Annotated in this window: 51 protein-coding genes (2 of these 51 running past the window's edge); 1 reads left to right on the top strand and 50 read right to left on the bottom strand. The window is 42.5% G+C overall.

The window, feature by feature from the left end; translation table 11 throughout:
* The 5 genes from ACSQ2E_RS13260 to ACSQ2E_RS13280 all read right to left on the bottom strand — a co-directional run.
* Positions 1-158: the 5' end (the start) of a glycosyltransferase family 2 protein gene (locus ACSQ2E_RS13260; protein WP_435991209.1), read on the bottom strand. It extends 547 nt beyond the left edge of the window; only the first 158 of its 705 coding nucleotides appear in the window; its start codon is at positions 156-158; its stop codon lies beyond the left edge, outside the window.
* A 105-nt stretch (positions 159-263) separates the two neighbouring features.
* Positions 264-650, bottom strand: coding sequence for a M67 family metallopeptidase (locus tag ACSQ2E_RS13265; protein ID WP_435991211.1), 387 nt, complete (start codon positions 648-650; stop codon positions 264-266).
* Positions 651-663: 13 nt separating this feature from the next.
* Positions 664-798 (bottom strand): hypothetical protein, encoded by a 135-nt coding sequence (locus ACSQ2E_RS13270; protein WP_435991213.1) that lies wholly within the window; start codon positions 796-798, stop codon positions 664-666.
* A gap of 20 nt (positions 799-818) precedes the next feature.
* A complete protein-coding gene (locus ACSQ2E_RS13275) occupies positions 819-2,000 on the bottom strand; it encodes a hypothetical protein (protein WP_435991215.1) in 1,182 nt (393 codons plus the stop codon).
* Positions 2,001-2,095: 95 nt separating this feature from the next.
* Entirely contained in the window at positions 2,096-3,268 is a 1,173-nt protein-coding gene (locus tag ACSQ2E_RS13280) for a hypothetical protein (RefSeq protein WP_435991217.1), read from the bottom strand.
* 496 nt (positions 3,269-3,764) lie between these two features.
* On the opposite strand from ACSQ2E_RS13280, the gene ACSQ2E_RS13285 reads away from it, so the two are divergent.
* The gene (locus ACSQ2E_RS13285; protein WP_435991219.1) at positions 3,765-4,772 is read left to right on the top strand and encodes a hypothetical protein; all 1,008 of its coding nucleotides are present in this window, start codon (positions 3,765-3,767) and stop codon (positions 4,770-4,772) included.
* 21 nt (positions 4,773-4,793) lie between these two features.
* On the opposite strand, the gene ACSQ2E_RS13290 is transcribed toward ACSQ2E_RS13285, so the two are convergent.
* From ACSQ2E_RS13290 to ACSQ2E_RS13510, 45 genes are all read right to left on the bottom strand, one after another.
* Positions 4,794-5,660, bottom strand: a complete 867-nt coding sequence (locus ACSQ2E_RS13290; RefSeq protein WP_435991221.1) for a 2-oxoacid:ferredoxin oxidoreductase subunit beta — start codon at positions 5,658-5,660, stop codon at positions 4,794-4,796.
* Between the two features lie 3 nt (positions 5,661-5,663).
* Positions 5,664-7,406, bottom strand: a complete 1,743-nt coding sequence (locus ACSQ2E_RS13295; RefSeq protein ID WP_435991223.1) for a 2-oxoacid:acceptor oxidoreductase subunit alpha — start codon at positions 7,404-7,406, stop codon at positions 5,664-5,666.
* 226 nt (positions 7,407-7,632) lie between these two features.
* Entirely contained in the window at positions 7,633-8,556 is a 924-nt protein-coding gene (locus ACSQ2E_RS13300; protein WP_435991225.1) for a dipeptidase, read from the bottom strand.
* Positions 8,557-8,656: 100 nt separating this feature from the next.
* Positions 8,657-8,917: a stage V sporulation protein SpoVS gene (spoVS, locus tag ACSQ2E_RS13305; protein ID WP_034760060.1), complete on the bottom strand. Its 261-nt coding sequence runs from the start codon at positions 8,915-8,917 to the stop codon at positions 8,657-8,659.
* A 136-nt stretch (positions 8,918-9,053) separates the two neighbouring features.
* Positions 9,054-9,857, bottom strand: coding sequence for a TIGR00282 family metallophosphoesterase (locus ACSQ2E_RS13310; protein WP_435991228.1), 804 nt, complete (start codon positions 9,855-9,857; stop codon positions 9,054-9,056).
* 162 nt (positions 9,858-10,019) lie between these two features.
* Positions 10,020-11,579, bottom strand: coding sequence for a ribonuclease Y (gene rny / locus ACSQ2E_RS13315; RefSeq protein ID WP_034760066.1), 1,560 nt, complete (start codon positions 11,577-11,579; stop codon positions 10,020-10,022).
* Between the two features lie 444 nt (positions 11,580-12,023).
* The gene (gene recA / locus ACSQ2E_RS13320; protein WP_060669610.1) at positions 12,024-13,061 is read right to left on the bottom strand and encodes a recombinase RecA; all 1,038 of its coding nucleotides are present in this window, start codon (positions 13,059-13,061) and stop codon (positions 12,024-12,026) included.
* A gap of 197 nt (positions 13,062-13,258) precedes the next feature.
* Positions 13,259-14,494 (bottom strand): competence/damage-inducible protein A, encoded by a 1,236-nt coding sequence (locus ACSQ2E_RS13325; protein ID WP_435991231.1) that lies wholly within the window; start codon positions 14,492-14,494, stop codon positions 13,259-13,261.
* Positions 14,495-14,565: 71 nt separating this feature from the next.
* Positions 14,566-15,144: a CDP-diacylglycerol--glycerol-3-phosphate 3-phosphatidyltransferase gene (gene pgsA, locus ACSQ2E_RS13330; RefSeq protein WP_258263310.1), complete on the bottom strand. Its 579-nt coding sequence runs from the start codon at positions 15,142-15,144 to the stop codon at positions 14,566-14,568.
* Between the two features lie 82 nt (positions 15,145-15,226).
* Positions 15,227-16,123 (bottom strand): helix-turn-helix domain-containing protein, encoded by an 897-nt coding sequence (locus ACSQ2E_RS13335; protein ID WP_435991234.1) that lies wholly within the window; start codon positions 16,121-16,123, stop codon positions 15,227-15,229.
* Between the two features lie 19 nt (positions 16,124-16,142).
* Positions 16,143-16,934 carry a DUF3388 domain-containing protein gene (locus tag ACSQ2E_RS13340; protein WP_435991236.1) on the bottom strand — a complete coding sequence of 264 codons (792 nt, stop codon included), beginning with the start codon at positions 16,932-16,934 and terminating at the stop codon, positions 16,143-16,145.
* A gap of 232 nt (positions 16,935-17,166) precedes the next feature.
* Positions 17,167-17,424, bottom strand: a complete 258-nt coding sequence (locus ACSQ2E_RS13345) for a DUF3243 domain-containing protein (protein WP_060669625.1) — start codon at positions 17,422-17,424, stop codon at positions 17,167-17,169.
* Positions 17,425-17,512: 88 nt separating this feature from the next.
* Positions 17,513-18,229, bottom strand: coding sequence for an elongation factor P 5-aminopentanone reductase (gene ymfI / locus ACSQ2E_RS13350; RefSeq protein WP_435991238.1), 717 nt, complete (start codon positions 18,227-18,229; stop codon positions 17,513-17,515).
* A 69-nt stretch (positions 18,230-18,298) separates the two neighbouring features.
* On the bottom strand, positions 18,299-19,588 hold the full coding sequence (gene yfmH, locus ACSQ2E_RS13355) for an EF-P 5-aminopentanol modification-associated protein YfmH (protein WP_435991240.1): 1,290 nt from the start codon (positions 19,586-19,588) through the stop codon (positions 18,299-18,301).
* A gap of 2 nt (positions 19,589-19,590) precedes the next feature.
* A complete protein-coding gene (gene yfmF / locus ACSQ2E_RS13360) occupies positions 19,591-20,865 on the bottom strand; it encodes an EF-P 5-aminopentanol modification-associated protein YfmF (RefSeq protein ID WP_435991242.1) in 1,275 nt (424 codons plus the stop codon).
* A gap of 507 nt (positions 20,866-21,372) precedes the next feature.
* Positions 21,373-22,332 (bottom strand): ABC transporter permease, encoded by a 960-nt coding sequence (locus tag ACSQ2E_RS13365; protein ID WP_435991244.1) that lies wholly within the window; start codon positions 22,330-22,332, stop codon positions 21,373-21,375.
* Positions 22,333-23,382: an ABC transporter permease gene (locus ACSQ2E_RS13370; RefSeq protein ID WP_435991246.1), complete on the bottom strand. Its 1,050-nt coding sequence runs from the start codon at positions 23,380-23,382 to the stop codon at positions 22,333-22,335.
* Complete coding sequence (locus tag ACSQ2E_RS13375; RefSeq protein WP_435991248.1) at positions 23,375-24,910, bottom strand: ABC transporter ATP-binding protein; 1,536 nt, start codon at positions 24,908-24,910, stop codon at positions 23,375-23,377. The genes ACSQ2E_RS13370 and ACSQ2E_RS13375 overlap by 8 nt, the downstream gene beginning before the upstream one ends.
* Before the next feature lie 211 nt (positions 24,911-25,121).
* Positions 25,122-26,216 (bottom strand): BMP family lipoprotein, encoded by a 1,095-nt coding sequence (locus tag ACSQ2E_RS13380; protein WP_435991251.1) that lies wholly within the window; start codon positions 26,214-26,216, stop codon positions 25,122-25,124.
* Positions 26,217-26,266: 50 nt separating this feature from the next.
* Complete coding sequence (locus ACSQ2E_RS13385) at positions 26,267-26,992, bottom strand: GntR family transcriptional regulator (RefSeq protein ID WP_060669639.1); 726 nt, start codon at positions 26,990-26,992, stop codon at positions 26,267-26,269.
* A gap of 424 nt (positions 26,993-27,416) precedes the next feature.
* Positions 27,417-29,780 carry a DNA translocase FtsK gene (locus tag ACSQ2E_RS13390; RefSeq protein WP_435991253.1) on the bottom strand — a complete coding sequence of 788 codons (2,364 nt, stop codon included), beginning with the start codon at positions 29,778-29,780 and terminating at the stop codon, positions 27,417-27,419.
* A gap of 184 nt (positions 29,781-29,964) precedes the next feature.
* Positions 29,965-30,171, bottom strand: a complete 207-nt coding sequence (locus tag ACSQ2E_RS13395; RefSeq protein ID WP_034760106.1) for a YlzJ-like family protein — start codon at positions 30,169-30,171, stop codon at positions 29,965-29,967.
* Positions 30,168-30,902: a ClpP family protease gene (locus ACSQ2E_RS13400; RefSeq protein ID WP_435994532.1), complete on the bottom strand. Its 735-nt coding sequence runs from the start codon at positions 30,900-30,902 to the stop codon at positions 30,168-30,170. Before ACSQ2E_RS13400 ends, ACSQ2E_RS13395 begins: the two co-directional genes overlap by 4 nt.
* A 145-nt stretch (positions 30,903-31,047) precedes the next feature.
* Entirely contained in the window at positions 31,048-32,715 is a 1,668-nt protein-coding gene (locus ACSQ2E_RS13405) for a ribonuclease J (protein WP_435994534.1), read from the bottom strand.
* A 286-nt stretch (positions 32,716-33,001) separates the two neighbouring features.
* Complete coding sequence (gene dapA, locus ACSQ2E_RS13410) at positions 33,002-33,874, bottom strand: 4-hydroxy-tetrahydrodipicolinate synthase (protein ID WP_435991256.1); 873 nt, start codon at positions 33,872-33,874, stop codon at positions 33,002-33,004.
* A gap of 22 nt (positions 33,875-33,896) precedes the next feature.
* Positions 33,897-35,135 (bottom strand): aspartate kinase, encoded by a 1,239-nt coding sequence (gene dapG / locus ACSQ2E_RS13415; RefSeq protein ID WP_435991258.1) that lies wholly within the window; start codon positions 35,133-35,135, stop codon positions 33,897-33,899.
* Between the two features lie 84 nt (positions 35,136-35,219).
* Positions 35,220-36,269: an aspartate-semialdehyde dehydrogenase gene (gene asd / locus ACSQ2E_RS13420; RefSeq protein ID WP_435994536.1), complete on the bottom strand. Its 1,050-nt coding sequence runs from the start codon at positions 36,267-36,269 to the stop codon at positions 35,220-35,222.
* A gap of 199 nt (positions 36,270-36,468) precedes the next feature.
* Positions 36,469-37,062 carry a dipicolinate synthase subunit B gene (gene dpaB, locus ACSQ2E_RS13425; RefSeq protein WP_435991260.1) on the bottom strand — a complete coding sequence of 198 codons (594 nt, stop codon included), beginning with the start codon at positions 37,060-37,062 and terminating at the stop codon, positions 36,469-36,471.
* Entirely contained in the window at positions 37,059-37,961 is a 903-nt protein-coding gene (dpaA, locus tag ACSQ2E_RS13430) for a dipicolinic acid synthetase subunit A (RefSeq protein WP_435991262.1), read from the bottom strand. Before dpaA ends, dpaB begins: the two co-directional genes overlap by 4 nt.
* Before the next feature lie 174 nt (positions 37,962-38,135).
* Positions 38,136-38,369 (bottom strand): YlmC/YmxH family sporulation protein, encoded by a 234-nt coding sequence (locus ACSQ2E_RS13435; protein WP_060669651.1) that lies wholly within the window; start codon positions 38,367-38,369, stop codon positions 38,136-38,138.
* A gap of 926 nt (positions 38,370-39,295) precedes the next feature.
* Positions 39,296-40,537: a M16 family metallopeptidase gene (locus tag ACSQ2E_RS13440; protein WP_435991264.1), complete on the bottom strand. Its 1,242-nt coding sequence runs from the start codon at positions 40,535-40,537 to the stop codon at positions 39,296-39,298.
* Between the two features lie 28 nt (positions 40,538-40,565).
* Positions 40,566-41,570, bottom strand: coding sequence for a polysaccharide deacetylase family protein (locus tag ACSQ2E_RS13445; RefSeq protein WP_435991266.1), 1,005 nt, complete (start codon positions 41,568-41,570; stop codon positions 40,566-40,568).
* A 143-nt stretch (positions 41,571-41,713) separates the two neighbouring features.
* Entirely contained in the window at positions 41,714-43,837 is a 2,124-nt protein-coding gene (gene pnp, locus ACSQ2E_RS13450; protein WP_435991268.1) for a polyribonucleotide nucleotidyltransferase, read from the bottom strand.
* Between the two features lie 344 nt (positions 43,838-44,181).
* Positions 44,182-44,451, bottom strand: a complete 270-nt coding sequence (gene rpsO, locus ACSQ2E_RS13455; protein ID WP_034760125.1) for a 30S ribosomal protein S15 — start codon at positions 44,449-44,451, stop codon at positions 44,182-44,184.
* A 135-nt stretch (positions 44,452-44,586) separates the two neighbouring features.
* Positions 44,587-45,537: a bifunctional riboflavin kinase/FAD synthetase gene (gene ribF, locus ACSQ2E_RS13460; protein ID WP_435991271.1), complete on the bottom strand. Its 951-nt coding sequence runs from the start codon at positions 45,535-45,537 to the stop codon at positions 44,587-44,589.
* 18 nt (positions 45,538-45,555) lie between these two features.
* On the bottom strand, positions 45,556-46,461 hold the full coding sequence (gene truB, locus ACSQ2E_RS13465; protein WP_435991273.1) for a tRNA pseudouridine(55) synthase TruB: 906 nt from the start codon (positions 46,459-46,461) through the stop codon (positions 45,556-45,558).
* Positions 46,462-46,562: 101 nt separating this feature from the next.
* Positions 46,563-46,931, bottom strand: coding sequence for a 30S ribosome-binding factor RbfA (gene rbfA, locus ACSQ2E_RS13470; RefSeq protein WP_060669663.1), 369 nt, complete (start codon positions 46,929-46,931; stop codon positions 46,563-46,565).
* Between the two features lie 53 nt (positions 46,932-46,984).
* Positions 46,985-47,263, bottom strand: coding sequence for a DUF503 domain-containing protein (locus tag ACSQ2E_RS13475; RefSeq protein WP_435991275.1), 279 nt, complete (start codon positions 47,261-47,263; stop codon positions 46,985-46,987).
* Positions 47,260-49,437: a translation initiation factor IF-2 gene (infB, locus tag ACSQ2E_RS13480; protein ID WP_435991277.1), complete on the bottom strand. Its 2,178-nt coding sequence runs from the start codon at positions 49,435-49,437 to the stop codon at positions 47,260-47,262. The genes ACSQ2E_RS13475 and infB overlap by 4 nt, the downstream gene beginning before the upstream one ends.
* A gap of 20 nt (positions 49,438-49,457) precedes the next feature.
* Entirely contained in the window at positions 49,458-49,760 is a 303-nt protein-coding gene (locus ACSQ2E_RS13485; RefSeq protein ID WP_435991279.1) for a YlxQ family RNA-binding protein, read from the bottom strand.
* Between the two features lie 10 nt (positions 49,761-49,770).
* Complete coding sequence (gene rnpM, locus ACSQ2E_RS13490) at positions 49,771-50,040, bottom strand: RNase P modulator RnpM (protein ID WP_435991281.1); 270 nt, start codon at positions 50,038-50,040, stop codon at positions 49,771-49,773.
* 12 nt (positions 50,041-50,052) lie between these two features.
* Positions 50,053-51,186 carry a transcription termination factor NusA gene (gene nusA / locus ACSQ2E_RS13495; protein WP_435991283.1) on the bottom strand — a complete coding sequence of 378 codons (1,134 nt, stop codon included), beginning with the start codon at positions 51,184-51,186 and terminating at the stop codon, positions 50,053-50,055.
* Between the two features lie 35 nt (positions 51,187-51,221).
* Complete coding sequence (gene rimP / locus ACSQ2E_RS13500) at positions 51,222-51,692, bottom strand: ribosome maturation factor RimP (protein ID WP_034760152.1); 471 nt, start codon at positions 51,690-51,692, stop codon at positions 51,222-51,224.
* Between the two features lie 187 nt (positions 51,693-51,879).
* Entirely contained in the window at positions 51,880-56,199 is a 4,320-nt protein-coding gene (locus ACSQ2E_RS13505) for a PolC-type DNA polymerase III (RefSeq protein ID WP_435991286.1), read from the bottom strand.
* Positions 56,200-56,299: 100 nt separating this feature from the next.
* Positions 56,300-57,671, bottom strand: the 3' portion of a protein-coding gene (locus ACSQ2E_RS13510) for a proline--tRNA ligase (protein ID WP_435991288.1). 332 nt of this gene lie beyond the right edge of the window; the window shows 1,372 of its 1,704 coding nt (coding positions 333-1,704); its start codon lies beyond the right edge, outside the window — the gene reads right to left on this strand; it ends in the stop codon at positions 56,300-56,302.

Consider the following 57,671-nt stretch of genomic DNA (forward strand, 5'->3'; position numbering starts at 1 on the left):
ATCCTGTTTTTAAAAGGTTGTATTTTTTCCACATATTGAGTTGAACCATCGTCCACAACGATCACTTCAATATCTTTATAAGATTGACGAAGAGCGCTATTGATCGCCTGGTCAATAAAAGCACAATTATAAAATGGGATAATGATTGATACCTTCATGTAGTCCCCCTCTTTCATTATAGAAAGTGATAATACCAGTATATGAAGGTGTTGATAAGGTGCTTGTATCATCACCCAGAGAAAAAAGAGTGCATTCGCACTCTTTCAATCAATCAGTATATCGATATGCTTGACCTTCCCATTATGAATCTTGTAACATCTAATCTCTTCTTTCCCGCCACCGACAGCGGCTATGAAATAATAAAGTTCCGGGTGGTGGGCGAAGGCAACATCATCCCTGGAGGGAACAGGAATTCCATAAGGATGGGAATGATAGATCCCCAAAAAAGCCTCCTTCTTCAGAAGCATTTGATCCATGACTTGATCCTGTTCATCTGGATCGATGGCAAATGAATACGGTGATGGCTCTGAATTTCTCATCGGCCAAATCGTCTTACAAATATTTCCTGTCCCTGAAATGAATCCACAGCCTTCGTTCGGCAATTCCTTTTTTACTTCAATTAAAATAGTTTTGTAAAATCGATTAGTCATTTTAACGATTTCTTTAGGCGTTGCACCCGCAGCCTTTGTATTTGAATTTCGTTCTTTTGGCTTCCATTTGGATTCTTTCTTCTTTTTTGATACCGATGGGCACACTTTTTCTCTGCCTATAAATTTTGTTCAGGTCTTTGGATTGCATTTTTATCCCCCCTTTCCAATTTACCTAATATACTTATTCGGATTAAACATGGTGCGTTTCGCTTCAGAGGCCATTGGAATATGTCCATATTCATCAAATTGAGGATTCACCTGGGGAGGCTGCTTTTTTTGCTGCTTCATTCTATTATAGAGTTCGTTTTTCTTATTGGATTGAGATTGAAGGTCTTTTCGCAGCCGATTCAATTCCTGTTCGAGTTCGACCTCACGCTGACTTTTTCCTTTATGCTCTCCTGAATATTTTTCATTTAATAAACTAATTTGCCTTTCAAGATCTTTTTCTCTCTGTTTAAAATCTTCCAATTGATTTTTCAGCGAATGAAGTTCATCTTCATATAGGCCCTCGATTTTCTTTATTTCATCATGTAAAGCTCCCATCTTTTGAATATAATTTTGAGTGGTTTCCTCCCTTTCTGTACTTTTGTTCAGTGTTTCTTTCACTTCGCTGAATTTTGCTGAATAAGATAACAATTGCTCTTCAATCTGATCCAGCTTCTTCAGTATTTCAGGATGATTGTTTCCCTCGTCTTTACCCCATAAAAAATTCCACATTTGTGTAAACCACCTTTCTTTATTTCGTCCCATGTATTTCCTTCTCTGAATTTGCAACCATTCCAGCTGTGTAACGAAAGCGGTATGGTACATTTCAACTTCAATGGACTTTTTTTCCTCTGATAAAAAATACTCGTTCGTTTCAATCAATAAGGAAATGGCTTTATTTTTTATTCGTTCGAGTATTATTTTCATATCACTCTGAAGACTTTCATAAATGATTTGGATTTTCGGGATGGAGGCGGGATGTAAATAATCTATTACCCCTGGGTTGTCATCAATGGTGATTTCTTCTTTGATTTCTTCCTGGATATTGTTCCATTCCTCCCCGGTCATCGTTTCTTTCTCTACATTCTGTTGCAATTGAATATAAAGCTCATGCCTCACTTCAACCTCCTGGAGCAAATATTCAATTTGTTCTGTCAGCATTTGGATGGTGTGATGATTCTCCGCAATCTCCAGTTGATAGACCTTATGTTTAGATCTTTCCCTGGACAATTCTTCTGACACATTCTTAATTCGCGTTGAATAGTGTTGATATAGGGACTCCAGTTCTTCTGAGATCATATGAATGTCATGCATGACCCCGGGCACGTCTGTGTCAGGTTTCCATATATTATCCTCCTCGCTCACTTGTCTCACCTCCAAAAATTCCTTTAGTAACATCATATGTACGGTTTGTTTACATGTTAAAAAAAAGGAGAGAGATCACTCTCTCCCTCATTTAATTAGTTATCTAAATCTCCAAGTAAGTCTGCGAAAGTTTCACACTCACCAAACTCAACCAATGCATCGACTACTCCACTATCAAAGATTACAACGTTCGCTGTATTTCTAAGGATCAAGCGGAATCCTTCAGTTGGTGCATCAAAGATTTGCAGTTCATAGAATAATTGTTCAGGTGCACCGTCAAAGTAACGGATTCCTTCTCCAACTGCAGTAAGGGCATCGTCACCACAAGTGACTCTGTCGATTGAAGATGGATCGAATGTGAAGCTGAAGTCAGGTTGGAATCCTGTTGCAGTCGGAGCTGGTGTAGGACCGACTTCTGTATCCGTGAAGGAGTAAGACCAAGTACTGTCTGCAAGAGAGCATTCTTGACAGATTTCAGCTCTTAACGTGGATAGACCTGTTACGAGGTCTGCTGTTGCGCCAGATCCGAATGTTGCTTCAGTATCTTCATTTCTTGCAAGAGCAGTTGCCTGGCATTCACAGTTCGCAACCGGGAATAATCCAGGGCATTGACGTGGGAATTCAAGTAAACTCAAGTCACATTGAAGTCTTTCTTCCGGCACGGGAATGTTGTTCGGACGAGGGAAACAGAATTTAGCCAATACTTCAAGCTTGACCGGGTACTCGACTTGAACATCTTTACAAAGTACGACTTTCAATGGAATCATTGGTCCAAATGGATCTGGTCCCATTAATACTCCACCGGACGTTGCAATTACTTGGGTAGCTCTGATGTTTAAGTTCGCATTGGTGATTCCTACCGGTACACAAAGCATGATTTCGTCTGTGAACTGTGTACGCACAGTAAATGAACACTCGGCTACTCCATTAATCAGGATGGTAACATCAACCGGTACCGTCCACACGATGAGAACTTTTCCAGGATTTCCGTTTTCAATAATGGAACCGGAAACGCTGACGTCAGCTGGATCTACTGGAGCTGTTTGCACCTCTACTCTTTGGCCTGCTGCTAATGCTGCACTTACTGCGGCACGACAAGCTTCATCTGGAATGAAGTTCTTGTTTTCATATTTATTCGCAAAGAACACCCAGTCATATACTTTGTCTACGCGAATACATTCCGGTGCTAAATCATTGGTGTCCAATGGAATCGGTGACGGAGATGGTGTCGGAGTCTGGGAACCCCTAAATTGTTTACGCTTCTTCAAACAAATCTTCCTTTCTTTTAATGAATATTTATATCACACTATATCCTATGGACGAGAAAGATTTTGGTATAGAGTAAACACCTATTTATGCAAAAAAAAATAATAGGCATATTAATAGTTTTTTTATTCCTATTAAAAAATAGGCTGATTCTATAGACGTTTGACAGTACATCCGCATCTAGACTGTCATATCATATACCATAAGGAAAGGAGGAATGAAAAAACAAAACTGAATAAACATGCAACATTATGATCATAACGATTAAACTGAAACTTTCATATATAGTGTGATTCACCTTTTATGGTTACGCTGCTTCCTTTAAATGAATATTACGAACGTGAATAATCAACTATCATTGCAATGATATTAATTATATATATATAAAAGCCATGTAAACGCTGGGAAGTTTACATGGCTTCTTTCATGGACAAATACCGTTCATCCTGACCCTTACATATACATAATAGAAATAAATGACGAAGGGAGCTAATATCCATGAGACAACTTTCGAACATCCAGCTCCAGCAACAAATCATCCATTATAAATCTGAAATGGAAAAGTACAAAAAAAAATGTGAAAGATTAGAAAACGGAATCCGTGCCCAACATTATGTCGCCATCAAAAAAGAAAATGATCTATTACAAAGCCGGATACAAACATATCTTCAAGAGCTTGAAATCCAGAATTCTGAAAAAAACATGGAAACCTCAAGATACCAAGCCCTTTTGTCTGCACAGGAAAGAGAAGTGAAAAAGCTCCGGCACATTCTAAACCAAGTCAAGGACCAGCTACGGACATACACGACTCGTTATGTATCAGATACAAATAAACAAGCAGAACACTACTTTGAATCACAGAATTCCCTGGAACACGAAATCATGGCGTTGCAAGTTGAGAATAGTTACTTATTAAAAGAGATGGATCTCCTATTAATGACTAAGCAAGAAGCAGACAAACAATTATATAAAAAAGAAATCCAAATATGGGAGCTTGAGGCACTACTTGAGGATGTGAGATTAGAATTGGAGTCACAGAAGGACCATTTGCTTTTCGAGAAGTATTTTAATGAAGATCAGATTCACCGTCTCCTATATGAAAATGAATGGTTACAAAATCGCCTTTATTTAAACGATATCGAGTTATATGAGTCACATAATCTTCTAACGGAATCCAAGTTACTATATGAATGGGTCATCAAGCTCCAAAAGGAAGATCTGTGTCGTGCAGGTCAAGTTCAGAAGGATAATGAATCATCTATTCAACAGCTACAGGAAGAATTAAAAAGAATGCAGGATGATAAAAACGTCTTCACCCGTTCACTTCAATCCGTCAGAATGAACATCAAAGACTTGAAGGATAAAGTATTCATAACCGAAGAAAAAGATTCCATCGTCACGAAAGACACTCTGAAAAATTATGAAAATACCATCCATCATCTTCAATTCACCAATTCCCTCTTGAATGAAGAAATCAATAAATTAAAAAAGAAACCGGGTACCTAAAAAGGAATCCGGTTTCTTTCATTACATAAATTCTTTCACTAATTCATCAAATTTACTTTCGTCTAATCTTAAATCATGAGTACTGAGAGGCTCTTCGGAATAACCTGACACCAGGTCCTGGTATGATGGCTGTTCATTGTTTTGATAAATCAAACCAGTAACCAGTCCATCCTTCTCCATGAGCGTATTCATGGCCAACTCCCGATTCGATGGGTCATAACCTTCTACATCAGCGAGCTTTGTAAGATTCTCTTTGAACCAATCGTACGTATTGATTTTATTATATGTGACACAAGGACTGAACACATTGATCAAGGAAAATCCTTTATGGTTCAGACCGGCTTCAATCAGAGCAGTCAGTTCTTTCAAATCAGATGAAAAGCTTTGGGCGACGAATGTAGCGCCCGCTGTCAAAGCCATTTCCATCGGTGCGAGAGCCGGTTCGATTGATCCCTGAGGAGTTGACTTCGTTTTGAATCCGGAAGAGGAACGCGGTGAAGTCTGTCCCTTTGTCAGTCCATATATTTGATTGTCCATTACAATGTATGTGACATCGACATTCCGGCGAATGGCATGGATCGTATGCCCAAGACCGATGGCGAATCCATCCCCATCCCCGCCTGATGCGATGACGGTTAAATCTTTGTTGGCCATCTTTAATCCTTGGGCAATCGGAAGAGACCGTCCATGGATTCCGTGAAAGCCGTAAGAATTGATGTATCCGGATATACGTCCTGAACATCCGATCCCTGAAACGACCGCTAACTGTTCGGGATCCAGTCCCACATTGGCAGATGCCCGTTGGATCGCAGCTTGTACCGAGAAGTCTCCACACCCAGGACACCAGTTTGGTTTCACATTATTCCTGAAATCTTTGAAGGTAGCCATGGATCAGTTCAACTCCTTACATCTTGTATGAATTTCATTTGGTAAGTATGGGGTTCCATCATACTTTGTCATTTTAACGATTTTATTACCGAAGCCTACATTCATTTTGATAATATTGGCTAATTGACCGGTAGCGTTATTTTCAATCACGACCACTTTTTTCGCTGAATGAATAAGTGGCTCCAATTCATCGGACGGAAAAGGGTGAATCAAGCGTATATGGGCATGATTCACTTTCAATCCATCGGCTTCCAAACGACCAATCGATTCTTCAATTACCCCGCGTGTAGAGTTGAAACCTACTAATAACAAGTCAGCCTCTTCATGAGGAGCATGTGTGTGTATCGGATTCTGGAATTTGATTTTCTCAAGTTTACGCATACGTTTATCCATCTGCGCCTGTCTGTTCACAGGAGATTCAGATGGCTTGCCGGTTTCATCGTGCTCTACGCCTGTGACATGATGAATCCCATTTTTCATCCCGGGGATGACGCGGGGTGATACCCCATCTTCAGTCACTTCAAAGCGCTTATAATATTTCTTAGGCTCTAATTCTTCTAATTCAGATTCGTTAGCTGCAAGCTTTCCTCTGCGTATTTCCACTTTACTGTGATCAAGGGGTTCCACAGTTTGTTTACCTAAGGAAAGTTGGAGATCCGAAAGAATGATGACCGGGCATTGATACTCTTCCGCCAGGTTAAAAGCTTCCACTGTATCATAAAAAGCTTCCTGTACTGTACTTGGAGCCAGGACGATTTTAGGGATTTCACCGTGAGTACCGTAAATCATCGCCATTAGATCGGATTGTTCCTGTTTCGTAGGCAAACCTGTAGACGGTCCCCCGCGCTGCGTATCCACTACAACAAGTGGCTGTTCTGTCATTCCGGATAGCCCTATCGCTTCCATCATAAGTGAGAGCCCTGGTCCTGCTGAAGCGGTGAAGGAACGGATCCCTCCGTAATTAGCTCCAATTGCCATAGTGGCCGCTGCGATCTCATCCTCTGTCTGGATGACGGTACCACCGACCATTGGAAGCTTCTTGATGAGATACTCCATGATTTCAGATGCCGGCGTAATTGGATAAGCCGCCATCAATCGGACGCCTCCTGCCAATGCACCTAGTGCTATGGCGTCGTTTCCAATCATGAACATGCGTTTATTCCGGTCTGCTTCTTTCAGTTCCAGGGAACCGACCTTGTCACCGAGTTCTGCTTTCATCGCAGCGTATCCCTGCTTGATCGCTTCCATATTTTTCTCAACGACCGTTTCACCTTTACGTCCAAAGATTTCTTCCACTACTTCCTTGAAAACATTTGGATCCAGATTGAGAACGGCACAGGTAGACCCAACTGCCACCATGTTCTTCATCAGGGAAGTTCCGAGCTCCGTCGCTAATTCAGTGAAGGGAACAATGTACAGGGATGCTTCAGTATCTTCAGGTTTCACAGGTTTGAACTTTGCATCGGCTATAATAACGCCATCGCTATGTAATTCTTTGTAATTCACATCAATCGTTTCCTGGTCAAACGCAACCAAAATATCTAAATCGTCAGCAATCGCACGTACTTGCGTGGTGCTTACACGAATCTTATTATTTGTATGTCCACCTTTAATGCGGGAGGAGAAATGGCGGTAACCATATAAGAAATACCCAAGACGATTGAGGGCCATGGAAAAGATTTCACCTGTACTCTCAATACCTTCACCTTGCTGTCCGCCAACTTTCCATGAAAGCTGTTCCTTCATTCATTACACCCTTTCAATCATTATTTGCAACATCTATTGTTGAAGCATATTCTCTTCATTAGGATCAATCATCTATTACCGATGCAGCCTATTCATATCATTTACTCTATCAGTTTATCACTTTTCTCTTTAAATCACTACTGTATTGAAGAGATTATCATTCTAAACACGTTCATATCAGCAGAACTAAACCACTAAAGTTTTTCCCTCAGTGGTTTTAATGTAATCAATCAGGCAGTCTCTTAAAGAAGTTCTGGAATAAGAATTTTTTTACTTGTTTTTCACTGTAGTACCGTTGGAGGGTGTTGATTAAGTTTTTATACTGAATGTATGAGGATAGACCTTGGACGGTTTCGGTTATGCCGTCGAAATCGGAGCCAAATCCAATATGATCCTCCCCGCCGAGACTGCATACATGCTCTACATGCCGGATGATATCAGATATCTCAGCTGTCCCTTTCTTGTTTAAAAATGGTGGGACAAAGGTGATGCCCATTACGCTGTCCTTCTTGATGAGTGCCTCAATTTGATCATTTTTTAAGTTTCGTGGATTGGGACAGATTGAGTATGCATTTGAGTGGGATGCTACCGGATATTCAGCTAACTCCATCACATCCCAGAATGCTTTTTCACATAGATGGGATACATCTGTCCAAAGTCTCTTCTCATTTAGGAAAAAGACGATGTCTTCCCCAAAGTTGGTCAACCCGCCCCCTCTCGGTTCAAGGGCACCGTCTGCTGCGGCATTGGCCCAGTTCCACGTCAAACCGACCGACCGGACTCCCAGCCTGTAAAGGATCTCGAGCTTCGTAAGATCCTCCTCTACTGCTTCGGCACCTTCCAGTGTCAGCATTGCCCCTATTTCATCTTCCGCAAGACGTTCTATATCCTTTTTCGAGGTGACGAATTTCAGCTTAGAGCTTGACTTAAGGATCTGATTATGAAACAGATTCACCATTTCAAGTGCTGCTTGAAACCGTTGACCCGGCTTCAGGTAGGAGGGGATATAGATTGCGAACAACTGTACTTTACTGCTGCTTTGAATGAGTTGAGGATACGTAATATGTAAGGAACTCTTCGATTGAAAGGCCCCACTCCCCGGCTCTAAATATAGCTTCATCAAAACATCACAGTGTGCATCAAATATCATATTGGGTCTTCCTTTCCGTTTCTTTTCATATATGTATATGTGTTCATAGTATAAAGGCTGTCCACTAAAGGGTCCCCTCTAATGAACAGCCTATGGTTTATTATCTTGGTTCCACGATTAACTTTATCGCCGTACGTTCTTCTCCATCGATGAGAATATCCGTAAATGCAGGGATACATATTAAATCTAAACCACTGGGAGCCACAAAGCCTCTTGCAATGGCAACAGCCTTGACGGCTTGATTTAAAGCCCCTGCACCGATTGCTTGAATTTCAGCTCCTCCTCTCTCACGAAGAACACCGGCGAGTGCACCAGCTACAGAATTAGGATTAGATTTTGCTGAAACTTTTAATATTTCCATTCCTTTTCCTCCTTGTCATTTCCCCCATACCGTATGTCCGTGGTAAAGAACAAACTTGGTATAAATGATTCCACTGATACTATATTCAGGAAATGGACAAATCATTCCGGTAACACCGAAAAAGGAAGGAAAACATTTAATATTCTGCCATAAATGGATGGTCTTCGTTGATCAATATGCGCTCGATCTTTTTAGCTTTACCCGACTTGTGATCAATGTCGATTAAACAAGCACTCAGGGTTTTACGCCCCGCCTTCGGTACTTCAAATCGGACGGGTAAACTGGTCTGGAATCTCCTTAGAACAGAATCCTTACTCATTCCCAATACCTCATCGTATGGTCCGGTCATACCAACATCACACATAAAGGCTGTCCCATTTGGAAGGATCCGGTTGTCTGCCGTTTGAACATGAGTGTGCGTTCCAATCACTGCAGACACACGGCCATCCAGAAACCAGCCTACAGCCTGCTTCTCACTTGTTGCCTCTGCATGAAAATCAACGAATATAACGGAGGTTCTCTTTTTGGCCTCATCTACAAGCTCATCAAGAGCTTTGAATGGATCATCAAGTGGAGGCATAAACGTCCTTCCTTGAGCATTTATGACAGCGACCTCTTTACCGTATACCTCCCCGAACACCAAACCGCTGCCCGGCGTTCCTTCAGGGAAATTAGCCGGCCTCACCATTTGTTTGGATGAGTCGATGAAATTAAAGATATCCTTATTGTCCCAAGTGTGATTTCCCAGGGTGACCATATTCGCACCATCTTGTATAAATTGTTTATATATTTTCTCAGTAATCCCTCTACCTGATGCAGCATTCTCACCATTTACGATTGTAAAATCCGGTGAATGCTTCTTCTTTAGCTTAGGCAGGTATTCTGTAATCATTTCCCGGCCCATTGAACCGACTACGTCTCCAACAAATAATATTTTCATGAAAATCCCCTTCTCTATATGTATTAAGTTTTGTCGTTATTGTATCACAAATAACTTGTCGTCTATTCATACTAAAAGGAGCCATCATCTATTAAAAGGCGGATTATAGCATGAGATAAAAAAAGCTGACTCGAAAGGGATATCCCTTTTCGAGTCAACCTCTTATTTTGCATATTCGACGGCCCTTGTTTCACGGATGACCGTTACTTTAATATGACCCGGATAGTCAAGCTCATCTTCAATACGTTTACGGATATCCCTTGCCAATCGGTGTGATTCCAGATCGTCAATGGCTTCCGGCCTTACCATGATGCGTACTTCACGTCCTGCCTGGATCGCGAAGGATTTCTCAACGCCTTCATAAGACTCTGAGATTTCTTCAAGTTTCTCCAGTCGACGGATGTAGTTCTCCAGCGTCTCACTTCTTGCTCCAGGTCTTGCAGCAGATAAAGCATCAGCTGCAGCAACCAGTACGGCAATGATGGACGTTGGCTCTGTATCTCCGTGGTGAGAAGCAATACTGTTGATGACAACAGGATGTTCTTTGTACTTCGTTGCAAGCTCTACACCAATTTCCACGTGGCTTCCTTCCACTTCATGATCGATCGCCTTACCGATATCATGAAGCAATCCGGCACGTTTGGCGAGTCTTTCATCCTCACCAAGCTCAGCTGCGAGTAATCCGGACAAATACGCCACTTCCATTGAGTGTTTTAAAACGTTTTGACCGTAACTTGTACGGTACTTCAAACGCCCCAGGATCTTGATCAAATCCGGATGTAGGCCATGAACGCCTACTTCGAAAGTAGTCTGTTCACCAATTTCCCGGATATATTCATCCACTTCACGGCGGGATTTATCCACCATTTCTTCAATTCGTGCAGGGTGGATACGTCCATCCTGAACTAATTTCTCTAATGCAATTCGAGCCGTTTCTCTACGAATCGGATCAAAACCAGAAAGAATAACCGCTTCAGGAGTATCATCAATAATTAAATCAATACCCGTAAGTGTTTCCAGCGTACGAATGTTACGTCCTTCCCGCCCAATAATTCGACCTTTCATCTCATCATTCGGTAGATTCACAACACTGACCGTTGTTTCTGCCACATGTTCAGCAGCACAACGTTGAATAGCCAGTGAAAGGACTTCTTTCGCCTTCTTATCTGCATCTTCCTTCGCGCGGGTTTCATGCTCTCTGACCATGATGGCGATATCATGGGAGAGTTCATTTTCTACGCGGTCAAGGATGATTCCTTTCGCTTCATCACGAGTCAGGCTAGAGATACGTTCTAGCTCTGTTTGCTGTGATCGTACCATCTCGTCCACTTTGCTTTCCATCTCTTCAATATGTTGTTGTCTCTCGTTAAGAGTCCCCTCTTTTCTTTCGAGTAAGCCTTCACGCTTATCAAGCGTTTCATCTTTCCGATCGAGGTTTTCCTCTTTTTGCATCAAACGATTTTCTTGTTTTTGCAATTCATTTCTTCGTTCACGTAGGTCATTTTCCATTTCAGTGCGAAGTTTATGATTTTCGTCCTTTGCTTCCAAAAGTGCTTCTTTCTTCAGAGCATCTGCCTCGCGCTTCGCATCTTCTAAAATCTGCTCCGCTGAACCTTTAGCACCAGCAATCTTTGCTTCAGCAATGGACTTACGAATTAGGTATCCAACAACTACACCGACGATTAGGCCAAGCAAAATGAAGATGATTGTAATAGGTTGCATTATTTCACCTCCTCTTGCTATGAACTGTCATGTTTTTTACATGTCGGCTTGTACATTGCTCACTTGAACAAAATATACAGCGCTAGGCTTTCAAATATTCATTCGAAAAATTTGTAAAATATACATGTTAATTTTAAATCTCTGAAAATTTATTGTCAAGGGGTTGAGCCCTCTATCACTAGATTTCTCAAGGGTTTTTTTGCAATCGACAAAAATTGACACTGTCGCATTGGGCTTGTGAATGTTTTTTAACCAAAACTCTCATTTTTATTTTTTTTTGAGGAATGCGGGGTCAACCAGTGATTACGGGTATGTACTACCTGACTTATATCGCTTACCCACCGTTTTTGAGAAAAGGGATTGTTACTATTTTCCACCAAAACATGTATTCCCATACATAATAAAGAGAAGCAAACCAAATCACGGCTGCTTCTCTTTCCTCACTTAGTCTTCCAGAAGACTTAATTCACCTTGATCGTCCGTTTCAGCACGGCCAGTATCCAATCCGTAATGTTCACGGATCTTCAGCATGATTTCATTACGGATTTCAGGGTTTTCTTTCAGGAAGATCTTTGCGTTCTCACGTCCTTGACCTAGGCGCTCTTCGTTGTAGGAGTACCAGGCACCGCTCTTTTGAACGATGTCCAATTCAGACCCAAGATCGACGATTTCACCTTCTTTGGAGATTCCTTCCCCGTACATGATATCTACTTCGGCTACACGGAAAGGTGGAGCCACTTTATTTTTGACTACTTTGATCTTCGTTTTATTCCCTACCATTTCATTCCCCTGCTTAAGGGTTTCGGCACGACGGACTTCCAAACGTACGGAAGAATAGAACTTCAGCGCGCGGCCACCGGGAGTCGTTTCAGGATTACCGAACATGACCCCGACCTTTTCACGAATCTGGTTAATGAAGATCGCGATGGTCTTCGACTTATTGATGGCACCGGAAAGTTTACGAAGGGCCTGTGACATTAAACGGGCTTGAAGACCTACGTGAGCATCTCCCATCTCTCCTTCGATTTCCGCTTTCGGTACAAGGGCTGCCACAGAGTCGATAACGATGGCATCCACCGCGCCGCTTCGTACAAGTGCTTCAGCGATTTCCAGTGCCTGTTCACCTGTATCAGGTTGTGAAAGCAATAATTCATCTATGTTTACCCCAAGCTTTTGAGCATACTCGGGATCAAGTGCGTGCTCTGCATCGATGAATGCCGCCTGTCCGCCTTGAGCCTGTACCTCTGCTATCGCATGAAGTGCCACTGTTGTTTTACCGGATGATTCGGGACCATATACCTCAATGATTCTGCCACGTGGGTATCCGCCTATTCCAAGAGCAGCGTCCAGTGCAAGTGAACCACTTGGACATGTTACTACATTTCTGTCCGTTTTCTCCCCAAGCTTCATGATTGAGCCCTTACCAAACTGCTTTTCTATTTGTTTTAACGCCATATCTAAGGCTGCTTTACGATCGCTCACAAATCTTCCTCCTTTGAATATACATCTTGTAATTGACAACTTATAAGTTTGTCTCAAATCCAACCTATCTATACTATAAACGTTTTTATTAGAGAAAACAAGAAAAAAATCGAACATTCATTCGGTTTTTTTCTTTGGGTGTGCTGGAGTAAAAAAAGATAAAAAGCTGCCTTCAAAAAGAAGACAGCCTCATCAAACTAACTCAATTCCTTGATCAAATAGTGCCAACCATACTTCGCTGTTCTCATCCGGTTCCCATTCCGGCCACCGCCAAGGTTCAATAGAAATGCCTTGGTCGTTCCATCCTTCATGGATAGTCCAATCCAGACGGTCCCGGCAGGATGACCTTGGTGAGCATCCGGTCCTGCAACACCTGTAAAGCTTACCCCGATGTCGGTGGAAAACAGCGCTCTAACGTTTTCAGCCAGTTCCCGTGCACATTGCTCACTTACTGCTGAATGCTGTTTCAGTGTAGTGTCATTAACAGATAAAATCCTTTTCTTGATGTCATCTTGATAACAGATCACCCCGCCACTCAAAACGTCCGATGCTCCGGGTATAAACGTCAGTTGAGCCTGAAACAGCCCTCCAGTCAAACTTTCTGCACATGAAAGGGTAAGACCCAACTCTTTTAATAAATGGAACCCCACTTCAACAAGGGAATCCTGATTATAACCGTAGAAGTATTCTCCCACCCTGTTCAAGATCTCTTTTTCAACTGAATCCATTAATGACATGGCAATATCCCTTGACTCGTGTTTAGCCGTCAACCTCAAGGTCACTTCCCCATCACCCGCAAGAGGGGCGATAGTGGGATTGGTTTGTCTGTCGATCAGATCTTCTAATTCCGTTTCAAGCTCTGCTTCCCCGATGCCAAAGAAACGAAGTACCCGTGAATGGATGACCTCTTTTTTCTTCATTAAGTTCAGGATTGCCTGTTTGCCGTACTTATCAAACATCGGCCTCATTTCAGACGGCGGACCAGGGAGAAGCATATAGGCAGTACCGTCCTTTTTCAATAACATCCCCGGAGCCATACCGTGTTCGTTCTTCAACACATGGGCCCCTGATAGAATCAGGGCTTGTTTTTCATTATTCGGAGTCATTTCACGATTGACCTTATGAAAATAGCTTTTTATCGATTCTAATGCGTCATTATCCATGCTTAAAGTTGTCCCTAAAGCATTTGCAATCGTTTCTTTCGTCAGATCATCCTTTGTTGGTCCAAGGCCACCAGTAAATACCAACAAGTCCGCCCGCTTCTTCGCTACCTCAATGGCCTGCTGTAAACGGGCTGGGTTATCCCCCACACTTGTATGATAATACACGTTTACGCCCATTTCAGCTAACTGCTCGGAAATGAATTGAGCATTGGAATTGACGATTTGTCCCAGCAATAACTCGGAGCCAACCGCTATTATTTCTGCATTCATCTTTGTTCCCCCTAAAACTTGGTGAAAAGAAGGGGATGATTCTATTTGAATCAATCCCCTGGTGTACACTGTTATTTTGAATTCACAAATGCTTTTTTATTATGTTTGAAATAGTCCCATCCTGACCAGATTGTAAAGAACATAGCCACCCACAGAGCAATCGTCGCAAATGGAAGGTCGATCAATTCAAAAATGGCGTTATGAAGAAGAAGGGCTGATATGGCGATGATCTGTGCCCATGTTTTGATCTTGCCGAGTTGACCTGCAGCAACCACTTCCCCTTCCCCCGCTAATACGAGACGAAGTCCTGTTACGGCAAACTCACGACTGATGATGATGATGACAATCCAGGATGGCGCAAGACCCAGCTCGACGAGTACGATCAACGCAGCCGATACAAGCAGTTTATCTGCCAACGGATCTAAGAATTTCCCTAAATTTGTCACAAGGTCAAGTTTTCTGGCATAATATCCGTCAATCCAATCCGTCGTTGCCGCAATGATAAAAATCAACGCTCCTACAAAATGCTTGACCGGCATTTCCGCCCCAAGAAACATCATCTCACCCCAATTAAACGGTGCAAGCATGATGATTAAAAATAATGGAATTAAAAATATCCTTGATACTGTAATCTTATTAGGTAAGTTCACCTTTCTACCTCCAATGCTTTAAAAAACACGTATACCATTAGTATGTAAGAAAAAGGAGTTATTAAAACTCCTCCCATTTCAATTATTGTTCTTGCGGTACGTAATTGATGATGATATCCTGCCTGACGACATCAGTTGCAGATATTTTATACTCAAGCTGTTTACCGTTCACACTTATATCCGTATTCGAAGCATCACCGATAATAAGGTATGCCTGTTTATCATCGGAAAGGTCAAAGTCCTTTTTAATTCCCTGTTTTAACAGTCCCTCAAACAAAACCTGTTCGTCGGTGTTAAAGACTTTTACCCACGTGTCTCCCTTAGCTGACAATTGCAGCTTGAATTCTTTTGCATTTTTCAATTCGTACGTCGTTTTATAGTCTGAGGAATCCACTGCTTCTAAAGACTGTTCAGGCTGCGAGTTATCTTCCCTGTCATTTTTATCTTCTGAAGGCTTGGGTTCTTCGGTCTGTTCTTTATCATTTGTTTCATCTTCAGGCTTCTCGCCATCAGCACTTTTATTCTCATCAACATCTACTTGTGTCTGGTTTTCTGCTTGGTTGGATTCAGGTGCCTTGTCCCCTACTTTCCCTTGCCAAAATACCCACACGGCAACAAGCGCACCAATGACAAACAGGGCGATGAGGAGCTTCGGCAGAAAGTCAAATACCCTAGTCGAGCTCTCTGAAACAGTCTTTCGGGACTGCACCCTTGAAAGGGAAACGGGTATTTCGTCCTCATAGGCCGTCGGGATTTCCGCCTTGTGTTCCTCAAAAATCACCTCAGGAGGAAGTCCGACTGCTTCACAATATTGCTTAATGAATGCGCGCACGTAGAATTTACCCGGCATCGCATCATAGTTCCCTTCTTCGATCCCAATCAAATAGCGTTTTTGAATTTTTGTTATTCTTTGTAAATCATCAAGGCTGTAATCTTTCGCCTCTCGCGCTTCCTTTAAACGATTTCCTAATTCCGTCACTACTTAACACCTTCCAATATTAAAAATCAAAACCTCCAAAATCGGAATTTTGAAATAGATTATTTTGTTCAACTAATTCGTATGTAATTTCTTCATCAGGATCGTTTCTAAGTTCAATGATATAATCAAAATCTTCAAGTGAATATTCAGAGTTTTGAACGAATACATCAGGATGTTCGATTACTTTCACAGCAGGTAATCGCATGATCTCCCTCACAAGCTGCCAATGCTTCTCACTTGCACGGCGTGTAGAAACGATGCCGTCTATAATAAATAAGTTCTCAGCGGAATACTCGTCTTCAATGAGCTTGCTCCGTATCGTTTGCTTTAATAATGTAGAAGAGACAAAAAGCCACTTCTTATTCGCACATACACTTGATGCCACGATGGATTCGGTCTTCCCTACCCTGGGCATCCCCCTGATCCCAACAAGCTTGTGTCCTTCCTGCTTAAATAATTCAGCCAAAAAGTCAACTAATAAACCAAGCTCATCACGAACAAATCGAAACGTTTTCTTGTCGTCGGCATCACGCTGGATATAACGGCCGTGACGTACAGCAAGACGGTCCCTTAATTTAGGTTCCCGGAGCTTTGTCACATTGATTGTATCCATTGTTTGAAGGATGGATTCAAGCCTCATGATCTGTTCTTCATTATTGGCAAGGAGAAGCATTCCCCTTCTTCCTTCGTCCACACCATTTATCGTCACAATATTGATAGAAAGCATTCCTAATAATGAGGAAATATCACCTAAGAGGCCTGGACGATTTTTTTGTATTTCATATTCTAAATACCATTCTTTGCGTTCCATCGCTTACCTCCCCAGAAAAACTGTGACATCCCATTTCGATATAAATTGACATAATTCGAAAATTTATTTAAACATCTAGGTATTATAATAAATGATTTTCTGGCAATAGAAAAGCAAAACATACATAAATATGAACAATTTCTCATTAATACGTGAAATGATAACCTGAAGACTAATATTATATTGGTATAAGTCATACCCCATAAGAAAAAGGAGAGGGAAATCCCTCTCCTTAACGACTACCGTTATTATTAACAAGCTTGACCATCATATTGGCGATGGCATGTTGCTCTTCCGGAGACGCGACTGACCATAAATCCGCTAATACTTTTTCCTGATCGTTCTTAGCTTCGACTTGATTGGCTAAGTAATCACCGATTTGGTAAGCCAAGTCATTTACCGTTTCGTGCTCCATGCCGCCGTGTTCTGCCTGGTTTAGGCGTTCCCCTAAAAAGTTTTTCCAATCTGACCAGTTATCTAATACAGACATTTGTCATGACCTCCTTTATTGAAATACAATCTTAGTTTGTATCCCGGAGGAAAAATTATGCGCTGGAATCATTGGATTGAAAAATTTTTTATGTGTGCCATCCCCCGTTGATAGAAAGGGTTTGGCCGGTAATATAAGAGGCCCTGGATGATAGAAGGAATTGAATGGAATCAGCAATTTCACCCGGTTGAGCAAACCGGCCTATAGGGATCTCCTCACGGATCGAATTTTTATCTTCATCAGTAAATGAGTCCATCATGGACGTATCAACGGCCCCGGGAGCAATGGCGTTTACCCTTACACCGCTTATTGCAAGCTCTTTACTCAAGGATTTCACAAATGCTATTTGAGCACCTTTGACTGTTGAATATACAACCTCACAGGCAGCTCCTATCTGTCCCCAGATCGAACTCACCATGACAATTGCCCCCTTCCTGTCAATCAGCTTCGGCAGGAGTTTTTGAACAAGGAGCAACGGACTTTTGACATGAAGGTTGATCATCTGATCCATATCGTCTTCTGAATGGTCCTGGAAGAGCCCCCAGGTAGAATTCCCACTACAGTAAACGATCGCATCGAGCCGGAATATGGAATGGACAAGATTACCCACTTCCTCCGGGTTGGCAAGATTACCCTGAATGGGGATTACCTCCACTCCCAATGCTTCAACTTTATGAACCAATTCTTTCATTGCATCTTCATTGGAATGATAATGCAAGTACAGATTCCACCCCTCCTCTGCCAATGTAAGGGCAGTACTGCTCCCGATTCCACCTGATGCCCCTGTAATTAATGCATACTTCATTGGTTTCACTCCAAACGTCATTCACATGAATAGAGGAACTACCCTTTAAAAAGGATAGCCCCCCTTCCATCATGATTTTGGTACGACTTGACATACCGTAAATCGTTCTTCACTGATAATAGACTCCGCAACCGCCTGGATATCATCATATTTCAACGATTCAAGGGTAGGCACGACTTCAAATAAATCCATTTCGTTAAATGCATAGCGGGTAAATTGATTCGCAATATACTCAGGAGAATTAATGGCACGCAGGAATGCACCAATCTTCTTCTTCTTCGTTCTCTCAAGATTTTCCTCATTAAAAAGGGATTCCCGTTTCGCTTTCAGCAACAATGATTGTACCTTTTCAGAGAGTTCATCCGGCTTTTCCGTATCTCCACCGACTGTCAGGAATCCAAAGCCATTTTCCTGTGTATAGTCATAATGGAATGTCTCATCGATCAGTCCATCATTATAAAGTTCGGAATAGTACGGTGAACTCTTTCCAAAGAGCATATCAAGAAAAACATTCATGGAAAGCTCTTGTCTAAGCATTTCCCGCCCCTGCTGGGTTGGTTCCGGAGCTTTCAGTCCGACAATACATTTAGGACTTTGAACGTTCATCTTAAGAACCTGTTTTTTCTCCGCGACTGTCTCTGGTTCAACCTCGAATTCACGCTTGATTTCAGGCATTTTTTCATAATCTTTCTTTTCCTGATTCGAACGGACCTGATTCATGATCTGATCGGGATCAACCGAGCCAACCACGAATAAGAGCATATTACTTGGATGGTAGAATGTATTATAACACTGATAGAGCATATCCTTTGTAATCGGGGTGATGGACTCGATCGTTCCTGCAATATCAATTTTCACAGGGTGATTTTTATACATATTCTGGATTACACCGAAGTATAATCGCCAATCAGGATTATCATCATACATGGTGATTTCCTGACCGATGATGCCTTTTTCCTTTTCCACCGTTTTCTCTGTGAAATACGGATCTTGCACGAAATCGATGAGTGTCTCTAAATTCCGTTCTACATTTGTGGTACTTGAAAACAGATAAGCTGTCCTTGTAAATGAAGTGAACGCATTGGCGGACGCCCCTTGCTTACTGAATTGTTGGAAGACATCTCCATCTTCTTTTTCAAACAGTTTATGTTCTAAGAAATGGGCGATTCCATCGGGTACTTTAACAAATTCATCTTCATCCAAAGGGATAAAATGATTGTCGATGCTTCCATATTTCGTTGTAAATGTAGCATACGTCTTGTTAAACCCTTTTTTCGGGAGGATGTATACATCGAGACCATTAGACATTTTTTCATAATACAAATTTTCTTGTAATTGATCGAAGGAAATTTTCTTCATCTTTATCCCTCCATTCCTGTTAGAAAGTAAATCGTATCAAGTTCAACTTTATTTGCAGCTTTTACGATATCTTCTTTAGTTGTCTTCCCAATCTCATCCAACCAATGTTTCAGGTCGATTTCTTCATGAGCTACGGCGTTATGGTAAAGTACTTCAACCAAACCTCTTGAAGTATCGATGGTTTCAAGGAGCTGGTTACGGATGACCGCTTTTGTCTGGTCGATTTCCCCCTCCGTGAAGTCTCCATCCTTCATTGCCTGGAGCTGCTCGTTGATGATTCCTACCGCTTGGTCATACTTCTCAAATTCGATACCGGACATCACCATCAATAACCCTTTATGACTCTCGAGGCGGCTAGCAGCATAATATGCGAGGCTCGCTTTCTCCCTCACATTAATGAACAATTTGGAATGGGAGAAGCCACCGAATATACCATTGAATACTTGAAGAGCGAAATAGTCATCGTCGCCATATTGAGTATGTGTACGGTAGCCCATGTTCAGCTTCCCTTGTTTCACATCCTGTTTTTCTTTTACGACGTTTTCGTTTTCCTTTTCCTTCACAAGAGAAGCATCCACTTGTTTAGGAGTACGTTCATTCAATTCGAGTAATCGATCACAGAGGCTTTCAACCTCTTTAACATCGACATCACCGATCACATAAAGGTCAAACTGATCTTCTGCCATCACTTTTTGATAATATTCATATAAACTCTTCGAAGTAATGGACTCCACTTCTTCATTTACACCGTTTACATGGAGGGCGAAACGCTCACCTTTACACATTTCTTCTACCAGCCGTGAATTGGCATAGCGCATTTTATCGTCATATACTGCCTGAATTCTAACCTTTTGGTTCCGTTTTTCTTTTTCGACTGTTTTCTTGTCGAACTCGTTATTTTCAACATGAGGGTTCTGAAGGACATCTGCAAGGAATTCGATTCCTTTTTGAAGCAGGGGCTCAGAATCCTTCAAAAACTTTTCGTTGGCGATTTCAACAGACATACTGACCACATGGTACTCACCTTTTTTACCTAAATCCACAAAAAAGTTCGCTCCATATAACTCATCCAGATGGGAGCGTAACTCCGTAGTGCTCGGATAGGTCTTTGTGCTGCTCTGCATCACATGGGGGAGCAATCCCCGTAAAGTGACTGTTTCGGGGTCGAGGGGGGCTTTCAACTTTAATACCAGGCTATTGGTTTTATACTTATCCGTTTGAACGATATGTAGCGTGTAACCAGGTTTCTTCTTGACTATTTCGTTTATGGCTGTCATCGTACCGTCCTCCTTAGTTCCAAACTTCCATCGATTTAAAAACAAAATTAATAAACACCCTTATTGTGCGGTATTTATGTATAACTATACATGTAGTGAGAGATTGATTTCAAGCATCTTCCTCTGTTGGAATATCCTTTTAGATTAAACTATTATATGCTTATTTATTTTTCATTATGTTTCTACGCTTTACCCTCCTTATTCTTCTCTTTCACTCATAATAAATCGAATTTTATAAGGGTGTCAGCTGAAATTTAGACCGTTCCTTTTAAATGGGTGTGCCGAACTAAGAATATAAAAATAGAAAGAGGAATCTGCATAACTTCATGTGGATAAATCCCTAACGTGAGGCCATTCGGCTATTCTGTAAAAGCATGACAAAACAGAACACCAGCTGATCTAGAATCACTCCTCATTATCACCCACACATTATGAGAAAATTAATCCACAGTATGAAAAAGGATATCCCGGGTCCCGGGATATCCTTTTGGATTTATGATAGATGTATTAACGGTTTCCTTTGATGTATGGAGTACCAAGAGCTTTAGGTGCATCTGCACGACCGATGAAGCCTGTCAGTGCAAGGATGGTAAGCACATATGGCGCAATCAATAGGAATACACTTGGGATGCTTTCAAACAACGGGATACTGGATCCGATGATGCTTAAACTTTGAGCGAAGCCGAAGAACAGGGCCGCTCCCATGGCTCCAAGTGGATGCCACTTCCCGAAGATCAAGGCTGCAAGGGCCATGAACCCTTGTCCGCTGATCGTTGCATGGCTGAAGTCTGAGGAAATCGCCTGGGCGTATACTCCCCCGCCGACACCGGCAAAAGCACCGGAAATGATGACACCGATATAGCGCATTTTCGTTACATTGATTCCCATAGTGTCTGCAGCCATAGGATGCTCACCTACAGAACGCAATCTAAGACCGAACGGGGTTTTGAACATAATGAACCAAACGATGAAGGACACAAGGATCGCGACGAATGGTGGCCAGTATGTGTTAGAAAAGAAGATATCTCCGATGACCGGGATTTTGTGAAGTAAAGGAACATCAACCTTCCCAAATCCTTCAGAGATGATATCCGTTTGACCCTTTCCATAGATACGTTTGACTAAGAAAAGAGTTAACCCGACTGCCAGTAAGTTGATGGCTACACCTGATACAACCTGGTCAGCCCTGAATGTAATGGAAGCAACAGCATGCAGGATGGCTAATAGCCCCCCCATCACCATGGCCACAAGTAGCGCGACCCAAGGAGTCGCTGCACCGAAAGTATCTGCGAAAGCAAGGTTAAATACAATACTTGAGAATGCACCAATGACCATAAGTCCTTCGAGACCAATGTTTACTACTCCCGAACGCTCTGAGAACGCCCCTCCCAAAGCAGTGAAAATAAGTGGTGTTGCCCAAAGTAATGTTGATGGGATGAGGATTGTCAAAATATCAATAAAACCCACTTATTTCACCCCCTTTTTACTAAATCGTTGAATCAGATAACGAATCATATAACCAGATGCTACAAAGAAAATGATAAGGGCAATAATAATATCTACCAGTTCATTTGGAATTCCTGCATCGAGAGGCATATTCAACGCCCCTACTTTGAGTCCTCCAAATAGAAGGGCGGCGAACACAACTCCGATGGCCGCATTACCACCAAGAAGGGCTACAGCGATCCCATCGAAACCGACACCTGTAAATCCTCCCTTGATTGAAGCATAGCCGAATGTGCCAAGGCCTTCCATCGCTCCTGCAAGGCCAGCAAAAGCTCCGGAGATAACCATGGAAAGGATGATGTTTCCATTCACGTTCATACCGGCGTATTGAGAAGCATGCTGGTTGAATCCTACAGAACGAAGCTCATATCCACGCTTAGTCTTTTCAAGCAAGAACCACATAATGAATACACAGGCAAGTGCGATGAAGATTCCCCAATGCAATCGGGAATAATCTGTCAATGTTTCAAAGAAGGGTGATTTCAATGAAGCTGTATCCGCAATCATTTCTGTCCGATCTTTACGGTCAGTAATGACATCACGGATAATGGCATTTGTAACATGAAGAGCAATGTAGTTCATCATGATCGTTACAATGACTTCATGTACGCGAAATTTCGCTTTGAGAAGTCCAGGTATAAAGCCCCACAGTGCTCCTGCAAATGCGGCCGCAATGATTGCAAGGGGTAAATGGATCAGTTTAGGTAAATCATCAAAGGCAACCCCTACCCACACAGCTGCAAGCCAGCCCACAATCAATTGACCTTCCACTCCGATGTTAAAGAGACCCGTTCTAAAAGCAAAGGCAACAGCCAGTCCTGCTAAAATATACGGTGTCACTTGACGGATCGTTTCTCCTACATAATAAATCTCCCCGAAGATTCCATTCCATAATGCAGCGTATCCTGCTATCGGGTCATACCCACTCACCAGCATGATGATCGTTCCGACAATGATACCTAAAAGGACTGAAATTACCGGGATTAATATATTTGTTAAGCGGTTAGACATGTGATTCCCCTCCCGTTTCCTTCCTCTTCGAACCAGCCATTAAAAGTCCAAGTTCTTGTTCGGTAGTTTCCCTAGGATTAACTATCGCCACAATTTGACCTTCGTAGATAACGGCAATACGGTCACTTACATTCATGATCTCATCGAGTTCAAATGACAGCAGAAGAACCGCTTTTCCATTATCTCTTTGTTCGATCAGACGTTTATGGATAAACTCGATCGCCCCTACATCAAGGCCCCTGGTCGGCTGGGCAGCAATCAATAGATCCGGATCCCGGTCAACCTCACGGCCGATGATTGCTTTTTGCTGATTCCCACCGGACAAAGCACGGGCAAGGGTGAATTCTGATGGAGTCCTGACATCAAATTCCGATATCAATTTTCTTGCCTGATTGTAAATATTTTTATAACTAAGTACCCCTTTGTTGGAATACGGTTTCTGGTAATAGGTCTGAAGAACCATATTTTCCCCGATAGGAAAATCAAGTATCAGGCCGTGTTTATGCCTGTCCTGAGGAATATGACCTACACCTGACTCATAAATTTTACGGGGTTTCATATTTGCGATTTCTTTTCCATTCAGTTTGATTGAACCACTGTCGACTTTATGAAGACCTGTGATGGCCTCAATCAACTCACTTTGTCCGTTTCCATCCACACCGGCTATGCCAAGGATCTCCCCTGCTTTCACCTCAAGGTTTAAGCCCTTTACAACAGGGACATTTCGCTGATCTTTTACGTTTAAGTCACGAACCTCGAGAACATTATCACTAGGTGTAGCTTCTTTCTTCTCTGTTTTAAATGTGACTTCACGTCCCACCATCAGACTCGCAAGGTGATTCGGGTCAGTCTCTGCGACTTTCACCGTTCCGATCCCTTTACCCTTTCTGATAACGGTTACATTATCACACACCTCCATAATCTCTTTTAGCTTGTGAGTGATGAGGATGATTGATTTACCTTCTTTAATCAGTGTTTTCATGATTTGAATCAGTTCTTTAATCTCTTGAGGTGTCAATACAGCGGTCGGTTCATCAAAGATCAGGATTTCCGCCCCTCGGTAAAGTGTCTTTAAAATCTCTACACGTTGCTGCATACCTACAGAAATTTCAGAAATTTTAGCACTCGGATCTACTTTCAATCCATATTTTTCAGAGATATCCAGGATATCTCTTTCCGCCTTTTTAATATCCACTGTGGCTCCGGATTTCGGCTCTCTTCCAAGTATGATATTCTCTGTTACAGTGAAGGTATCGACCAGCATAAAATGCTGATGGACCATACCGATTCCGAGATCATTGGCTATGTTCGGATTGGTAATGTTCACTTTCTGTCCTTTTACCCGTATTTCTCCTTGTTCAGGTTGGTATAGCCCGAATAATACATTCATTAATGTAGACTTACCTGCACCATTTTCACCAAGAAGCGCATGAATTTCACCTTTTTCGAGCTGAAGGGTAATATTGTCATTTGCTACGATGCCGGGAAACTCTTTGCGGATATTCAGCATCTCGATTACATAATCCATTGCTAATCACTCCTTGCATAGACTAGGGATATTTATCTAGTAGTTAGAGGTCAGACCTTCACTACTCAGAAAAAAAAGGGTTTCCCCGAATAAAAATCTAAATGAAAGATAGAAATTTTCTATACTTCAATTAAATTTCTATTTATTTATGAATCTATTTTCAGGAGGATAAGCGGCCGGGTATCTTCCGGCCACTTTCCTTCTTGTTCGATCAGTTAGCTGAGAAAGCTTCCGCATCTTTAATAGATTCAGGAACTTTTACATCTCCACTAGTAATCTTTTCTTTCCATTCATCTACTTTTTTCATGACTTCATCTTTATTGGAAAGTTCGTCATTTATTTCAGCAAGTCCTACCCCATCTTCTTTAAGACCGTATAGGATTTGTTCTCCACCAGGGAAATTTCCTTCTTTCGCTTTAGTGGAAAGATCCACTACAGCGTTATCAACGCGCTTAAGAGCCGATGTAAGAATGATATTATGATCTCCTACTTTACCTTCTGCAGATTGATCAGAATCAACTCCGATTGCCCAAAGTTCACGTGAAGGATCTTTTTCTTTCAAGTCGCGTGCTTCTTTGAATAAACCATTACCTGTTCCACCAGCTGCGTGGAAGATTACGTCTACATCTTGAGTATACATTTTTGATGCGATTGTTTGTCCAAGTTCAGCTTTGTCGAATGCACCTGCATAGTCTGCAACGATTTCCGCATCAGGATTGACCGCTTTAACACCAGCAATAAAACCAGAGTGGAAACGTTCGATTACCGGAATCTCCATACCACCGATAAATCCGATTTTGTTCGTTTTAGTCGCAAGTCCAGCTGTTACTCCAGCAAGGAAAGAAGCTTCTTGCTCCTTGAACATGATGCTTGCAACGTTTGGTTGATCCACTACAGCATCAACAATTGCGAAGTGTGAATCTTTTTGTTGTTGTGCAATTTCAGTGATTGCACCTTCCATAAGGAAACCGATACCATATACTAAGTCAAAATCTTGACGAGCTAATTTGTTTAAGTTCGTAGCATAGTCAGCATCTGATTGTGATTGTAAATAGTCAAATCCATCTTTACCTTTTTCCATGTCGTTCTCTTTACCGAAGGCTTTCAGACCTTCCCATGCTGATTGGTTGAATGATTTATCATCCACGCCACCAACATCTGTAACCATTGCTACAGTAAATTGATCTTCTTTCTTGCCTTCACCACTAGATGCACCTTCTTTGTCCTCGCTTGTTCCACAAGCACCTAATAATGTACCTGCTGCCAGAACAAATGACAACGCTAAACCGAATTTACGTTTTTTCACCTAGAGTACCCCCTATTATTGTAATAAATTAGTAGTAAGATGGATTGCTGTTATACGCGCTTTCTTAATACCTGGAAGCTAAATTTGTCTGATCTGAAATAGTTTACGGAATACAGGATCGGCTCATCGTTTTCATCAAAGTGCATTTGCTTTAAAACGAGTAACGCCGTTTCCGGCTCGCAATTTAGAATAGGGGAGATTTTATCGTGATATCCCATAGGTTCAATTTGTGCCACTGCATGGGTAATTCTCTTATTCTCCCGTTTTTCTAAAACAGTGAAAATCGAATTATCCTCATGTGTGAAATTCCTCGGCATGACTTTCTCAGGAATTTTGTCTACACAATATACAACCGGTTCCCCGTTTGCGGTTCGAACCCTTTCAATGAGGATCACATCGTCCTCTTCATTGCAAGTAAACCTCTTCACATCATCCTCAGTAGCTTCTTGAGTTGTTGAGCTTAAGAAAATGGTCCCTGGCTCCATACCAGCCTGTTTGATCATGTTCGTTACACTGTTCAGCTGCTCGATACCAGAAGTGAAGAGCGGCTTGGCGTTTACAAATGTACCTACACCATGACGTCGTACGATGACACTTTCTTCCTCAAGAATTCTGAGAGCTTCCCTAAGAGTCGCCCTACTTACACCTAATTGTTTGGAAAGATCGAATTCAGATGGGAGTTTTTCTTTTTCTTTGTATATTCCCGCTTCGATATCCTTCTTCAAACGGTCAATTACCTGTAAGTATAAATGCCGATTATCTGTTTTTATTGTCACTGGAACCACCACCACATTTTCTCAAGACATCAGACCTCTGATGTATATCTTTCCTACTAATCGAAAATACTATAACACTTTTCTTTTGATAAATAAATAGCATTGTGTGATTTTGTCGAAAAAAATGATTAGAATGACAATTTTGAATCCTTTTCTGTAAAAAAATTGAAAAAACAGTTGATAAATTGGGCTTAAATGGGATAAATTAACTACATTTTTACAGACAAAACGTTTTCCGTTATCATTTTTTACATACTCACAACAATGGCATTACATTTGTAAACGCTTTTAATAGTATAACACATTCGTGGATAAACCCGTATCTCTTTCATTAAAGCGTATTCAAATGGTGGAATTTGCTCATTTCAACCACAAAAAAAGGCATGTTACCCCCTTCGATATGAATAGAGTAACACACCTTCCATTATGAACTTTGCTCTTCTGATGGTTTGCCGACCAGTACGGTTCTGGGTTTACTGCCTTCATAAGGGCCAACGACTCCCCTTACTTCCATTTCATCGATCAATCTAGCAGCCCTCGTATAGCCGATCCTGAATCTCCTTTGAAGCATAGAAACGGATGCTGTTTGCATTTCCGCAATCAACTGGACGGCATCATGATATAACTCGTCTTCCGCTTCCCCAGACTTCCCATCCTCCGGCACTTCATCGGGAATCATTTCTTCCTGATATTGAGCCTTCTGTTGGGAGATGACAAAGTCGACGATTTCTTCTACTTCTTCATCTGATAAAAATGCACCTTGCACCCTTGTGGGCTTGGATGCCCCAACAGGCATAAAAAGCATATCGCCCCTTCCCAATAGCTTCTCAGCACCACCGGAATCCAGGATCGTTCTGGAATCGGTTTGGGACGATACGGCGAAGGCAATCCGAGACGGGATATTGGCTTTTATGACCCCTGTTATGACGTCTACCGATGGACGCTGCGTTGCTATAATAAGATGGATTCCGGCAGCACGTGCCATCTGTGCAAGCCTTGTGATGGCATCCTCCACGTCGCTCGAAGCTACCATCATGAGATCCGCCAGCTCGTCTACAATCACAACGATATAAGGCAGCAGGGGCTGTTTATCTTCATTTTCTATATTCTGTCTCTTAACGTAGTCATTGTAACCTTCAATATTCCTCGTTCCCGTATGAGAGAATAGCTCATACCTGCGCTCCATTTCACTTACAACCTTCTTTAAAGCCTGGGACGCTTTTTTGGCATCTGTTACCACGGGTGCCAGGAGATGTGGGACTCCATTGTATACGTTAAGTTCGACCATTTTCGGATCAATCATCATCATCTTTACCTCATGGGGCTTTGCCCTCATGAGTATACTCGTGATGATTCCATTGATACATACACTCTTACCGCTTCCTGTTGCCCCTGCTACTAGTAAGTGAGGCATTTTATTCAACTCAGCGAGCACCGCTTCACCGGTAATATCACGTCCTAAGCCAATTTGCAGTTTGGCATCGGGTTTGTTATGCTCCTTCGCTTCAAGTACCTCCCGCAGGGACACCATGGCTACTTCTGAGTTCGGGACCTCAATACCGATGGCCGATTTACCCGGAATCGGGGCTTCAATCCGAATATCTTTCGCTGCCAGGGCCAACGCCAGGTCATCACTCAAGTTGACGATCCTGCTTACTTTCACCCCTACATCTGGATGTACTTCATACTTTGTGACTGCAGGACCAAGATGGACTTGCGTCACTTTCGCCTTTACCCCGAAGCTTTGAAATGTTCTTTCAAGCTTAGCCGCGTTGGCATGTATCAATTGATATTCGTTACTCTGATCCGTTTTTCTCGGGGTTTTTAATAAAGAGATTGAAGGAAGCTTGTAATCTTTATTTTCCACTTCCGTAAAGGTGATTGGCGGGGCTGCTTCCGCTTCCCCTTTCGAATCGCCCTCTTTTTCAGATGAAGAAGCCTCTTTATCATTACTTGTCCCGCCTCGTGAAGAGACTGGATCATCTTTTGATTGTGATCCGCCATATGCACGCTCTGCGAAATTCGAAATGATCGGTTCCCGCGTTTCTTCTTCCACGGGAAGCATTGGTTCAGGGGGTTCCTCTTTTCTCAATGGTGTATCTTGCTTTTTCTTCTCTTTTATTTCTTTTTTCTTAGATTGCTCTTCTTTCCAGTCGCTCATATCCTGTTTAAATGCAGACCATTGCCCACTCATGAACGCACCAAAGCGTTTCCCTGCTCTTCCAAGTACGTCCCCAATAGATTTACCAGTCACGAGGATGATGCCGATCATAATGAAAGTTGCGCTGACGATCCTCGCTCCCTGTGAATCAAATAGAAAGTAGGAAACTGCAAACAGGATGCTGCCGATCATTCCTCCCCCAAGGTCGGATGTACTGGATTCACCATTGACGTCCATCCAATATAAGTCCCACGTATTCATGATGACACTGGGATTAGAGAATGAACCGCCATTTGAAAGGAGATCGAATAGTTTCACATGACTTAATAGGAGGAAGCTTGCAATGATGATGTACACCCCGACAAGTCTCCTGCTGAACAACATCGGTACCTCTCGTTTAATCATCAGGTAGCCCGCTACATACAGCATCCATAGAAGGGCTATCATATACCATTCCCCTAGGAAAAAACGATAAAAATATACAAGTGCCTTTCCAACGGCTCCAAGCTCAATGATGGATATCAAGCTTAATGCGGAAAGGATCAATCCGATGATCTCATACTTGATCGTCTGTTTCAGTGCAGTGCCGGTTTGGGAGCGTTTTTTTCTTTTTTTCCGTTTTGCCAATCCATTCACCTAAATTCTGTTGAAGTCTATCTGAGTTATGTACTAAAAGATGACGAAAGGGCCGACCCTTTGGGGCATTGTATGTGCCTAAGGTGTCAAACCCTTCCCGTGAACTTATCGTATCTACTGTCTTCTGAGTAATATTATAACATAACCACTATTTCGGGAAAATCCTCTTTCTCACTTAATTGTTGAGATATTCCCCTGGGCATATCTGATCATTTAAGTAATGGGCGGGATCACTGCTCATGACCCTGATGATTCGATATTTGTTTTCCTCCTGCTGAACCAGAAGGGGAACGCCCTGATAGTTTATCATCATTTGTCCGCTGAATTCACTTCCATCGGTCGGGAACACCAGGTCATTGGGAACCATTGTATAGAGGATCATTGCACTAGCCCCTCTTGAGTATCTGCATGCTTCTTCATCTCGATCAATTCATTGATCTTTCTGATTGCCGACCCGATGCCGCCAATCCCATCGATCAATCCGTACCCCACGGCATCATCCCCTACCACATTCGTACCTATATCTCTAGTGAGGTTCCCTTTTGCAAACATAAGGTCTTTAAAATCCTCTTCGGTGATATTGCTGTGGTTAGTGACAAAGCTGACTACACGATCCTGCATTTTATCCAGATACTCAAAAGTTTGGGGTACCCCGATGACTAAACCGGTTAATCGAACAGGGTGGATCGTCATGGTAGCCGTACTTGCAATGAAAGAGTGGTCGCAAGATACAGCAATTGGAACCCCGATGCTATGTCCTCCCCCAAGCACGACTGAAACAGTAGGTTTGGATAATGAGGCTATCATTTCGGAAATGGCCAGACCTGCTTCTACATCTCCCCCCACAGTATTCAGAATCACAACCAGCCCTTCGATCTTGGGATTTTGTTCAATGGCCACAAGCTGGGGGATGACATGCTCATACTTTGTTGTTTTATTTTGAGGTGGAAGCTGCATATGTCCTTCTATCTGACCCACAATGGTGAGGCAGTGAATATTGGAGTCTTGAGAAAGTTGTGGAACATTCGTTTGACCCAGCTGTTGAATCTTTTCCATCAATCCAGATGGTTTGTCTTTCTGATCATCCTGTCCTTTGTTTGGCTCATCCTGCATATGTTCACGATTTTGTTCCATGAAAACATCTCCTTTTCATTCCCATTCTCTTGTTATTATTTTAATATGGGAGTGTTTTCATACTTTATTCTTTAGGGTTCAAATAAATATGAGGCTATTTGTTCGTAACAAATAGCCTCCCACTTTATACTTCCATGATAATCGGTAAAATCATTGGTCTTCTTCGTGTTTTATTAAATAGGAAATAATTTAGTTGATCCCGGATGTCCTGCTTGATCGCTGTCCATTCAAAAGATCCTTTTTGCAGATAGGAATGAACCACATCCGTCACGATTCCCCCTGCCCCTTCGATCAATTCCTCGGACTCCCTCACGTATACGAATCCCCTGGAGATGATTTCAGGTCCTGAGACGATAGACTTGGATCTTCTGTTGATGGTGATGACAACCGTAAACACACCGTCTTCCGATAATAACTTACGATCACGAAGGACAATATTCCCTACGTCCCCAACACCGATTCCATCGATCAATACATTACCTGCCTGAACACGGCCGCTCATTCTCATCTTCCCATCTTTATATTGAAGCACATCCCCCTTATCCATGATAAAGATCTGCTTATAAGGAAGTCCCGTATCATGTGCGAGCTGAGTATGAGCGACAAGCATTTTATATTCACCCTGGATCGGTATGAAGTACTTGGGTTTCATGATATTCAACATGAACTTTAAGTCTTCCTGACTCCCATGACCTGACACATGAACCTTTTTTGTCGCGGTTAACACATTTGCCCCGGCTCTATACAGCATGTCGATCGTCCTGCCCACAATCACTTCCATGCCTGGGGAAGGTGTGGCGGTAATGAGGACGGTGTCACCTTCTTCAATGTTTACAAGACGATGGGAACGCTTGGACATCCGTTGAAGGGCCTCAAACGGTTCCCCTTGAGTTCCAGTTGCTATGATGAGGACTTCATCTTTAGGATAATCCTCCATTTCGTCAATTCCAATGATCATTTCATCCCGGACATGAAGGTATCCGAGTTTCAAGGCTACATCATAGACTCTCTTTAAGCTCTTACCGACCACAGCCACTTTTCGATTATTCTGCTCCGCTGCATCAAATACCTGCTGAAGACGAATTAAATTCGAGGCGAAGCATGACACAATCACTCTCCCTGATGCTTTTCTCAAGGCGTCCGTGATATGTTGTTCGATAACCGACTCTGGTGTTGTAAACCCTGGTCTCTCAGCCTCTTTACTGTCAGACAACAGACAAAGGACACCCTTCTCACCGATTTGCGCCATCTTGCCTAAATCAGGACGGTAAAGATGCTTTGCGGATTGATCGAACTTGAATTCGCCTGTATGGACGATGACTCCTTCAGAGGTATGTATGCAAACCCCGACTGAATCAGGAATACTGTGCGTGGTTTTAAAGAACGCAACATTCACACCGTCAAAAGTAAGATAGCTGTCAGAATGAATCGTATAGAACTTCACATCATCCCTGATATGTTCATCCTTCAAGCGTGCCTTTACCAATGCATTCGTTAAGCGTGTTCCATAGACTGGAGCCTTGATCTTCGTTAATACATATGAAATCGCTCCAATACTGTCTTCATGTCCATGAGTCAGGAAGATCCCTTTTACGCGTTCTTTATTTTCAATCAAATAGTGAATGTCAGGAATGACGATATCGATCCCGAGCATTTCATTTTCAGGAAACATTAGTCCTGCGTCGATCACGAATATTTCATGGTCAACTTCAATCACGTACATGTTCTTGCCAATCTCTCCCACTCCCCCGAGTGGTATCACCTTAATGCTTTCATTCTTTATCTTACTCACCATTATGTCCTCCTATGCTGTGCCTTCCCCGATCTTTAATCAGTTATATTCATTATACTTGATACCATTTTGGTAGTACAACCAATTTTATCCTTCGTATTCAGGATTAGGAAAAAGACTGCAATCATTTATTCTACGTTACTATTTCGATACGGTAAGAATAAATCCTTCTTCTTTTGAATAATTATCTCTCTCAGAGTACAAAAGGATCTTGCCCAATAAGAAAAAACAAAAGACCGTGAAGGACATCTCTTCACAGTCTTTAGGATATAGCAAGTGCATTATATTAAGATAACGCTTCGAGCAAGTGAGACAGTTTTGCTCTTTCCACTTCTGCTAAGGGGATCAGTGGCAATCGCACAGAGCCAACGTCCAGGCCTTTCATCTGGAGGGCCGTTTTGACCGGAGTGGGGTTCGGGCTAGTAAACAGGCCTTTCATGATCGGAAGGAGCTTTTGATGCATTTGCGCTGCATGGATGATGTTCCCTCCTAAAAAGGATGAGACCATCTCCTGCATCTCATTTCCGATGACATGGGAAGCCACTGACACAATTCCCGCTCCTCCAATGGATAATACCGGCAAGGTGAGACCGTCATCACCACTGTACAACATAAAATCATCTGTCGTATGGGAAATGATTTCAGTCATACTGTCCAGATCCCCACTTGCTTCTTTCACAGCAACAATGTTCTCAATCTTTGAGAGACGAATAATCGTTTCAGGTGAGACATTGACGCTTGATCTGCCCGGAATATTATACAGCATGACAGGTAAGGAAGTTGATTCTGCAATCACCTTAAAATGCTGGTACATTCCTTCCTGACTCGGCTTATTATAATAAGGCGCTACAAGCATGATGGCATCGACGCCTGCCTCCTCCGCCTTTTTAGTAAGTTCGATCGAAGCATGGGTGTTGTTGCTTCCCGTCCCGGCAATGACCGGAATTCTGCCATTTCCCACTTTCACGACATGACGGAATAGTGCGATCTTTTCTTCTTTCGTTAACGTGGGAGACTCACCGGTAGTGCCTGCTACTACTAATGAATCGGATCCATTTTCGATCAGATAATGGATTAATTGCGTCGTTTTAGTAAAATCAATATTTCCTTTACGGTCAAATGGCGTAACCATCGCCGTAGAAACGCGGCCAAAATTCAATCTAGTCACTCTCCTCGTATGTTTATCCCACTCTGAATGTAGCATTTCCTTCTTGCAATTGGAATGTATCATGAAGGCCATTGATGGCATTGATCAAGTCAATTTCCTTCACCAGAATCCAGATGGTCGTATGGCTGTCTGCTGATTGAAGTATACGGATCCCTTCGTTGGATAGGGAAGAAACAATAGCAGAGGTCACCCCGGGGACACCTGTCATTCCCGCCCCCACCACTGAGATCTTGGCACATTCCGATTCTATGATGGGGTTATGCCCTATCTTTCTTAATACCCTGATCGCATCATCCGCTACAGAAGAACCCACCGTGTATACGACACCTCTCGGGGAAATATTAATAAAATCGACGCTGATCCCCTCTTTGGCCATGGCTTTGAACACTTCGGCTTGAAGATTGTACTGGTCTTCCTTAGCGAATACTTTAATTTGGGTGAGGTTGGATACGTGAGCGATCCCTGTGACGGGGTGACTCCTGAACTCTTTATGGGCCTTTGTATTTTCCAGTGTCGTCACAAGAGTTCCTTCCCCATTTGAATAGGTTGAACGAATCCGTATCGGCACATTCGAATTCATGGCAATTTCAACCGCCCTAGGATGGATTACTTTGGCTCCCTGATATGCCATATTACACACTTCATTATATGAAACCACCGTTATCGGTCTTGCCTTGGAAGAAATACGTGGATCAGCAGTCATGACCCCTTCCACATCTGTAAAAATATCGATGTAGTCTGCTTTTAATGCGACACCAAGGGCTGAGGCGGAGGTATCGCTCCCCCCTCTGCCGATAGTTGTCACATCCCCGTCCTTGGTCGCTCCTTGAAAGCCTGCCACTACGACGGCATCATGATGTTCCAGCTCCCTTACCAACCGGCTGCATTTCATCTCTATAATTTTTGCATTGTTAAAATCGTTATTCGTCCGGAACCCTGCCTGAGCTCCGGTCAAGGCTGTTGATTGGATTCCATGCTCAAGGAGCATATTGGAAAATACCAGACTTGAAATGATTTCTCCACAGGATAATAAAAGGTCCTGCTCCCGTTTGCTGATTGAAGTGTTACTGCCACCGATTAATGACAACAGGGAATCTGTGGCGTAGGGTTCACCTTTTCTTCCCATTGCTGAAACGACTACCACCACTTTATACCCTTTATCAATTGCTTGTTTCGTATGGGCAATTGCCTTCAGGCGACTTGCCTCATCACGTACAGAAGTTCCACCAAATTTTTGAACGATCACTTTCATGACTACACCTCGTTGTCATATTCAAGAGGTATCTGGAAAACGATTAGTGGAATTATGCAAATTCATAGCTGAGATGATCCCTCTTCACTTAATTAGCCCCAGATTCATTAAACTTTCTGCGATTTGAACAGAATTCCAGGCAGCCCCCTTCAGTAAGTTGTCAGATACAACCCACATATGGAATCCTCTGTCTTCATCAAGATCCTTACGGACGCGACCCACAAATACATCCGGCTTACCTACAGCATGTGCAGGCATCGGATAAATTTGTTCTTCAGGTACATCTTCCAGGGTTACCCCAGGTGCATCTTGAAGAAGTGCGTGGATATCTTTCACCGAAACAGAATCCTTCTCAATTTCAATATATACACTTTCGGAGTGACCTGTTACAACCGGTAATCTGACACATGTCGCTGATACCTTTAGAGAAGGCATATGCATGATCTTTTTCGTTTCATTGATCATTTTCATTTCTTCGAATGTAAAGCCATTGTCCTGAAATGCATCAATTTGAGGAATGGCATTATAAGCAATCTGATAATGTTTTTTGTCGCCTTTTACAGGTAACACACCGGGTTCAAATGATTCGCCGGATAAAATGGCCTGTGATTGCGCGTGGAGTTCATCGATGGCAACGGCACCGGCGCCTGAAACGGCTTGATAAGTGGATACGATTACTTTCTTCAAGCCATACTGCTTGCGGATCGGTTCGAGTGCTGCAACCATTTGAATCGTCGAACAGTTCGGATTGGCAATGATTCCGTTGTGAAGCTTAATGTCCTCTTCATTTACTTCCGGGACTACAAGTGGAACATCCGGATCCATTCGATATGCACTCGTATTGTCGACTACGACTGCCCCGCGTTTTACGGCTTCAGGAGCAAGAAGTTTTGATACACTTCCACCTGCACTGAATAAAGCGATGTCGACCCCTTCAAAACTTTCAGGCTTCGCTTCTTCAACCGTCCAATCTTTCCCTTTAAATATGACAGTGGAACCCGCAGAACGTGCTGATGATAGTAAAGTTAATTGTTTTATTGGAAAATCCCTTTTTTCTAATGTTTGAAGCATTTGTTGTCCTACGGCACCGGTGGCACCCACAACAGCTACATGAAATCCCGTTGTATTCAAAATCTTCTCTCCTTCCAACCATTCAATATTCTCATAGTACAATAGGTAAGTTAATTTAGTCTATTACTATAATAAAGAATATTTTAACATAAACAATTATTCGACAATAGGATTTTTTATTGATGATTCCGGGTTCGTATATCTTTACATGCATGAAAAGAAGGTCATCTGAATTTCTCGAGAGGATGACCTTCTGCTTGAATTAATCTAAATATCTTTCGATGACGACGGGTTGAAGCTGACGCCCTTCCATCGCCGATTCGATCGTCTCCTGAATCATCGTCATTCTGGCAACCATCGACTTTGGTTTACTTTCAGGTGCATCCTGCCCAAATGGAATAAAATAAATATCTTTCGTTGAAATTAATCTCATCAGATTTATACCATTTAATCCCAGAGCATCATTTGTGGAAATTCCGAGTACTACAGGGCGGTGGTTACGTAATGTTGCTTTGGCGGCCATTAACACTGGTGAATCGGTCATTGCATTGGCAAATTTACTCATTGAATTACCTGTAAGGGGGGCAATCACCATACAATCCAGTGGAAGCTTCGGACCAAGGGGTTCTGCCTTCACGATTGAATCGATCACTTTATGCCCGGTTACGTCTTCGATTCGTTTGATCCAATCTTCTCCTTTACCGAATCTTGTTTCAGTATTCATAACGGTAGATGTTACAATCGGCATGACTTCCGCTCCATTATTCACTAATCTCTCAATTTCTGGGAATACTGCATCATACGTACAATGAGATCCTGTGAGACCAAACCCGATACGTTTTCCTTTCACACTCATGATGAACTCTCCTTTCCTGAATCAAAATCTGCCTCTAATAATTGACAAAGAACATTCGCCAGGATCTGCCCTGCCTTTTTCGGTGCTACGATTCCTGGGAGCCCAGGGGCTAACAATGCTTTAATCCCGCGTTTTTCTGCATAACGAAAGTCTGTACCGCCCGGCTTTGAAGCCAAATCGATAATTAATGTATGGGCAGGCATTTTGGCTATGACGCCAGCCTTCACTATATGCACCGGAATTGTATTAATACAAATATCACAATTTTCAACCTCTTTTTCCAAATCATCCAAGTGGAATGGCACTAACCCCATTTCTGTCACCCGGGCCAAATGCTCACTTTTGCGCACTCCGACCTTCACCCTTCCGCCTAAATGATGAAACGTCCTGGCCACACTCATACCCACTCTGCCAAGCCCCAAAATCACGATGTCGGATCCGTGAATCGTAAAGTCTGTATGTTGAATAGCCATCATAATCGTTCCCTCTACTGTAGGGATGGAATTATAGATGGCAACGTCGTCTCTTTCAAACAACTGAACAAGTTTGTGGTTCGTTGAAGACATGATTTGATCCAAGTACGCATTACTAATTCCTGAATAGATCGTACAGTGCTCTGGCGTTTCAGATACAATTTCTTCCGTTAACACGATTTTCTCATTTGAAAATATCGTATCTATTTCTCCTTGTAGACTCGTGCCGGGTACAGGTAAAATTATGGCATCCATCACTGAAAAGTCCACTTCACCTAGTTTTTCCTTCGTAGCACCTGTAAAGGCATGATCTAGTTGTTCAAAACCTACGAGTGATATTTTGGCATCTAACTCCGTAAGCTTTCGAATAATCTCAAGTTGACGAGCATCTCCGCCTAGAACTGCGATCTGCATTCCGGTCAGCATCACTGATTTCACCTACTTTTTACATAATCGCTATTCTAAATCCCTTTTCACTTCAACAGTGTATGTAGCACACACCCAATGGGTGAGAAGAAAAGCAAGTATGGATGGTTTTAGAAAAGCAGGCAAAATAAAAAACGGGCCAGGACCCGTTTTCTGTGTTGATGTAGTATTTAATTAGTCATCCGAGACTTCCAAAATGATCATATCTGCCCCGATTGTCCTGATCTGATGCCAGGGAACCCGGATTTCTCCTCCCTGCTTCCTCAGCCATTTCCCGGTAGGGATGATCAGCGCATTGATGCTGCCTGACTTATCATTAAATTCAAGATCTGTCTGCCCCAGAATACCAAGCCGCTCCGCTTTTTTATAATCAACGATTTCCTTCCCGCTTAATTCACTTAACCTCATGATCGTGTCCTCCTAAAAAAAGCTATGTAGTACAATGTATACACTGTCCACCTTCTTTAGAAGAAAAACTTATCGTTCCATTAAAGTAGTGTTTAGTTAAAAAGAAAATCCGAACGATCATTCGAGTTTCTTTATTTGAAATTCGAAATCGTTCGGATTCATCATTTGGCTATTTACGTAAATATTTTTGGTTTTGGATGTAGTGAGAAGTGGTTGATTTCCGCTCCAGGTGCTCGCTTTCCGCGGGGCGTGAGTTGAGCCTCCTCGGGCTAAAGCCCTGCGGGGTCTCAAGATCCAGCTACGGTGGCTAGCCCCTCGAGGTCATAAGCTAAATGGTCCAAGAAGGCACAAAAACGCCTTCTTAGCCCATTCATCTTATGCTTGTCAGGGCTGAGCAAGCCACCTCCGCTTTTCAGGCTTTCCCGCATTTCCCGCATTTCCCGCAGGAGTCGAGCACCTTCCGCTACAATCAACTTTCCAAGTGTAAGTGTCTCACTATAACAACTACACCATTGCATATGCCAACTCTAATTCTATTAGTTGAAGTGAGCGATTACAGTTAATCATACAAATACTCTTTCTTACCAGATGTGACATTCTACTCCAACTCACCTTAAATGACCGAACAATAATAACAAGAACCTTAGTGAAACGGACCTTTTATTATTATTGTTGTTAAAGCATATTCAGTGTATTATAGCAGGTTCTAGCTGTTGATTGTAGTGCAAGACGAAGACTCCTACGGGAAAAGCGGAATAGGTGAGACCCCGCAGGAGCGAAAAGCGACGAGGAGGCTCGCCTTCCGCCCGAGGAAAGCGAAGTCTTGCACGGAAATCGGGCAGCGGTATTGCAAGTGACCCTAACTAATTATTTGATTATTTGTCATTAGAGGGAATGGATTTAGTTATGTCCCTATCTCTTTACGTTCATTTTTTCATATTTTGAGGCAGGTTTCCATCCGGGCTGATGAGTGATGAAGCGTAGTCATCTGTGAAGAGGTCCAAAGCCAAACGATTGACTTTATCCATGGTCACTCCATCGATTTCTTCGACGATTTCATCCAGTGTCCGGTGTCGTTTCAGCAGTAATTCATTCTTTCCGTTCCTGCTCATACGGCTATTGGTGCTCTCTAAGCTCAGCATAAGGTTTCCTTTTAACTGCTCTTTGCTGTTTTGCAGTTCTTTAGGGGTGATCCCTTCTGCTTTAAGAGCTTGCAGTGTACTGTCAATGGTATCGAATAATTGATCTAATTGATTGGCCCCCGTTCCCCCATAAATGGTCACCATCCCACTGTCTTCGTATGCGGAATGATAGGAAAATACAGAATAGGCAAGTCCTCTCTGTTCGCGGACCTCCTGGAACAGACGGGAAGACATACTGCCACCCAATACGTTATTCAACACAATCAAATTGTAAATGTCGGGGTGACCGATCTCAAGACCATCGAAACCTAAGCATAAATGTGCCTGTTCCGTGTCTTTCTTACGGGCAAGTTTATTGTAATGAAAAGCAGGCTTTAGCCTCTCTTCCGGCCCTTTTCCACCTTCATATGAACCGAATAACTTTTCAACTTCTTTGATGAATGTCTCATCCACATTTCCCGCAACGGATACTACTACCTGATCAGGTGTGTACATGTCATGCATGTATTCCTTCAATTTAGACTGATTAAATGTGTTCAGTGTATCTTCCGTTCCCAAAATCGGATACCCCAGTGGATGCTCTTCATAAATTGCCTTACTAAGTAGGTCATGGACAATATCGTCAGGAGTATCTTCATACATTTTGATTTCCTCATACACCACATTTTTTTCTTTATTCAATTCCTCTTCTATATAGGTAGAGTTAAAGAACATATCAGAAAGTGTATGTAATGCATAATCCGCATGATTGTCCAATACTTTTGCATAATAGCACGTATATTCCTTTGAAGTAAATGCATTTACCTGTCCGCCTATGCTGTCAAAGGACTCGGCTATTTCACGTGCAGTTTTGGTCTTTGTGCCTTTAAAAAACATATGCTCAAGAAAATGGGAGATCCCATTATTTTGTTCGGTTTCATTACGTGAGCCGGTTCCAATCCAGACCCCTATTGCTACGGAGCGAACGTGTGGAATTTCTTCCAGTACGATTCGCAATCCATTTTGGCATGTATATTTCTTAATCAAGAAAGTTCCTCCTATTCATGATGCGAAGTTACTGCTTCTTCTTACTATCTCCTTGTTGTGTTGAATTATCTGCCTCATCTACGATTCTCTCTTCTTTCACTAAACTTGAGATCGTGCCCAGCCTTAAATTTTTTTCTTTTATTTGAAGAATCAGTGTGTTCAAGGAATTGGCTGTTGAAGCTGTAGGATGCATGAGCACTATCGCCCCTTTGTGCATCTTACCCATTACACGTTCTATCAGCACATTGGGTTGTGGTTTTTGCCAGTCAACCGTATCCACACTCCACATGATCGTCCTCATATGCATTTCATCTGCAATTTTCACGACTTCATCCCTGTAGCTGCCGCTTGGGGGAGCAAACCACTTTACTTTTTCACCGGTGGTCACTTCAATCATTTCATTAGTTTTTTTCAATTCTTCTCTTACCTTGATAGCTTCAAGCACTTTCATATCAGGATGGGAATACGAGTGATTCCCCACCTCATGCCCTGCATCCACAATCATCTTCGCCAAGTCAGGGTTATTCTTCACCCATCTCCCCTCTAGAAAGAACGTAGCATATACCTGATGCTTTTTCAAAGTTGCAAGCATATCAGGGATGTATTCATTTCCCCACGCTACATTGATAATAAAGGACACCATGGGCTTATCAGGATTCCCTCGATAGACAGGAGATGCAGGTAAATCAGGTAAGTGCTTTTCAGGAGGGATTTGTTTATAAATCAGTTTGTCTTCATCAAACGATTTTTCTTTCTTCATGTTGTGTAAAGACGCCTCTACATCTACTTTCAATCCATTATATCCAGGTGTAGCTTTCCAAACGGTATCTATCACAGCATCCTGAGCCGGTATCTCTCTTGATTTGGCTTCCTCTTTTATCATACGGGTGAGGTCGTTTGTGCTGTTTAGCCCATTCACTACTACCGTCTCTTGTTTTAACCCGTTCACATACTGATTTGATAGAGGGTTCTCCACTACTACTAAAGTCAGAATAGCAATTAGACTAATTCCAATCAAGTATTTTTTTTCCATCCCTGTCCACCTTCCTTCTCCTACAAACATATGTAAGAAAAGAACAGGGTAGAACATGCGCCATTAAAGCTCATCGAACAGATAAAAAAAGCCGTCCCGGAGGAGAGTTTGCTCCCTACAGGACAGCCTGCCAATCTTAAAGATTAACCCTGGTTTTGTTCTTCCTTTTCGCGCTGTTCCTTAAGAACTGCTTTTCGTGATAAGTTGACTCTTCCTTGATTATCAATATCCAGAACCTTTACAAGGATCTCGTCACCGATCGCCACTACATCTTCCACCTTACGGATACGTTCTTCTGCAAGTTCAGAAATATGGACAAGTCCATCTTTACCACTGAAGATTTCTACAAATGCACCGAATTTCTCAATTCGTTTCACTTTTCCAAGATACATTTGTCCAGCTTCAACTTCTCTAACGATATCTTCAATCGTTTTCTTAGCTACTTTATTCATCTCTTCATCAGTAGATGAGATGAAGATCGTTCCGTCCTGCTCAATATCAATCTTAACGCCTGTTTCGTCGATGATCTTATTAATCTGCTTACCACTTGGCCCAATGACGTCGCGGATTTTATCAGGGTTAATATGCATGGTCAGGATTTTCGGAGCGTATTGGGACAGGCTCGTTCTTGCTTCACCGATTGTTGCTAACATGCTATCAAGAATCTGCATTCTTCCCTTTTTAGCTTGTTGAAGTGCTTCTTCAAGAATTTCACGGGATAACCCATCAATTTTGATATCCATTTGAAGAGCGGTTACACCTTTAGAAGTCCCGGCTACTTTAAAGTCCATGTCACCAAGGTGATCTTCCATTCCCTGAATGTCTGTCAGGATGGAGTAATTTTCACCTGACTTGATCAGACCCATCGCAATCCCGGCTACAGGCGCTTTAATAGGAACACCGGCATCCATCATTGCGAGTGTGCTTGCACAAATACTTGCTTGAGAAGTTGAACCGTTTGATTCGAGTACTTCTGATACAAGTCGAATTGTATAAGGGAAGTCTTTTTCGTTTGGAATAATTGGGTCAAGAGCCTTTTCCCCCAATGCTCCGTGTCCGATTTCACGGCGACCCGGTCCTCTGATTGGTCCTGTGGACCCTACACTGAATTGAGGGAAGTTATAATGGTGCATAAATCGTTTTGATTCTTCAATTCCCAGGCCATCAAGTACCTGAACATCTCCTAAAGCACCCAGCGTACAAATACTTAGTGCTTGAGTTTGTCCACGGGTAAATAATCCTGAACCGTGAGTTCTTGGCAATAAACCGACCTCTGAGGACAATGGACGGATTTCGTCAACTTTTCGGCCATCTGGACGGACCTTGTCTTCTGTGATCAGACGGCGAACTTCATTTTTCACAAGCATATCCAATACTTTTTTCACTTGTTTCAAGGTAGCTTCATCAGCTTCCTTCTCTTCCTCATAAACGGCCATCACTTTATCTTTAACAGTTCCGATGGCTTCTTCACGAGCATGCTTTTCTTGAACTTGAATGGCAGGAATCAATTCACTTTCACATAAGGAACGAACCTCTGCTTCAACGTCTTGATCTAATTCAACAAGTTGAATTTTAGATTTTTCTTTACCGACTTTAGCGACGATTTCCTCCTGGAAAGCAACCAGACGCTTAATCTCTTCATGACCGAACATGATCGCTTCAAGCATTGTCTCTTCAGGAACCTCATCTGCACCCGCTTCTACCATATTAATGGCATCTTTCGTACCAGCTACAGATAAATGAATCTCACTCTTCTCCAATTGCTCGACCGAAGGGTTAATGATGAATTCCCCATCAACAAGACCAACAATCACTCCTGCTATCGGACCTTCGAACGGGATATCTGAAACCGATAGCGCTAATGAAGAACCAAACATAGCTGCCATTTCGGATGAGCAATTCTGGTCTACACTCATCACAATGCTGATTACTTGAACTTCATTACGGAATCCATCTGCGAACAATGGACGGATGGGACGATCTATTAAGCGGCTCGCAAGGATGGCTTTCTCACTAGGGCGACCTTCACGTTTAATGAATCCTCCAGGGATTTTACCTACTGCATATAATCTCTCTTCATAGTTAACGGTTAATGGGAAGAAATCCAAAGGTTTTGGTTCTTTCGAAGCTGTAGCACTGCTAAGTACTGCAGTATCTCCATAACGTACCATTACCGCTCCATTCGCTTGTTTGGCAAATTGGCCAACTTCGACCGTCAATTCTCTTCCGGCCCATTCGATGGAAAAGGTTTGTTTAGTTTGTTCCATAAAGTGTACCCCTCTCTTTATATATCACTAAAAGGTTCGGCCTGTACCCAACCCGGATAAACATAAAATAATCTATATCATGCACATATGCGCTGTTATATTCGTTTGATTTGAATCCCTGCTGACTATGTAAATACAGGATGTTGTATCAAGGCGGATGCCAGACCCATTATACGATGGGTTTCCTTCCACATTGTATACATATTATGTATTTTAGACAAAAACGAGAAAAATGAATACTTTAAATGATGAAAATGTATAAAAAGAAGTGGAGGATCATACAAAGATTTCCACTTATGAAAGCTAAAGAAAAAGCGGGACATAATCCCGCTTCCTTTGTCTGTTTATCGACGTAAACCTAATTTGTTAATTAACTCACGGTAGCGTTGTACATCTTTCTTACGTAAGTAAGATAATAGATTACGACGGTGACCTACCATTTTAAGAAGACCGCGACGAGAGTGGTGATCTTTCTTGTGAACGCGTAAGTGATCGTTCAGATTGTTAATTTCTTCAGTTAGGACAGCAATTTGAACTTCTGGAGATCCAGTATCGTTCTCATGTACTTTGTATTCACTGATAAGTTCGTTTTTACGTTCTTTAGTGATAGCCATCCTTTTCACCTCCTAATAATTTCTTTCAAATCCCCTGTTACTGAGCAGCCGTTGGTGAATCGTGATGCCAAGCAAAGGTTCATTTCATACGATATTTAGAATACTACTCTTTTAAATAAAAATCAAGTGTAATCCTCAATTTTTAGCAAAGTAGTCTATCGCATGGTTCTTATCTTTCTGAATTTGGGAGATTAGCTCCTCTATTCCGGAGAATTTCTGTTCGTCCCTTATTCTATCATACCATTCAATGTACACTTCTTCTCCGTAAATGGAAGTGTGGAAATCAAAAAGATGGACTTCAATTGTCAAAGAATAGTCGTCAGGGTTTTTAAAGGTGGGCTTGTACCCGATATTGCACACACCATCAAACCATTTATCATGAATTTTCATCCTTACCGCATAAACCCCCACCTTAGGGGTCAGATAATCATCGGAGAGTTCGATATTCGCTGTAGGGAACCCGATTTTCCTCCCTCTTTTATCTCCGTGTATGACCGTTCCCTTCATTTTGAACGGTCTGCCAAGAAGCTTGTTCACCCTGGATACGTCACCTTCTCTAAGGTTCTCCCTTATTAAGGAAGAACTCACTTTCAAATCCAGATCAGCATCTGTCAACTTCGAAACGGTAGTGGAGGCAAACATATCGCGGGAATGAAAGGGCAGGGTTTCCATCGTCCCCTTCCCCAGTCTGCCATATGAATAATCATATCCTGCTACAACATGCCTTACGTTAAGGCCGATAATGTATTGATCGACGAAGTCCTGTGGAGTCAGACTTGCAAATTCTGATGTGAACCGGACAATGAATAAATAATCCACACCGAGTTCCTTTATGATTTCTTTCTTATCTTCCAAAGGCGTTATGTAGTGTATATGTTTGTGTTTATGACCCAGTACAACGGAAGGATGGGGATCAAATGTCATGACCGCGCTCGAAACGTCCTGTTCCTTCGCTTTTTCCACTGCTTCCCTAATCACCCTTTGATGGCCTTTATGAACGCCATCGAAGTATCCCAGAGCGAGTACGAGAGGTGGAAATTCATTCTTACTAATAGAATGGGGATGATGTACAGTTATTACTTTCACAGTATTTCACCTTTTTCACTAGTCGTTGAAAAGCACTTTGACAGGCTTGATGATCCCAGGCTTGTCAGGATGCCTCTGATAAATGGCTATGGCCTTACCCTTATGCACCATCACTACGGAACCGTCCTGCCAGTCCTCAGGCTCCTCAAGGCGTGCTCCGTTCTTCACTTTCTCTGCTAATGTATCACTAATTGTCATTTTCGGCAAATGAGAAAGCCCCATTTCCAGAGGAAGAAGTAGGTTTTGTTGATCTTCATTCTGAGCAAACTCTTGTATCTGTTCGAACGTGAAACAATCTTCTTTTCTAAAACCGGCTGATTGCGTACGCGTAAGAGCGGACATATGAGCTGGATACCCCAGGCCATTCCCGATTTCAACGGCAAGTGTCCTTACATAAGTCCCCTTCCCACAAACGACTTCAAAGGTGAATGAAGGGTGATTGCCCGCTAACTCATTCCACTCCTCCAGTAATTGCAGTCTATGGATATGAACAGTCCTTGAAGGCCTTTCGATTTCTATGCCCTGTCTCGCATATTCATATAACCGCTTTCCATTTACTTTAACTGCCGAAAACATGGGGGGCGTCTGGATGATGTCTCCCGTCAGACTTTGAAGGATCTCCTCAACCTCCATTCTCGATATGATCCGATTCACCTTCTTTTCTTCAACCTTCTCTCCCCACGCATCTTCTGTTGTGGTGGAATATCCGATCGTGACTTCTCCTTCATAGGTCTTTCCGGATGCTGTTATATACTCCGCTATCTTGGTAGCACGTCCGACGCAAATGGGCAGGACACCCGAGACTTCAGGGTCCAGGGTACCTGTATGGCCGACTTTTTTTGTTCTGAGGATCTTCCTCAACTTAAAGACACAATCATGGGACGTCATTCCCCTGGGCTTCCATAAGGGCAGGATACCATTCATCTACATTACCTCCAGTATATATTGTATTTGGTCCATACAAATAAAAACATAAAGGGCTGATCCTTTGGAATTGTACTTCCGTCCGGATCAGCCCTTTCATATTACTCTTCTGTATCTTTAGACTCTTCTGGTTCATCTTGAACTTTTCTTAATAAAGATTCAATATGGTTACCATAATCAATCGACTCATCAAACTCAAAAATAATTTCAGGTGTTTTACGCAGGCGAATTCTCTGTCCTACTTCAGAACGGATGAAACCTTTTGCCTTTGCAAGACCTTTAAGAGTGTTCTCTCTTTGGTCTTCCCCACCCAGAACGGTAATATACACTTTTGCCTGTTGTAAGTCCCCGGATACTTGTACATCTGTAACCGTTACAAAGCCAATACGTGGATCCTTTATTTTTCGTCCGATAATATCGCTGAGCTCTTTCTTCATTTGCTCGCTAACACGATTCGCACGATGGCTCATCAATATCACCTCTTATATATCGTTAATGGTTATATGTTGATATAAGGCGTTCCTTATAGTGACTCGATTTGGGTTTCCAGTCGTTCCCACTCAGGAAAAGAATCCATGAATTTCAATGCGTGTTCAATCTCTCTTTCACTCGCTCCTTTGGAAGAAGCGACAGTGACGATGGCAATCCTTGTACGCTGCCATACATCCTGATATCCGATTTCAGAAACCGATACATTGAATTTTTGTTTAAGACGGGACATGACCCGTTGCAGGACAGCCCGCTTATCTTTTAATGAGTGAGAGTCATAAATCATGCACTCACATTCAACATATGTGATCATTTACGTGTAATTTCTTCCATGATGAAGGCTTCGATGACGTCGCCTTCCTTCACATCATTGAAGTTCTTGATTGTAATACCACATTCGTAACCTCTGGCTACGTCTTTTGCGTCATCCTTAAAGCGCTTAAGGGCATCGAGTTCCCCTTCAAAGATAACAATTCCGTCACGAATCAGACGAACTCCACTATCGCGAGAAATCTTACCTTCTGTTACATAGCTTCCCGCAATCGTACCAACTTTAGACACTTTAAATGTTTGACGTACTTCCGCCTGACCGATGATCTTCTCTTCAAATTCTGGGTCAAGCATACCTTTCATTGCCGCTTCGATCTCTTCCATTACCTTATAGATAATACGGTGTAGTCGGATTTCTACGCCCTCTGCTTCGGCAGTACGCTTGGCATTGACGTCAGGTCGCACATTAAAGCCGATTACAATGGCATTCGAAGCAGACGCCAGTGTAATATCAGATTCATTGATTGCCCCCACACCTGTGTGGATGATCCGGATATTAACACCTTCCACTTCAATCTTCATTAACGAAGCGGCCAGTGCCTCAACCGATCCCTGAACATCCGCTTTAAGCACAAGATTCAGGTCTTTCATCTCTCCCTGTTTCATTTGTTCGAACAGGTTCTCAAGACTTACCTTTGACTTCTCCCCACGCTGAGCTTGAAGTGCCTGGGATGCACGGGATTCACCAACAGAACGAGCTGTTTTCTCATCTTCGAATACGACAAAGCGATCCCCTGCTTGTGGAACATCATTCAATCCCGTGATTTCTACAGGAGCAGAAGGGCCGGCTTCTTTCACACGGCGACCAAGGTCATTGACCATCGCACGGACACGCCCGAATGTATTACCTACTACAATTGGATCCCCTACTTTTAACGTTCCGTTTTGAACGAGCAAAGTGGCAACTGATCCGCGCCCTTTATCCAATTGAGCTTCGATGACTGTTCCTTGTGCAAGACGATTTGGATTCGCTTTAAGCTCTTCCACTTCACTTACAAGAACGATCATTTCAAGTAAATTGTCGATTCCTTCACCAGATAAGGCAGATAATGGAACGAAGATTGTGTCTCCCCCCCATGCTTCAGGAACCAATTCATACTCTGTGAGCTCCTGCATTACACGATCGGGATTGGCAGCTTCTTTATCCATCTTATTAACAGCAATGATGATCGGAACGTCTGCCGCTTTCGCATGGTTGATTGCTTCAACCGTTTGAGGCATAACACCGTCATCGGCAGCTACTACAATGATTGCAATGTCCGTCACTTTAGCACCGCGCGCACGCATAGTCGTGAAGGCAGCATGCCCCGGAGTATCAAGGAATGTGATTTTCTTTCCGTCCACTTCTACTTGATAAGCACCGATATGCTGTGTGATCCCGCCAGCTTCACCTGCTGTGACTTTCGTGTTACGGATGGAGTCAAGAAGCGTTGTTTTACCGTGATCGACGTGACCCATGATGGTTACGACAGATGGACGTTCTTCGGTTTGCTCTTTTGTATCCTCCGTGAAATATACTTCAAGATCGGTCGCGTCTACCTTGATTTCTTCTTCCACTTCGACGCCGTATTCCCCTGCAATCAATTCAATCGAATCTTTATCCAGTTCCTGATTGATGGTTGCCATGACACCAAGCATGAATAGTTTTTTTATGATTTCAGATGGTTCTTTATGAAGCTTTTTGGCAAGTTCTGAAACCGTCAGTGATTCGGAGAATGTGATCTTTGATGGAAGTTCCTTTTTCTTAGCAGGCGTTTGCTGTTGAGGAGCCTGCTTGAAATTTTTGTTCTGCTTATTTTGTTTGTTATTTCGGTTTTTATTGTTGTTGTTATTATTATTATTGAAGACCTTCTTCTCCTTTGATTGGTTCTGTTGATCGTGTTTTTTTCCTTCACGATTTTTCGGTGCAGTCTTAACCTTTTCCTTGTTTGGAGCTTCGTCTGACTTGGATGTACTTGATTTGGATTCTTTCGCGGCTTTATTTCCTTCCCCTTTTGAATCACCTTTGTACATCGCGTCCAATTTTGTTACTGCGTCATCTTCTATAGTTGCCATATGGTTTGATACCTCAATATTCAGTTGCTTTAATTTTTCGATCACATCTTTACTTGAAACATTGTATTTCTTTGCATATTCATATACACGCATCTTGCTCATATGTTCACCCCCACTGAGATTCAATCGAGCAGTTCGGATAATTTTTTGGCAAAGCCGGCATCCATTATGGCGACGACCACCCTTGCCTCTTTTCCAATGGCTTGACCTAAGTCGTGCCTGTTTTCCACTAAGCAAACCGGGACATTATACGATTTACATTTGTCCGTGATTTTCTTGTTTGTATTAGCAGAAGCATCTTTGGAAAGAATGACAAGTTTCGCTCGTCCACTACGAACTTCTTTAATAACAAGCTCTTCACCTGAAATAATCTTCCGTGCCCGATTCGCCAATCCTAAAAGTGACATCCAACGATTCTGATTCATACGCTAAACGTTACTCCTTCTCTACAAGGCTAATCAATTCATCGTAAAGAGATTCCTCTATTTTCGCTTGTAATTGATTGGCTAAAGTATTTTTCTTTTTGGCTAATAAAATAACGTCTTTATCCTTCGAGAGATAGGCTCCACGTCCTGATTTCTTACCAGTAGGATCGATGGAAACCTCTCCTTCTTTAGACCTGACAATACGTATCATTTCTTTTTTTGGCTTCATTTCACCCGTTGCCACACATTTGCGCAAGGGAATCTTCTTATTCACACTCATCTTGCCCACCTCTTAATCTTGATTTTCGAAATCAATATTTAAAGGCTCGTTGTCATACTCATCCTCTTCATCCTGAGGCAAAAAGCCCTCTTCCCGAGGATATAATCCTAATTCGCGTGCATCTGTTTCGCTCTTGATATCAATCTTCCAGTTTGTCAATTTAGCTGCAAGTCGAGCGTTTTGACCACGTTTACCGATTGCGAGTGACAGTTGATAGTCAGGTACCACGACTCTGGTTGCTTTATCTTCTTCGTTCACCTGTACATCCAGTACTTTAGAAGGACTTAAAGCATTGGCGACGAACGTCACGGGATCTTCAGACCACTGGACTATATCGATCTTCTCACCTTTCAGTTCGTTCACGATCGCCTGTACACGGGCACCTTTAGTTCCCACACATGCACCTACGGGATCCACTTCAGAGTTTTCTGCGTGAACCGAAATTTTAGAGCGGTCTCCGGCTTCGCGAGCAACGGATTTGATTTCTACCGTTCCGTCAAAGATTTCAGGAACCTCGATTTCAAATAGTCGCTTTAATAGACCCGGGTGTGTTCGTGAAACAAAGATTTGAGGACCCTTTGTCGTCTTTTCTACCTTCGTGATGAACACCTTGATCCGGTCATGAGGTTTGTATGTTTCGTTAGACATTTGCTCGCTCACCGGTAAGAGGGCTTCAATCTTCCCTAAAGCCACATAGATGAACCGATTGTCCTGACGTTGAACGATACCTGTCATGATGTCTTCTTCCCGGTCCACAAATTCGGAATAGATAATTCCTCTCTCTGCTTCCCTCACTCGCTGAGTCACAACCTGTTTAGCTGTTTGAGCAGCAATGCGCCCGAAATCTTTAGGAGTAACTTCAAGTTCAACAACGTCTCCCACTTCGTAGCTTGGGTTGATATCTCCAGCGTCTTCAACCGAGATCTCAAGTCGGGAATCGAACACTTCATCCACGACTTCCTTACGGGCGAAGACTCTCATCGTACCCGTATCAAGGTTAAGGTCTACGCGGACATTTTGTGCCTGGTTGAAATTTCGTTTGTAAGCTGACACAAGTGCCGCTTCAATGGCTTCAATGATGACATCCCTTGCAATGCCTTTTTCTTTCTCTAAAACAGTAAGAGCATCTAATAACTGAGTGCTCATGGTGGTTTCATCCCCCTTTATAGTGCGGTTAGTTCCTATGAAAATGTAACAGCCAATCGTGCAATGGCTATCTTATCTGTTGGAATTTCAACCTTCTTTTTTCGAGTCTTAATGGTTACTTCTAATGATAATTGGTCTGAAGTATAGGAAAGAAGTGTTCCTTCGAATGCTTTTTCGCCGTTCAATGGCTCATACGTTTTCACATAAACATTTTTGCCGATGGCTTTTTCGAAGTCCTTGTCTTTCTTTAAAGGACGTTCAGCACCCGGTGAAGAAACTTCTAAAAAGTAATTATGAGGAATTGGGTCAATTTCATCTAACTTTTCACTAAGTCTTTCACTTACTATTCCGCATTCTTCAATGTCAACACCGGAATCCTTGTCGATGAATATGCGAAGAAACCAATTGGATCCTTCTTTAACATATTCCATATCAATGAGTTCCAAAGACATGTCATCTAAGATTGGTGTAACAATTTCTTCTACTAGTGTTGTTATTTTGCTCATACTTACCTCCTGGTCTATATGAAAATCGTGCACCAAGACTAGAAATGATAGTTCAAAAAATCTCCATGTAATAACGAAAGAGTGGGGTGCGACCCCACTCTTCTACCTTTAGAGCTATCTTTAGTATTTCCAATAAAAATATACCATAATCAACATGTTTATGCAAACAATTCCCATGGTATCAGTCTTAGAACAGAGATAATTGGTTCTTATCCGGCAAAGCTTCCAGGCATCCGTGATTATCCAGATACTCGATAATGGTCTTGGACACGCGGCCCCTTTGCTGAAGATCTTCTTTAGATAGAAATTCCCCATCCTGCCTTGCGTTCACAATATTGAAGGCAGCATTGGTTCCAAGTCCGGGTATGGAGTTGAACGGCGGGATCAAAGTATCACCATCGATCACAAATTCAGCAGCCGCTGAACGGTACAGATCAACTTTCTGGAACTTATAACCTCTTTCGCACATTTCAAGTGCCAACTCAAGAACTGTTAACGTATTCTTTTCTTTCGGTGATGCATCCAGGCCTTTACTATTGATTTCCTCGATCTTTGATCTAATAGCCTGTGATCCTCTTACCATCGCTTCGATATCAAAATCTTCAGCCCGAACGGTAAAATAAGCGGCATAGTAAAGTAGCGCATGATGCACCTTAAAGTACGCAATACGAACAGCCATTAATACATATGCGGCAGCATGGGCTTTCGGGAACATATACTTGATCTTCAGGCAGGAATCGATATACCAATCCGGTACACCGTTCTTCTTCATTTCTTCTACCCATTCTTCCTGAAGACCTTTTCCTTTACGGACAAATTCCATGACCTTAAAAGCAAGTGAAGGCTCGAGTCCCTGATAGATCAGGTATACCATAATATCATCACGACACCCGATCACTTCGCTCAGATTGCAGATGTTGTTATGAATGAGTTCTTGTGCATTCCCGAGCCATACGTCGGTACCGTGTGAAAGCCCTGAAATTTGGACCAGCTCGGAGAACGTTGTCGGCTTTGTATCTTCAAGCATCTGACGGACGAATCTCGTCCCGAATTCAGGGATCCCGAGTGTCCCGGTCTTACACATGATTTGATCTTCTGTTACACCCAGGGATTCTGTACCGCTGAAGATTTTCATCACTTCAGGGTCATCGGTCGGAATCGTCTTGGGATCGATTCCGGATAAATCTTGAAGCATACGGATGACAGTCGGGTCATCGTGTCCCAGGATATCCAGTTTCAGGAGATTATCATGTATGGAATGGAAATCAAAATGCGTCGTTTTCCATTCAGAATTCGAATCGTCAGCAGGAAATTGGATAGGTGAGAAATCAAAGATATCCATATAATCAGGTACAACGATGATTCCTCCAGGATGCTGCCCGGTTGTTCTTTTGACACCGGTGCATCCACTTACCAAACGGTCAATTTCCGCTCCACGGATCTGCAGCTGATGATCATTCGCGTATCCTTTTACATACCCGTAGGCGGTCTTTTCCGCCACCGTCCCGATCGTACCTGCACGATATACATTGTCTTCCCCGAAAAGGACCTTTGTATAGTTATGAGCGTTCGGCTGATATTCCCCAGAGAAATTCAGATCGATATCCGGAACCTTGTCTCCTTTGAATCCCAGGAAGGTTTCAAACGGTATATCATGTCCGTCTTTCTTATAAGGAACCCCGCAATCCGGGCAGTCCTTATTAGGGAGGTCGAAGCCCGATCCGACTGAACCATCATCAAAGAACTCAGACTTCTTGCAGGACGGACAGACGTAATGAGGCGGCAGTGGATTTACTTCGGTGATCTCCGTCATTGTCGCTACGAAAGAAGAACCGACCGATCCCCTTGAACCAACCAGATAACCATCGTCCAATGATTTTTTAACCAGCTTATGAGAGATTAGATAGATGACAGCGAAACCGTGTCCGATGATACTCTTTAACTCTTTTTCTATTCTGGCTTCAACTATTTCCGGAAGTACCTCCCCATAGATACTTTTAGCCATGGCATAACTCATCCGGCGCATTTCCTCGTCGGCACCTTCGATTTTCGGTGTATATAGATCGTCCCTTATCGGCTTAATGACGTCTACCATATCGGCAACCTTATTCGAATTATCCACTACGATCTCTTTAGCCGTTTCTGTTCCCAGAAAAGAGAACGCATCCAGCATTTCATTGGTTGTTCTAAAATGAACGTCAGGAAGTTCATGACGATTCAACGGATTGGCTCCCCCTTGTGACCCCACGAGGATCTTACGATAAATTTTATCCGTTTCATTTAAATAGTGGACGTTTCCAGTCGCCACAACTGGCTTATCCAGTTTCCTCCCCAGCTCAACGATATTTTGGATGATATCTTCCAGGTTCTTCTGACTTTGAACGAGATCTAATTCAATCAAATGCTGGTACACTTCTTTAGGATGAACTTCCAGATAATCGTAGAAATGGGCCTTTTCCTCAACCTCTTCTTTTCCTTTCTGCATCATCCCTTCGAATACTTCCCCTTTGTCACAACCTGATCCTACCAGGATTCCCGTGCGGTACTTTTGCAGTTGGGAGCGAGGAATCCTAGGTACCCTGAAGAAATAATTCATGTGAGAAATGGAAACAAGCTTATAAAGATTTTTAAGTCCTTCTTCCGTCTGGGCAATCAATGTACAGTGATATGGTCTTGAACGTTTATACGCATCACCTTTCCCCATATAATCATTGAATTGATTATGGTTCGTGATCCCTTTTTCGACTGCATCTTTCAACATCTTCAAAAGGAGATAGCCCGTTGTTTCTGCATCATAGATGGCCCGGTGATGCTGGGTCAATTCGATATCGAATTTCTTTGCCAGTGTATTCAGACGGTGATTCTTAAATTGCGGATAAAGCAGTCTTGCAAGCTCCAATGTATCTATGACGGGGTTGGAAGCTTTCTCGATACCGGCTTTTTGATATCCGGCATTCAAGAACCCCATATCAAAGGATGCATTATGGGCGACCAGTATATCATCCCCCACCCATTTATGATATCTGAGAAGGACATCATTTATCTCTGGAGCCGTCTGTACCATATCATCCGTAATGCCCGTTAACTCAATCGTAGTGGCTGATAACGGATGATGAGGGTTTGCAAATGACTCGAATTTATCAATGACCTCTCCATCTTTTATTTTCACCGCGGCGAGTTCAATGATGGTGTCGTAGACTGCGGAAAGCCCGGTCGTTTCCACGTCAAACACAATATAGGTGCTGTCATCGAGGGGAAGATCGCGATCATTGTAGGCTATCGGGACCCCATCATCCACAAGATTGGCTTCCACACCATATAACAGTTTAATATCGTTTTTCTTACTTGCGTTATAGGCTTCCGGGAAGGATTGCGCAACGGCATGATCTGTTATCGCAACCGCTTTATGGCCCCATTTTTTCGCTTGGGCCACTAGGCTTGCCACGGAAGAGACGGCATCCATCTGGCTCATTGGAGTATGCATGTGAAGCTCTACTCTTTTTCCATCTGCAGGGGCAGTATCGAGTCTAAGTACCGGCTTGATTTCATTTACATCATTGGCAATCATCACAAGGTCCCGTACAAATGTATCGTTTTGTATGCTTCCGCGGCAGCGGACCCACATACCTTTCTTCATGTTGTTCATGACTGCTGCGTCCTCTTTATCCCTGGAGAACATTTTGACCAAAATCGAGCTTGAGTAATCGGTCACCTTAAATGTGAGCAGGGTGCGTCCGCTCCTGAGTTCTCTTGTCTCACAATCGAACACATAACCCTCAATGGCGATACGACGCTCTTCGTCATAAATTTCTTCGATTTTCCGGAAATCAGCATCGTCTTTGATCGTAAGCCCAAGCATGAATGGACCACTTGGTGCATCCCTTGGACCCTCTTTTTCTGCTTTTTCCATTTCGATTAGTGCCTGTTTTGCTCTTTCCTGATCCTCTTTAAGCTTTTCTTCCAGAAATTTCTCATATTCATTGCTTTGTTCTTCTACTTGACTTACCTCTGCATCCAGAACAAATCTGGGAAAACCGAAATTTTCGAAGGTGGAGGTGATCATATCTCCGTATTTTCTTTTGAGCTGTGTTGCTTCTGTGTCATTTGAAGTCTGAACAATGATTTTGTTTCCATTGATCTTCGGCTTTTGAGTATTTAATAATTTTAATAAGGGTGGTGATATCCCTTGAATCTCTTTCACACAATCCTGCCAGTAATCTAAAATATGCTGATCCGTTACATCAGGATTCAACACTTTGATCGAATAGCCTACATTGGCAATATGTTTAAAGGATGTTTGCAGTGCAATGGAAAATTTGCTCCACACGTTACAAGGGATGATTTCTTCAAACGTGAAGTAAAAATGCCATTTCTTTTCCTTGCGGTACACTGCCAATTTCTCAATTTCAGCATGTCTGAAGTACTGAACAAAGGCATCCTCTGTTAAGCCTAACTGTTGCAGCAACAATTGAAACCTTTCCCTTTTGCCCAGGGGCTTTTCTCCCATATTCCTTTCCCCCATTTCTACTCTTGAATCATTTTATATACAGAATAAAAAGGGCTGACAGCAAAAGGATGGCCTCCTTTAAAGTCGAGCCCTTTTAAATTTAAGAAAGAGTGTTGAATAGTTCTTGCAACTTGGAGAGGAGCTCATCTTTATGAACCTCTAACATTTCACCGGTTTTTCTTACTTTCACTTCTACGATTCCTTCTCCGGCTTTCTTTCCGACCGTTACGCGGATCGGCAGGCCAATCAAGTCTGAATCGGCAAACTTCACTCCCGGACGTTCAGCTCGATCATCCATTAATACTTCATATCTGTTTTCTTTAAACATGTCATATAGTTCATTTGAGAGTGTTGCCTGTGCTTCATCCTTCATATTGATGGGTATTAAATGAAGGTCGTATGGAGACAGATTCGTTGGCCATAAAAGACCCCTGTCATCGTTGAATTGTTCAGCAACCGCAGCTAACGTACGGGAGACTCCTATACCGTAACAGCCCATGATGACGGATTGAGACCGGCCGTTTTCATCAAGGAATGAGCTTCCTAAAGCATCGGAATACCTGGTTCCCAGTTTGAAAACATGGCCTACTTCTATTCCCTTTGCGAATATAATCGTTCCATTTCCGTCAGGAGAAGGATCGCCTTCTTGAATGAAACGCAGGTCAGCATACTGAGAAACTTCAAAATCACGTTCAGGATTCACATTGGTAAAATGAAATCCTGATTCATTCGCCCCCGACACTCCATTACGAATGTATTTGACCGCCTGATCAGCTACAATCTTCATGTTTAACGAACAGGGACCTATCGAACCAATTTCGCAACCGGTGACCTTTTTCGTTTCTTCAGCAGAAGCAAGCTCAACCACACCTGCATTAAAAAGATTCTTCACTTTAATATCATTGATTTCGTGATCGCCACGGGATAATACCAAAACAAACTCATCATCCACTTTAAACAAAAGAGACTTAATGCATTGGTCCTTCTCTACGGTTAAGAAAGATGATACTTCTTCAATGGACTTTACATCAGGCGTTGATACCTTTTCCATTGCAAGCATCTCTTCGGTTGATTCGCTGTAGGCATCCACCACTTCAGCCATCTCAATATTCGCTGCATAATCAGATGAATCAGAATAGGCGATTGTATCTTCACCAACCTCTGATAACACCATGAATTCATGTGTATCTTTACCGCCCATGGCACCGGAATCAGCTATGACCGCCCTGAAATTCAAACCGCATCGACTGAAAATGTTGGAATAGGCTTTAAATAATGCATCATACGTCTCGTCCAGGCTCTCATATGACGAATGGAAAGAATACGCATCCTTCATGATGAATTCCCTTCCCCTCAATAGTCCAAAGCGGGGGCGTTTCTCATCACGGAATTTCGTCTGGATCTGGTACATGGTGAGGGGCAGCCGCTTGTAGGATTTAATTTCATCCCTCACTAAGCTGGTTATGACTTCC

This window comes from Rossellomorea sp. LjRoot5 (assembly GCF_964253455.1).
Taxonomy (GTDB): Bacteria; Bacillota; Bacilli; order Bacillales; family Bacillaceae_B; genus Rossellomorea.

Coding starts and splice junctions, on each gene's coding strand:
- ACSQ2E_RS13265 (WP_435991211.1), bottom strand. CDS start 650: ATGACTAATCGATTTTACAAAACTATTTTAATTGAAGTAAAAAAGGAA.
- ACSQ2E_RS13270 (WP_435991213.1), bottom strand. CDS start 798: ATGCAATCCAAAGACCTGAACAAAATTTATAGGCAGAGAAAAAGTGTG.
- ACSQ2E_RS13285 (WP_435991219.1), top strand. CDS start 3,765: ATGAGACAACTTTCGAACATCCAGCTCCAGCAACAAATCATCCATTAT.
- ACSQ2E_RS13290 (WP_435991221.1), bottom strand. CDS start 5,660: ATGGCTACCTTCAAAGATTTCAGGAATAATGTGAAACCAAACTGGTGT.
- ACSQ2E_RS13295 (WP_435991223.1), bottom strand. CDS start 7,406: ATGAAGGAACAGCTTTCATGGAAAGTTGGCGGACAGCAAGGTGAAGGT.
- ACSQ2E_RS13300 (WP_435991225.1), bottom strand. CDS start 8,556: ATGATATTTGATGCACACTGTGATGTTTTGATGAAGCTATATTTAGAG.
- spoVS (WP_034760060.1), bottom strand. CDS start 8,917: ATGGAAATATTAAAAGTTTCAGCAAAATCTAATCCTAATTCTGTAGCT.
- ACSQ2E_RS13310 (WP_435991228.1), bottom strand. CDS start 9,857: ATGAAAATATTATTTGTTGGAGACGTAGTCGGTTCAATGGGCCGGGAA.
- rny (WP_034760066.1), bottom strand. CDS start 11,579: ATGCAACCTATTACAATCATCTTCATTTTGCTTGGCCTAATCGTCGGT.
- ACSQ2E_RS13325 (WP_435991231.1), bottom strand. CDS start 14,494: ATGAATGCAGAAATAATAGCGGTTGGCTCCGAGTTATTGCTGGGACAA.
- ACSQ2E_RS13340 (WP_435991236.1), bottom strand. CDS start 16,934: ATGGAACGCAAAGAATGGTATTTAGAATATGAAATACAAAAAAATCGT.
- ACSQ2E_RS13345 (WP_060669625.1), bottom strand. CDS start 17,424: ATGTCTGTATTAGATAACTGGTCAGATTGGAAAAACTTTTTAGGGGAA.
- ymfI (WP_435991238.1), bottom strand. CDS start 18,229: ATGAAGTATGCATTAATTACAGGGGCATCAGGTGGAATCGGGAGCAGT.
- yfmH (WP_435991240.1), bottom strand. CDS start 19,588: ATGAAGAAAATTTCCTTCGATCAATTACAAGAAAATTTGTATTATGAA.
- yfmF (WP_435991242.1), bottom strand. CDS start 20,865: ATGACAGCCATAAACGAAATAGTCAAGAAGAAACCTGGTTACACGCTA.
- ACSQ2E_RS13370 (WP_435991246.1), bottom strand. CDS start 23,382: ATGTCTAACCGCTTAACAAATATATTAATCCCGGTAATTTCAGTCCTT.
- ACSQ2E_RS13375 (WP_435991248.1), bottom strand. CDS start 24,910: ATGGATTATGTAATCGAGATGCTGAATATCCGCAAAGAGTTTCCCGGC.
- ACSQ2E_RS13395 (WP_034760106.1), bottom strand. CDS start 30,171: ATGATCCTCTATACAATGGTTCCCAATGACCTGGTGTTCCCGACCGAT.
- ACSQ2E_RS13400 (WP_435994532.1), bottom strand. CDS start 30,902: ATGCAGGATGAGCCAAACAAAGGACAGGATGATCAGAAAGACAAACCA.
- dapG (WP_435991258.1), bottom strand. CDS start 35,135: ATGAAAGTGATCGTTCAAAAATTTGGTGGAACTTCTGTACGTGATGAG.
- dpaB (WP_435991260.1), bottom strand. CDS start 37,062: ATGAGTGTGAAAGGAAAACGTATCGGGTTTGGTCTCACAGGATCTCAT.
- dpaA (WP_435991262.1), bottom strand. CDS start 37,961: ATGCTGACCGGAATGCAGATCGCAGTTCTAGGCGGAGATGCTCGTCAA.
- ACSQ2E_RS13435 (WP_060669651.1), bottom strand. CDS start 38,369: ATGAGGTTAAGTGAATTAAGCGGGAAGGAAATCGTTGATTATAAAAAA.
- ACSQ2E_RS13445 (WP_435991266.1), bottom strand. CDS start 41,570: ATGGAAAAAAAATACTTGATTGGAATTAGTCTAATTGCTATTCTGACT.
- pnp (WP_435991268.1), bottom strand. CDS start 43,837: ATGGAACAAACTAAACAAACCTTTTCCATCGAATGGGCCGGAAGAGAA.
- rpsO (WP_034760125.1), bottom strand. CDS start 44,451: ATGGCTATCACTAAAGAACGTAAAAACGAACTTATCAGTGAATACAAA.
- truB (WP_435991273.1), bottom strand. CDS start 46,461: ATGAATGGTATCCTGCCCTTATGGAAGCCCAGGGGAATGACGTCCCAT.
- rbfA (WP_060669663.1), bottom strand. CDS start 46,931: ATGAGCCATCGTGCGAATCGTGTTAGCGAGCAAATGAAGAAAGAGCTC.
- ACSQ2E_RS13475 (WP_435991275.1), bottom strand. CDS start 47,263: ATGATCACATATGTTGAATGTGAGTGCATGATTTATGACTCTCACTCA.
- infB (WP_435991277.1), bottom strand. CDS start 49,437: ATGAGCAAGATGCGTGTATATGAATATGCAAAGAAATACAATGTTTCA.
- ACSQ2E_RS13485 (WP_435991279.1), bottom strand. CDS start 49,760: ATGAATCAGAATCGTTGGATGTCACTTTTAGGATTGGCGAATCGGGCA.
- rnpM (WP_435991281.1), bottom strand. CDS start 50,040: ATGAGTGTGAATAAGAAGATTCCCTTGCGCAAATGTGTGGCAACGGGT.
- nusA (WP_435991283.1), bottom strand. CDS start 51,186: ATGAGCACTCAGTTATTAGATGCTCTTACTGTTTTAGAGAAAGAAAAA.
- rimP (WP_034760152.1), bottom strand. CDS start 51,692: ATGAGCAAAATAACAACACTAGTAGAAGAAATTGTTACACCAATCTTA.
- ACSQ2E_RS13505 (WP_435991286.1), bottom strand. CDS start 56,199: ATGGGAGAAAAGCCCCTGGGCAAAAGGGAAAGGTTTCAATTGTTGCTG.